Annotated in this window: 58 protein-coding genes and 2 pseudogenes (2 of these 60 only partly in view); 43 read left to right on the forward strand and 17 right to left on the reverse strand. The window is 67.4% G+C overall.

Translation table 11 applies throughout. The features are described from left to right. Positions 1-112, forward strand: partial view of a DUF3644 domain-containing protein gene (locus tag ACLJO0_RS31745; protein ID WP_410582514.1) — the 3' portion only. It extends 995 nt beyond the left edge of the window; 112 of the gene's 1107 nt are visible here — the last part of the coding sequence; its start codon lies off the left edge, out of view; it ends in the stop codon at positions 110-112. Between the two features lie 330 nt (positions 113-442). Here the strand turns inward: ACLJO0_RS31745 and ACLJO0_RS31750 are convergent, their stop codons facing one another. Beyond that, positions 443-1315, reverse strand: coding sequence for a helix-turn-helix domain-containing protein (locus ACLJO0_RS31750; RefSeq protein WP_410582516.1), 873 nt, complete (start codon positions 1313-1315; stop codon positions 443-445). A 59-nt stretch (positions 1316-1374) separates the two neighbouring features. Then, positions 1375-1584 (reverse strand): hypothetical protein, encoded by a 210-nt coding sequence (locus ACLJO0_RS31755; protein ID WP_410582518.1) that lies wholly within the window; start codon positions 1582-1584, stop codon positions 1375-1377. A 788-nt stretch (positions 1585-2372) separates the two neighbouring features. Between ACLJO0_RS31755 and ACLJO0_RS31760 the strand changes: the two genes are divergently transcribed. From ACLJO0_RS31760 to ACLJO0_RS31770, 3 genes are all read left to right on the forward strand, one after another. Further along, positions 2373-3722 (forward strand): helix-turn-helix domain-containing protein, encoded by a 1350-nt coding sequence (locus ACLJO0_RS31760; protein WP_410582519.1) that lies wholly within the window; start codon positions 2373-2375, stop codon positions 3720-3722. A 17-nt stretch (positions 3723-3739) separates the two neighbouring features. Continuing rightward, on the forward strand, positions 3740-4537 hold the full coding sequence (locus ACLJO0_RS31765) for a class I SAM-dependent methyltransferase (RefSeq protein WP_410582521.1): 798 nt from the start codon (positions 3740-3742) through the stop codon (positions 4535-4537). 208 nt (positions 4538-4745) lie between these two features. Then, a complete protein-coding gene (locus ACLJO0_RS31770; RefSeq protein WP_410582522.1) occupies positions 4746-7427 on the forward strand; it encodes an MFS transporter in 2682 nt (893 codons plus the stop codon). On the opposite strand, the gene ACLJO0_RS31775 is transcribed toward ACLJO0_RS31770, so the two are convergent. After that, a complete protein-coding gene (locus ACLJO0_RS31775; protein WP_410582523.1) occupies positions 7424-7807 on the reverse strand; it encodes a winged helix-turn-helix transcriptional regulator in 384 nt (127 codons plus the stop codon). The two genes, ACLJO0_RS31770 and ACLJO0_RS31775, sit on opposite strands and share 4 nt — an antisense overlap. A gap of 453 nt (positions 7808-8260) precedes the next feature. Here ACLJO0_RS31775 and ACLJO0_RS31780 point away from each other — a divergent pair, with 453 nt between their 5' ends. From ACLJO0_RS31780 to ACLJO0_RS31845, 14 genes are all read left to right on the forward strand, one after another. After that, complete coding sequence (locus ACLJO0_RS31780; protein ID WP_410582525.1) at positions 8261-8920, forward strand: hypothetical protein; 660 nt, start codon at positions 8261-8263, stop codon at positions 8918-8920. A 145-nt stretch (positions 8921-9065) separates the two neighbouring features. Then, positions 9066-9500, forward strand: coding sequence for a hypothetical protein (locus ACLJO0_RS31785; protein ID WP_410582526.1), 435 nt, complete (start codon positions 9066-9068; stop codon positions 9498-9500). A 224-nt stretch (positions 9501-9724) separates the two neighbouring features. Further along, positions 9725-10405, forward strand: coding sequence for a hypothetical protein (locus tag ACLJO0_RS31790; protein ID WP_410582528.1), 681 nt, complete (start codon positions 9725-9727; stop codon positions 10403-10405). After that, positions 10383-11024 carry a flagellar biosynthesis protein FlgA gene (locus ACLJO0_RS31795; RefSeq protein WP_410582529.1) on the forward strand — a complete coding sequence of 214 codons (642 nt, stop codon included), beginning with the start codon at positions 10383-10385 and terminating at the stop codon, positions 11022-11024. The genes ACLJO0_RS31790 and ACLJO0_RS31795 overlap by 23 nt, the downstream gene beginning before the upstream one ends. A 6-nt stretch (positions 11025-11030) precedes the next feature. After that, entirely contained in the window at positions 11031-11927 is an 897-nt protein-coding gene (locus tag ACLJO0_RS31800) for a hypothetical protein (RefSeq protein ID WP_410582531.1), read from the forward strand. A 73-nt stretch (positions 11928-12000) separates the two neighbouring features. Beyond that, positions 12001-13257, forward strand: coding sequence for a CpaF family protein (locus ACLJO0_RS31805; protein ID WP_410582533.1), 1257 nt, complete (start codon positions 12001-12003; stop codon positions 13255-13257). Continuing rightward, entirely contained in the window at positions 13250-14104 is an 855-nt protein-coding gene (locus ACLJO0_RS31810; protein WP_410582534.1) for a type II secretion system F family protein, read from the forward strand. The genes ACLJO0_RS31805 and ACLJO0_RS31810 overlap by 8 nt, the downstream gene beginning before the upstream one ends. Beyond that, positions 14101-14967, forward strand: a complete 867-nt coding sequence (locus tag ACLJO0_RS31815) for a type II secretion system protein (RefSeq protein WP_410582535.1) — start codon at positions 14101-14103, stop codon at positions 14965-14967. Before ACLJO0_RS31810 ends, ACLJO0_RS31815 begins: the two co-directional genes overlap by 4 nt. 16 nt (positions 14968-14983) lie before the next feature. After that, positions 14984-15202 carry a hypothetical protein gene (locus tag ACLJO0_RS31820; RefSeq protein ID WP_410582537.1) on the forward strand — a complete coding sequence of 73 codons (219 nt, stop codon included), beginning with the start codon at positions 14984-14986 and terminating at the stop codon, positions 15200-15202. Beyond that, the gene (locus ACLJO0_RS31825; RefSeq protein WP_410582538.1) at positions 15199-15594 is read left to right on the forward strand and encodes a hypothetical protein; all 396 of its coding nucleotides are present in this window, start codon (positions 15199-15201) and stop codon (positions 15592-15594) included. Before ACLJO0_RS31820 ends, ACLJO0_RS31825 begins: the two co-directional genes overlap by 4 nt. Next, on the forward strand, positions 15591-16004 hold the full coding sequence (locus tag ACLJO0_RS31830; RefSeq protein WP_410582539.1) for a hypothetical protein: 414 nt from the start codon (positions 15591-15593) through the stop codon (positions 16002-16004). Before ACLJO0_RS31825 ends, ACLJO0_RS31830 begins: the two co-directional genes overlap by 4 nt. Further along, complete coding sequence (locus ACLJO0_RS31835; protein ID WP_410582541.1) at positions 16001-16405, forward strand: pilus assembly protein TadG-related protein; 405 nt, start codon at positions 16001-16003, stop codon at positions 16403-16405. The genes ACLJO0_RS31830 and ACLJO0_RS31835 overlap by 4 nt, the downstream gene beginning before the upstream one ends. 10 nt (positions 16406-16415) lie before the next feature. Then, positions 16416-19127: a LysM peptidoglycan-binding domain-containing protein gene (locus tag ACLJO0_RS31840; protein ID WP_410582543.1), complete on the forward strand. Its 2712-nt coding sequence runs from the start codon at positions 16416-16418 to the stop codon at positions 19125-19127. Between the two features lie 47 nt (positions 19128-19174). Further along, complete coding sequence (locus ACLJO0_RS31845) at positions 19175-19456, forward strand: hypothetical protein (RefSeq protein ID WP_410582544.1); 282 nt, start codon at positions 19175-19177, stop codon at positions 19454-19456. A 9-nt stretch (positions 19457-19465) separates the two neighbouring features. On the opposite strand, the pseudogene ACLJO0_RS31850 reads toward ACLJO0_RS31845, so the two are convergent. Beyond that, positions 19466-20286 (reverse strand): annotated as a pseudogene (locus ACLJO0_RS31850) (IS5 family transposase). Between the two features lie 150 nt (positions 20287-20436). Here ACLJO0_RS31850 and ACLJO0_RS31855 point away from each other — a divergent pair. From ACLJO0_RS31855 to ACLJO0_RS31870, 4 genes are all read left to right on the forward strand, one after another. Beyond that, entirely contained in the window at positions 20437-20565 is a 129-nt protein-coding gene (locus ACLJO0_RS31855) for a hypothetical protein (RefSeq protein WP_410582546.1), read from the forward strand. Next, positions 20562-21194 carry a copper resistance protein CopC gene (locus ACLJO0_RS31860; RefSeq protein ID WP_410582547.1) on the forward strand — a complete coding sequence of 211 codons (633 nt, stop codon included), beginning with the start codon at positions 20562-20564 and terminating at the stop codon, positions 21192-21194. Before ACLJO0_RS31855 ends, ACLJO0_RS31860 begins: the two co-directional genes overlap by 4 nt. Before the next feature lie 386 nt (positions 21195-21580). Beyond that, positions 21581-21910 (forward strand): hypothetical protein, encoded by a 330-nt coding sequence (locus ACLJO0_RS31865; RefSeq protein ID WP_410582548.1) that lies wholly within the window; start codon positions 21581-21583, stop codon positions 21908-21910. A 137-nt stretch (positions 21911-22047) separates the two neighbouring features. After that, positions 22048-22233: a hypothetical protein gene (locus ACLJO0_RS31870; RefSeq protein ID WP_410582550.1), complete on the forward strand. Its 186-nt coding sequence runs from the start codon at positions 22048-22050 to the stop codon at positions 22231-22233. A gap of 149 nt (positions 22234-22382) precedes the next feature. Here ACLJO0_RS31870 and ACLJO0_RS31875 read toward each other — a convergent pair whose 3' ends face one another. Continuing rightward, positions 22383-22523 (reverse strand): hypothetical protein, encoded by a 141-nt coding sequence (locus tag ACLJO0_RS31875; RefSeq protein ID WP_410582551.1) that lies wholly within the window; start codon positions 22521-22523, stop codon positions 22383-22385. 315 nt (positions 22524-22838) lie between these two features. Next, positions 22839-23735 (reverse strand): universal stress protein, encoded by an 897-nt coding sequence (locus tag ACLJO0_RS31880; RefSeq protein ID WP_410582552.1) that lies wholly within the window; start codon positions 23733-23735, stop codon positions 22839-22841. Positions 23736-24764: 1029 nt separating this feature from the next. Here ACLJO0_RS31880 and ACLJO0_RS31885 point away from each other — a divergent pair. The 5 genes from ACLJO0_RS31885 to ACLJO0_RS31905 are packed head-to-tail and all read left to right on the forward strand — an operon-like array spanning position 24765 to position 30669. Then, positions 24765-25679 (forward strand): universal stress protein, encoded by a 915-nt coding sequence (locus ACLJO0_RS31885; RefSeq protein WP_410582553.1) that lies wholly within the window; start codon positions 24765-24767, stop codon positions 25677-25679. 13 nt (positions 25680-25692) lie between these two features. Beyond that, the gene (locus tag ACLJO0_RS31890; RefSeq protein ID WP_410582555.1) at positions 25693-26298 is read left to right on the forward strand and encodes an HPP family protein; all 606 of its coding nucleotides are present in this window, start codon (positions 25693-25695) and stop codon (positions 26296-26298) included. Further along, positions 26295-27194 carry a universal stress protein gene (locus ACLJO0_RS31895; RefSeq protein ID WP_410582557.1) on the forward strand — a complete coding sequence of 300 codons (900 nt, stop codon included), beginning with the start codon at positions 26295-26297 and terminating at the stop codon, positions 27192-27194. The genes ACLJO0_RS31890 and ACLJO0_RS31895 overlap by 4 nt, the downstream gene beginning before the upstream one ends. Then, positions 27191-29581 (forward strand): phosphoketolase, encoded by a 2391-nt coding sequence (locus tag ACLJO0_RS31900; protein ID WP_410582558.1) that lies wholly within the window; start codon positions 27191-27193, stop codon positions 29579-29581. Before ACLJO0_RS31895 ends, ACLJO0_RS31900 begins: the two co-directional genes overlap by 4 nt. Then, positions 29578-30669, forward strand: coding sequence for an acetate/propionate family kinase (locus ACLJO0_RS31905; protein ID WP_410582560.1), 1092 nt, complete (start codon positions 29578-29580; stop codon positions 30667-30669). Before ACLJO0_RS31900 ends, ACLJO0_RS31905 begins: the two co-directional genes overlap by 4 nt. 10 nt (positions 30670-30679) lie before the next feature. Here ACLJO0_RS31905 and ACLJO0_RS31910 read toward each other — a convergent pair whose 3' ends face one another. Both ACLJO0_RS31910 and ACLJO0_RS31915 read right to left on the reverse strand, forming a co-directional pair. Next, the gene (locus ACLJO0_RS31910; protein ID WP_410582561.1) at positions 30680-30898 is read right to left on the reverse strand and encodes a universal stress protein; all 219 of its coding nucleotides are present in this window, start codon (positions 30896-30898) and stop codon (positions 30680-30682) included. A 126-nt stretch (positions 30899-31024) separates the two neighbouring features. Continuing rightward, complete coding sequence (locus ACLJO0_RS31915; RefSeq protein WP_410582562.1) at positions 31025-31456, reverse strand: HPP family protein; 432 nt, start codon at positions 31454-31456, stop codon at positions 31025-31027. Positions 31457-31650: 194 nt separating this feature from the next. Between ACLJO0_RS31915 and ACLJO0_RS31920 the strand changes: the two genes are divergently transcribed. The 4 genes and pseudogenes from ACLJO0_RS31920 to ACLJO0_RS31935 all read left to right on the forward strand — a co-directional run bounded on the left by ACLJO0_RS31920 (position 31651) and on the right by ACLJO0_RS31935 (position 36290). Beyond that, a complete protein-coding gene (locus tag ACLJO0_RS31920) occupies positions 31651-32607 on the forward strand; it encodes an Acg family FMN-binding oxidoreductase (protein WP_410582564.1) in 957 nt (318 codons plus the stop codon). A 138-nt stretch (positions 32608-32745) separates the two neighbouring features. Beyond that, a pseudogene (locus ACLJO0_RS31925) lies at positions 32746-33162 on the forward strand (universal stress protein); the annotation flags it as partial. A gap of 22 nt (positions 33163-33184) precedes the next feature. Beyond that, the gene (locus ACLJO0_RS31930) at positions 33185-33781 is read left to right on the forward strand and encodes a hypothetical protein (RefSeq protein ID WP_410582565.1); all 597 of its coding nucleotides are present in this window, start codon (positions 33185-33187) and stop codon (positions 33779-33781) included. A gap of 100 nt (positions 33782-33881) precedes the next feature. Next, entirely contained in the window at positions 33882-36290 is a 2409-nt protein-coding gene (locus tag ACLJO0_RS31935; protein ID WP_410582566.1) for a GNAT family N-acetyltransferase, read from the forward strand. Between the two features lie 18 nt (positions 36291-36308). Here the strand turns inward: ACLJO0_RS31935 and ACLJO0_RS31940 are convergent, their stop codons facing one another. The 3 genes from ACLJO0_RS31940 to ACLJO0_RS31950 all read right to left on the reverse strand — a co-directional run bounded on the left by ACLJO0_RS31940 (position 36309) and on the right by ACLJO0_RS31950 (position 40029). After that, complete coding sequence (locus ACLJO0_RS31940; RefSeq protein WP_410582568.1) at positions 36309-36887, reverse strand: hypothetical protein; 579 nt, start codon at positions 36885-36887, stop codon at positions 36309-36311. A 46-nt stretch (positions 36888-36933) separates the two neighbouring features. Continuing rightward, a complete protein-coding gene (locus tag ACLJO0_RS31945; protein WP_410582570.1) occupies positions 36934-39573 on the reverse strand; it encodes a cation-translocating P-type ATPase in 2640 nt (879 codons plus the stop codon). Positions 39574-39906: 333 nt separating this feature from the next. Then, on the reverse strand, positions 39907-40029 hold the full coding sequence (locus ACLJO0_RS31950; protein ID WP_410582572.1) for a hypothetical protein: 123 nt from the start codon (positions 40027-40029) through the stop codon (positions 39907-39909). A gap of 382 nt (positions 40030-40411) precedes the next feature. Between ACLJO0_RS31950 and ACLJO0_RS31955 the strand changes: the two genes are divergently transcribed. Further along, the gene (locus tag ACLJO0_RS31955; protein WP_410582573.1) at positions 40412-42139 is read left to right on the forward strand and encodes a GAF domain-containing protein; all 1728 of its coding nucleotides are present in this window, start codon (positions 40412-40414) and stop codon (positions 42137-42139) included. Between the two features lie 5 nt (positions 42140-42144). Here the strand turns inward: ACLJO0_RS31955 and ACLJO0_RS31960 are convergent, their stop codons facing one another. Further along, positions 42145-42807: a response regulator transcription factor gene (locus ACLJO0_RS31960; protein ID WP_410582575.1), complete on the reverse strand. Its 663-nt coding sequence runs from the start codon at positions 42805-42807 to the stop codon at positions 42145-42147. Between the two features lie 218 nt (positions 42808-43025). On the opposite strand from ACLJO0_RS31960, the gene ACLJO0_RS31965 reads away from it, so the two are divergent. Then, entirely contained in the window at positions 43026-44021 is a 996-nt protein-coding gene (locus tag ACLJO0_RS31965) for an Acg family FMN-binding oxidoreductase (RefSeq protein ID WP_410582576.1), read from the forward strand. 269 nt (positions 44022-44290) lie between these two features. Here the strand turns inward: ACLJO0_RS31965 and ACLJO0_RS31970 are convergent, their stop codons facing one another. After that, a complete protein-coding gene (locus ACLJO0_RS31970; RefSeq protein WP_410582578.1) occupies positions 44291-45310 on the reverse strand; it encodes an Acg family FMN-binding oxidoreductase in 1020 nt (339 codons plus the stop codon). A gap of 347 nt (positions 45311-45657) precedes the next feature. On the opposite strand from ACLJO0_RS31970, the gene ACLJO0_RS31975 reads away from it, so the two are divergent. From ACLJO0_RS31975 to ACLJO0_RS32005, 7 genes are all read left to right on the forward strand, one after another. Continuing rightward, complete coding sequence (locus ACLJO0_RS31975) at positions 45658-46179, forward strand: flavodoxin family protein (protein ID WP_410582579.1); 522 nt, start codon at positions 45658-45660, stop codon at positions 46177-46179. Positions 46180-46338: 159 nt separating this feature from the next. Beyond that, positions 46339-46836, forward strand: a complete 498-nt coding sequence (locus ACLJO0_RS31980) for an Asp23/Gls24 family envelope stress response protein (RefSeq protein ID WP_410582580.1) — start codon at positions 46339-46341, stop codon at positions 46834-46836. Positions 46837-46877: 41 nt separating this feature from the next. Further along, entirely contained in the window at positions 46878-47141 is a 264-nt protein-coding gene (locus ACLJO0_RS31985; protein ID WP_410582582.1) for a hypothetical protein, read from the forward strand. 2 nt (positions 47142-47143) lie between these two features. Further along, positions 47144-47320: a DUF2273 domain-containing protein gene (locus ACLJO0_RS31990; protein WP_410582584.1), complete on the forward strand. Its 177-nt coding sequence runs from the start codon at positions 47144-47146 to the stop codon at positions 47318-47320. Positions 47321-47325: 5 nt separating this feature from the next. Then, entirely contained in the window at positions 47326-47733 is a 408-nt protein-coding gene (locus tag ACLJO0_RS31995; protein WP_410582586.1) for an Asp23/Gls24 family envelope stress response protein, read from the forward strand. Continuing rightward, positions 47730-48251: a DUF6286 domain-containing protein gene (locus ACLJO0_RS32000; RefSeq protein WP_410582588.1), complete on the forward strand. Its 522-nt coding sequence runs from the start codon at positions 47730-47732 to the stop codon at positions 48249-48251. The genes ACLJO0_RS31995 and ACLJO0_RS32000 overlap by 4 nt, the downstream gene beginning before the upstream one ends. Next, positions 48248-48820, forward strand: a complete 573-nt coding sequence (locus ACLJO0_RS32005; RefSeq protein ID WP_410582590.1) for an alkaline shock response membrane anchor protein AmaP — start codon at positions 48248-48250, stop codon at positions 48818-48820. Before ACLJO0_RS32000 ends, ACLJO0_RS32005 begins: the two co-directional genes overlap by 4 nt. A 63-nt stretch (positions 48821-48883) precedes the next feature. On the opposite strand, the gene ACLJO0_RS32010 is transcribed toward ACLJO0_RS32005, so the two are convergent. Then, complete coding sequence (locus ACLJO0_RS32010; RefSeq protein ID WP_410582592.1) at positions 48884-49648, reverse strand: GAF and ANTAR domain-containing protein; 765 nt, start codon at positions 49646-49648, stop codon at positions 48884-48886. A 414-nt stretch (positions 49649-50062) separates the two neighbouring features. On the opposite strand from ACLJO0_RS32010, the gene ACLJO0_RS32015 reads away from it, so the two are divergent. The 3 genes from ACLJO0_RS32015 (at position 50063) to ACLJO0_RS32025 (ending at position 53188) form a co-directional block, all read left to right on the forward strand. Then, the gene (locus tag ACLJO0_RS32015; protein ID WP_410582594.1) at positions 50063-50395 is read left to right on the forward strand and encodes a cupin domain-containing protein; all 333 of its coding nucleotides are present in this window, start codon (positions 50063-50065) and stop codon (positions 50393-50395) included. A gap of 176 nt (positions 50396-50571) precedes the next feature. Beyond that, positions 50572-51864, forward strand: coding sequence for a Na+/H+ antiporter NhaA (nhaA, locus tag ACLJO0_RS32020; RefSeq protein ID WP_410582595.1), 1293 nt, complete (start codon positions 50572-50574; stop codon positions 51862-51864). An 886-nt stretch (positions 51865-52750) separates the two neighbouring features. Then, complete coding sequence (locus tag ACLJO0_RS32025) at positions 52751-53188, forward strand: hypothetical protein (protein WP_410582597.1); 438 nt, start codon at positions 52751-52753, stop codon at positions 53186-53188. An 87-nt stretch (positions 53189-53275) separates the two neighbouring features. Here the strand turns inward: ACLJO0_RS32025 and nhaA (ACLJO0_RS32030) are convergent, their stop codons facing one another. The 3 genes from nhaA (ACLJO0_RS32030) to ACLJO0_RS32040 all read right to left on the reverse strand — a co-directional run. Beyond that, the gene (nhaA, locus tag ACLJO0_RS32030) at positions 53276-54490 is read right to left on the reverse strand and encodes a Na+/H+ antiporter NhaA (RefSeq protein WP_410582599.1); all 1215 of its coding nucleotides are present in this window, start codon (positions 54488-54490) and stop codon (positions 53276-53278) included. 88 nt (positions 54491-54578) lie between these two features. Continuing rightward, positions 54579-54728 (reverse strand): hypothetical protein, encoded by a 150-nt coding sequence (locus tag ACLJO0_RS32035; protein ID WP_410582601.1) that lies wholly within the window; start codon positions 54726-54728, stop codon positions 54579-54581. 64 nt (positions 54729-54792) lie between these two features. After that, positions 54793-55365, reverse strand: partial view of a TetR/AcrR family transcriptional regulator gene (locus tag ACLJO0_RS32040; RefSeq protein WP_410582603.1) — the 3' portion only. It continues 81 nt past the right edge of the window; 573 of the gene's 654 nt are visible here — the last part of the coding sequence; its start codon lies beyond the right edge, outside the window; its stop codon occupies positions 54793-54795.

Below are 55365 nucleotides of genomic sequence, written 5' to 3' on the forward strand. Positions count from 1 at the left end.
GCGCGACGCGATGGCTACCATCGACATGGAAGCTGTCTGGCAGGCGCACAAACCGAGAGGGCGTTCGACGAGCCAGATCCCCTGCCCGGTGAATGGCTGTCGTGCCAGCTAGAGACGCGACTGTCCACAAGCAGGCGGAGTTCCTGGATTGTCTGATGTGGTCGCCAGGCGGGCCTCACGCCGCGTTGAACTGCCCGCAGGTGATCGTCATTGGGCCGGCCCACTTGGTGCATGGGTAGCCACCTTGGTAACGCTTCGCGGTCGACCTCGATGCGTGCCGAAGTCTGCGTAGGTCTGTGAGAACTCGCCCACGTCAGCAGTGCCTGCGACCTGTCTACAGCTTTGCTGTGCTTCCCTGGAGTCAACTGGGTTCGCGGACGAAGAGGGTCGATTCTGCAGTAAAGTCTATGGCGGCAATACACTGGAGGAACCTAGTCGGTACTCAGACCAGGTTAGCCGAGACGATCTTCTTTCTGGATTCCTCTGCATCGAGAGCGGTCTCCCGGAGTTCGTTCAGCTTGCGCAAATACGGCGCCATGTCTCCAGTTTCTTCCAACACCAACATTGCCGTAGCGGTGTGAACGGCGAGGACGGAGTTGCCGTCGTAGTCCTCGAAGAAGCCAAACGCAGTTTGAAGGTCTTCGTCGAAGCTGTCGGACGGAACGATGTGCACGTGGCAGTGTGGGACGGTCGAGGTGATCATCAACTGGAGGAGTTGTTCATCCAGGACGCTACGCATGGTCGGGTCGTGGAGAGCGACTTCATCGATGTAGAAGGTGGTTTCGAAGCCCTCTGCCACACCCTGGAGTACCTGCTGCCGCGAGAGCCGTGCTTGCACGGCTTCCTTGACGAGCGGGTCCTTGGGGTTCCAGTTGTGTCGCAGCATCACTTCCGCGTACTGCTCGCTCTGCAGCAGTGAAGGGATTCGCCGCGGTTCGTAGAACGTCATGGCCTTGGCGCTCGCGTGCAGGAAGCCATAGGTCGGGAGGAGGTCGGGCATGTTCTCCGGGTGACGCTGGAGGTCGTAGCCATTGGCCGGTGACTCGGCCAACTTCTTCAAACGATCGAACTCGGCCGGTGTGGTCCTGGCTTGCGCCAGGTAGGTGACGATGTCCAGAAGTGACCCTTCGCGCTGCCCGCTCTCCATCCGAGAGACTTTCGGAGCTCCCCAACCGGTTGAGCCGCAGATTTCAGACTGAGTCAGGTTGGCGTGTTTCCTCGCACGCCGAAGCGCTACGCCGATCTCTCGACTCTTGGCTGTGGACTCCTCGACGCGCCTGGGTTGCGCCGATGGTTTCGGTGCCGATTTGAACACGATGGATCACTTTCTCAAGTCGGGCTTGGTCACGGCCACTGAGGACTTTGTGGCCAGAGTCAGTGGTGGAGTTCGGCCGGGATAAGAGCCGTCAGCGAGAGCCGCGCGGCGAGTACTTCCCTCGCAGCGACGTCAAACCGTTCGCACGGCCACTGCTTGCCAAAGCAGATAGAGCAGAGGAACGCGACGTCGGGGTCGGGCAGGTGTGCGTTCAGGTCGCATATCGAGGATGCGACCTTGCCCAACGGGCTGTCGCTGTCGACGATCACGCAGTTCCACGACCGGGTCACCCACCTCGGCTTCGTTACGGGAATGGGTAAGTCTTGTTCGAGCTACTCGGTAAGCCACCTACGGCCTCCTGGGTTCCTGTGACAGCGGCAGTAGGGCTTCCAGGTACGGCCGTGGCTGTGGAGGGAGAACGATGACTTCCGTCGGCTCGTCGTCCAGCACGTCAGGCTCGGCCGAAGGCCATCTGGTTTTCTCATCCTTTCGCTGCCCTCTGACTCTGGCGACGATCGCCAAAGCTGCCCAGTACGGCTGCCCTCGGAACAGGTGAATTCGGCGGCGCCTTCTGATCCGGCTGACGATGAGCCAGATCAGGCAGACGGTGATTACGGCAGCGCTGACAGACCAGAACATCGACATGGCGGCCTCCTGGACGGCATTCGCTCAGAAGCCTTCGCGGAGCCGGTAGGCCAGGCGGACGGAAACGCACGGCCAGAACTGTCCGCAGCACGAGCATCGGCCGTGGAGTGGGTCGGTGTCGGGGAAAGGAGCGTGCACGGCGAGATACAGCGTCAGCAAGCTATACAACTGGACGGGTTCAGGATCCTGCGATCGGTTGGCTCGCGATTTGGTCGGCCAGAACGGCATCCGGCGCTTCGAATGGCGGCGCATCGAGTTCTTGCAGACGGTTGTCGTCATCGCTGGCCTCCGGACGCGAGTGGTTTTCTTGGACTTTCACCACTCTGGCGTGACCGGTATAGTTACGTAACGGGGTAACGTCGCTACGTTTGGTATTTACCCTCATTTACCCCCTGGCAGAGCCGGAGACCACATGGCCGACGAGAGTGTCACCGCCGAGACGGCGCAAGCCCGTCTCGCTGGGGAGATCAAGCGGCTCCGGGGTGCGGCCGACCTGAGTCAGTCCGGCTTGGGTGAGCGGGTGGGATACACCCGGAACTACGTTTCCATGGCCGAGCGGGTCGGTGGGAATCTTCCGTCGCAGAACCTCGTCGAGTCACTCGATCAGGCCCTTGGTGCCGCAGGGCGGCTGTGCGCGCTTTGGCGCGAAGCCAAGGAGGAGCAACAGGTTCGTCGTCGCTTGGGGCGAGTTACAGTCCTGACCAGTTCGCCAGAAGGGGTTGAAGATGCGGAGCTCAGCCGGCAGGCAGTCGCCGAGGACGCACGCGATGCCGCGCGGACCGCGCGCATGATCGCGTCTTCGGGAACGACGAACGAGGCCGTCGAACAGTTCGATTCCGAGATCCGCAGGATCGCCGCGGCTTACATCTCCCGGCCCCTGGTCGACGTCTTCGGCGAAATTCGGGAACTACGTCAAGAGGTCTTCCGGCTACTCGACAGCAACCGGATTCCGAACCAGCTTCGTGACCTCTATCTGCACGCGAGCAGGCTCGGTGGCTTGCAGGCACACGTGTCGCTGGACCTCGGTGACTACCGCGCCGCCGACATCCACGCACAGACCGCTTGGCTGTACGCCAAACTGGCCGGACATCAGGACATGCTCGGCTGGATCAAGGCGCTCCAGAGCCTGATCGCCTACTGGGATGACCGGCTCGAGGACGCTGTCGAACGGGCACGGGAAGGTGCTTTGTTCCGGCCCCGTGGAACGACTGGAGCTCGCCTGGCGAGTCTCGAAGCGCGGGCCTGCGCGGCACGCGGTGACGAACAAGGAACGCTGACCGCGCTCGATGTCGCGGAGACCGCGCGCGCCGACGCGACCATGGACGAGTACTCCGGCGTCTTCACTTTTCCCGCGGCGAAGCAGTCGGTGTACGCCGGAACCACGTTGCTGACGTTGAAGAGCAGTCCTGCCCTGGCGAAACAGGCCATCGGAAAGTCGCAGTTCGCGCTCGACGTCTACCACGTGGCGGCCCCCGCCGATCGTTCCGCGGGAGACATCCTCGCTGCCCGCCTTGATTTGGCTGGCGCACATATGGTCCTGGGCGATCTGGATGCCACGCAGTCCTACCTGGCTCCCGTTCTCGCCTCGCCTCAGGTGCGCCGGACGGCCAGCATCGTCAAGAGGGCACGCGACATCGGAGATCGATTGAGCTCCACGAAGTACCTCACAACGGCTCGCGCCAAGGGGCTGCGCAACGAGATCCGGGAGTTCTGCGCGCCGCCGCCCGCGCTTCCGCCGGGATCGGCGGTGGTCGCGAAGTGACATCGCGACCTGAGGGCGTGGACACGACCAGCCGTGCCAAGCTCGCCGGAAGTGCGTATAAGGACGAGGCCGATCTGGCCGCACGGCAGTCGCTGTACAGCTGGCAGCAGCCGCGCTACGACCTGCCTGGCATCGTCCTCGAACATCTGCCGGCTTCGGCTACGAGCGTGCTCGACCTGGGCTGCGGGAACGGGAAGTTCCTCGACCGCATCCGTCGCGAGCGTCCGCAAGCGCTTGTCATCGGAGCTGACATCTCGCCGGGAATCCTGGCGCCCTTGCCACCGCCGACTGTGGCGTTGGACGCGGCGGCCCTGCCGTTCGCGTCCGGACGGTTCGATGTCGTCCTGGCGCTGCACATGCTGTACCACGTCGCCGACCTGCCCTCGGCGCTCGAAGAGATCCGCCGCGCGCTCGTTCCCGGCGGCCTCGTGTTCGTGTCGACGAACGCGCACAGCGACAAGGTCGAGCTGGACGACCTCTGGTCTGCGGCCGCCAGCGATGTCCTCGGCATCGACAACGGGCCGAGGCGGGTGGCGCTCAGCGAACGGTTCGCGCTCGAAGACGCGCCTCGCCTCCTTGAGCCGTACTTCGAACAGGTCGCCACGGTCGATCTTCCCGGCGTGATCACCGTCCGCGAGCCCGGCCCTGTGCTCACGCACCTTCGTTCGTATCGGGCTTGGGCTGACGAAGGCGGCGTCCCGTTCGACGCGACGATCGATCGTGCCCATGAGCTGCTCGTCCGGCACCTCGACCGGCACGGCGAGTTCACGATCTCCTGCCGAGGCGGCATCATCGTCGTTCGAAAGCCCGTCTGACCTGGCGACTCACAAATTGATCGCCTTGGGTAGTCACGTACTACAAACGGGCGAAAAGTCGCTGATCGTGGTCATCTGGCGACGCTCCGGGCATACCGTGAGTTTCGGGAGAGGGACGAACGACCCGGCATGGTCAGTCCGGCGGGAGCGTGACTGCGCGACCGCATGCTGAGTTGTCGCCTGGGAGTTGCGTGTAGGGGGAACGGATATGGCGGAACGCCGCCGTGCCGGCTTTGCCGTGCCATTGCGGAACCCGGAATTCCGGGCGCTTTGGGTCGCCGAGTTGCTGTCGATCGGCGGCGACCAGATCGCCCGGGTCGCGTTGTCGTTGCTGGTGTTCAAGGAGACCTCGTCCGCGGCGTTGACCGCATTGACGTACGCCTTGACCTTCATTCCTTCCGTGCTCGGTGGTTTCCTGCTGTCCGGTCTCGCCGACCGCTATCCGCGGCGAGCGATCCTGGTTGTCACCGACATCGTCCGTGCAGTCCTCGCCGCGGCGATGGCGTTGCCAGGGCTACCGCTGCCTGTGCTGTGGGTGTGCGTCGCGGTGCTTAGTGCGGCGGCGGGCCCGTTCAAGGCGGCGCAGTCCGCGTTGCTACCGCAGGTTCTCGGCCGGAAGGCCTTCCCGGCGGGGCTCGCGCTGCGGCAGTTCACCGGTCAAGTCGCTCAGGTGGTCGCTTTCGGATCCGGCGGGCTCGTGCTGACGCTGATCGAGCCGCATCTCGGGATGCTGGTGAACGCGGGCACCTTCGTGCTGAGCGCTGTGATCATCCTCAAGGGCGTGTCGTCGAGGTCGCTCAGTCGAACCGACACCGAACAAGAGGAGCCGACGTACGCGGCAGGCGCGGCGACCCGAACGTGGGTTCTGCTTTACGCCCTGGTCCTGCTGGTGGGCCTCTACGTCGTGCCCGAGGGCTTGGCGGTGCCGTACGGACACGCGCTGGGGATCTCCGCCTTCGGCATCGGTTTGCTGCTCGCTGCCGACCCGCTGGGAAGCGCCATCGGCGCTTGGCTTACGACGCGGTTTCGCTTGCCCGCTACGCCGCTCACCGCGCTGCTGTTCGCGGTGGTGGCCGGCCTGCCGCTCGCCGCCTGTGCCTTCGAACCGGGGATGGTCGCTTCGATCGTCCTTTGGGCCGCGTCCGGCGCTGTCTCGACGGCGTTTCTCATCCAGGTGCAGACCGTCGTCGTCGACTTGGTGCCGGATGCCCGGCGCGGGGGAGTGATGGGTCGGATGTCGACGTGCCTGCACTGTTCGCAGGGCATCGCGATCTTGGGCGGCGGGCTGGCCGCCCAGCAGTTCGGGCCATTCAAGGCTGTTGCCGCCGCAGGCGCCGTCACGATCGGCGTGGCGGCGGGGATCAGCGTGCTGTGGGTCCTGACTCGCTCCCGGCGGCGGGCCGGGAGCGAGCGTGGTTCAGCGAATGAGTACGCGCGAGATCACCAGTCCTTGTTGGTCATCGACGAACCCTCCTCCCAGCGAACGGACTGCCTGGACGGCCCGCCCGCTGAGAACACCCCGACGACGGCGTCCGCCGGAGGACCGCCTGGGGACGCAAGCGACTCAAGTATGCAGGTCAGAGCCTCCGATGTGACCAGCGAGGCCTCCGGTGATACAGAACGTATTTGGAATGTCACACGGTGGAAGCTCTGGTCGCTGCAGGGACGGGTGATCGCCTTCGTTTTGGCCGTCGAGATCGCCGCGGTCGTCCTCACGCTTCTGCTGGACGGGTTCACGCTGGTGAGCCGCTCCGATCTCTACCGGTTCGGCGTCCTCGTGGTGCTCGGTCTCCTCGCGGCGGAAGTGACCCGGGCTGTCGAGCAGATGCGGCGTCGGTTCTCCGATACGCCGCACGTCAACATGAGCTCGGTATGGACCCTCGCGGCGGCCTTGCTGGTCACGCCGGCCTTGGCGGCGGCGACCGCGGTCATCCTCTACGGGCACATGTGGTGGCGCAGTTGGCGTCGAGTGTCCGGCATGTGCCTTTACCGGGTGGTGTTCAGCGCGAGCTCGGTGGTCGTCGCCTGTTGTTCGGCCATCGCAGTGGCCCGCTGGCTCCCCGCTGTCCAGGCCCTCGAAAACATCGACGACGGTGCACTGCTGGGTCTGGCCGTGGTGGTCCTCTCCTACTGGCTGGTGAACTCGGCTTTGGTCGCCGGGGTGATCGCGTTGTCGCCCGGTAAGCGCTCGGTCGGAGCGTTGGTCGGCAGCTGGAGCGAGAACAGCATCGAGTTCGCGACGTTGTGCGTCGGCGTCCTGGTCACGTTGTTGATGGTCTGGCATCCGCTCGCGCTGGTCTTCGTCATGCTGCCGCTGTACGTGCTGACGCGCAGCGTTCTCGTTCGGCAACTCGAGGCCGCGGCGACGACGGACAGGAAGACCGGCTTGCTCAACGCCGAGACGTGGAAGACCCTCGCGGAGAACGAGGTGGCCAAAGCTCGGCGTCACCATGCGCCGATCGGCGTGCTGATGATCGATGTTGACAAGTTCAAGTCGGTAAACGACACCTACGGACACATTGCCGGGGACAAGGTCCTGCGCGAGATCGCACAGGCGATCGTCGAAAACGTTCGGTCGTACGACATCGCCGCGCGATTCGGAGGAGAAGAGTTCGTCGTTCTGCTGCCGAGCGCTGATACGGCGGCCTCGGTCGGCATTGCGGACCGTGTCTGCGAGGCGGTTCGCGGGATGAAGTTCGATGACGAATTGGGCGATTTGCGCCTTAGTGTTTCAATTGGCGTAGCTTCCTATCCGGAAGCGGGCGAAGCCCTCAACGATGTGCTCGTGGCGGCGGACAACGTCTTGTTCGCGGCAAAGGACGCGGGCCGGGACAGGGTTCGTTCGTTGCTTCCCGACCCTCGCCGTACTGCAACCGCCAAGGCGGATTAAGCGCCTCGGCGGTCGGCCTCGTCAGCTTGGCGGTCCGCTTGGTAAACCTGAGCCCACTCGGCCAGCGGTCGGACGGCGCGGAGCAACGAGCGTCCCGTCGGGGTGAGCACGTACGAGACTGTCGCGAAGTTGCCCGATTCGGCGTGCCGCTCGATGAGGCCGTCCTCGCGAGCGCGCTGAAGAGTGTCGCTCAGTACTCGATTCGACAGCATGCGATCTCGGTCGGTGCGCTTTTCGACGTCGTTGATCGCGGCCAGCAGTTCCTTGAACGGCGTTTCGCCGCGAGCAAGCCCGGCCAAGACGGCGACGGTCCACCTGCCTCTCAAGAGATCCAAGGCGATCTGAACGCTGTGCCGGTACGGCATTTCCCACCCGTCCATACCGACCAGCTAACACGATTCACCACCGCTTGCGCGCGAGCAATTCTACTCATTCCTACCCCCGGACGAGTGACAAAAGCCCTGATGAGCCAAGGCTCACCCGGTGTTGACCTTGCCCTCACCGGGACGGAAAGCGGTATTCCTGTTTTGCCAGGAACGGACTGCCTGGCGACGCAGGAGAAAGAATCGAAGGCCGGCTGGACAACCTCCCCCGCTCGAGGAACTCGCAAGCGCCTCGGGCAGCTCCAGCCGGCCTTCGCCTTCAGACAGGTTCACGGAGGGAGGCCGGATGCCAGCCGAATACGTTCTCGACTGCGGTGATCGAGCAAAGCTCCCCGCGGGCGAAGACGACGAAGAGCTGTTGAGCCGGTACGTCTGGTGTGACGAGTGTCGGATCTGGCGGCGCGTCATCGAGCAGGTGGATCCTGCCGATCTGGATGCTGAGGTCGGAGGATGACCGTCACCGATTTCACCGAGCGTTTGAGGAACGCTCGACGACGCGTGTCCGGGCAGGAGCCGCCGTCGAAGAGTTTGTCGCGTTGGCTCAACCTCGCCACGGTGGTCGTCGCTCTGGTGTTCGCACTGGTCATCGTCCATCTCGTCGCGGTCCTCAGAGACAGGACAGTGCCCGCGCTTGTGCTGGCCAGGGATGTCGGCGCGACTCAGCCGTTCATCGAAGCGGACCTGGTCACTGTCGACCTGGTCCCTGACCACGACGTCCGCTTCATCCGAGCGGCCGACCGAGCCGCTGTCATCGGTCGCGCGCCCGTCGTCGGCCTTCAGAAGGGGACGCTCCTCGCCGCGGCCAGCCTCATACCGGAGGGCGTGCCGGGAGCCGGGTTTCAGGTAGTCGGCCTGCGGGTCGAAGCCGGCCACCGGCCGAGCCAGCCTCTTTGGCCGCATGCGCGGGTCTGTGTGTCGTCCCTGCCGCAAGCTGTGCCGTGCGACTCGTTCCCGCCGGCGGGAAACGCGTTCGTCGCCAGGGTCGCCGGAGTCGGATCACCTGACTCTGACGGGACGGTCGTGGTCGACGTGATCGTCGATTCCGAACACATCGGTCCGGCTCTGGCCGCGGCAAGCGGGTCCGTGATCATCAGCCTCAGGGGAGCATGAAATGAAGTCAAAGCTCGTGATCGCCTTGCTCATCCTCATCGCGGCCAGCACGGCCGGGTGCAGTGAGAGGGGAAATACGCCCTCGACCGCGCCGGCCGTACCTCCGGTGCTCCCGACATCAAGCCAAGTGCCGACAGCTGAGGACGTGGCGAAGCAGAAAGCGCTCGAGGCTTACGAAGGCTACTGGCGCGTCAGCACCGCTGCGGAGAAGGCGCCTCAATCGAAGGACTGGCGCTCAGCGCTGGGCGAGTACCTCGTCGACCCTGAGCTGACGCGTCACCTCGCGGAAATCCAGAACCTGGCCTCCGTGCCGTCGCATATGGAGGGTGACTACCGGCGTTCCCCTGCGGTGACTGCGGTGTCGCTCGACGAGCGCGACCCGCGGATCAAGATCACCGACTGCCTGGATCGGACTGGACTCCATCTGGTCAGCGACAAGCCAGGCGAACAGGGGCGGGTTCTCGACAACCCGGACCAGCCGCGGCGGTACGAGTTCCGTGCCGAGGTCGTCCGGTACGCCAGCCTGCACGACCGGTGGCTTGTACAGGTCGTCGAAGCCGCCTTGGAGAAGCCATGCTGATGCAGACGATCGGCTCGGCTCTGCTGGTGACCGCGATGGTCAGCCCGGCGGCGGCGTGGGCAGCCCCGGCGCCAGGCCCAGGTGGTTGCCAATCCTCAGGGGTGCGCGGGACCTGCTGGGTCGGTGCGACGGATCCCGGTCGGCCAGGCCGCGAGGGAGGCCAGCCGGGGACAGAGCCAGCCAGCCCGGGAAAGCGCGCCGGACCTGCTCCGCAATGCGTTCCGATGGCGATTCCCCAGCCGGCGAGCGGCGACCCGATGTGGGCGGGAAAGGACGCGTCGAAGGGGCGGCTGGTCGTGATGATCTGTGGCGTCGGCGGGCCCGGCGGTGGGTATCCGGGCGACGCTCGTGTGGCTTACGTACCCAACGGAGCCGAGCCCCCCGCTGTCCCGCAGGTTTCGCCAGCCGAACTCGCTCGGCAGGCGATCGACCAGATGGGGCTCTCTGCGCCCGACATCAGGCTGGCGCCACCCGCCGACTCGCCGCATGGAGCCACGATCGGCTTTCCGGTGTGGATGTGGAGCGCACGAAGCGAGGCCACCACCGGCCCGGTCGCTCGGACGGCAACCGCCGGAAGCGTCAGCGTGACGGCTACCGCCAAGCTCGCTCGCATCACCTGGTCGATGGGCGACGGCGCGACGAAAGCTTGCGCTGGACCGGGCACGCCGTTCACCGAAGACAGAGCTGGCCTCGCGTCACCTGACTGCGGGCACATCTACCTGACGAAGGCCCCGTCCGGCGCCTTCTCCATCGCGGCGACCGGTCACTGGGAGATCAGCTGGTCCGGCGGCGGGATGTCCGATTCCGAGGCGATGGGCCTGACATCGAATGCCAGGTTGCCCGTCCGCGAAATCCGAACGCTGAACTCAGGGGAGGGCGGCCATGAACGACCCGGCTCAACTTGAGAAGCCACCGCGCGCGCCGGAGATCCGACCCCTGCGGCGGCGCCCCTCGAAGCTGCTGATCCTCGTGGGTCTCGTACTGGCTGCGCTGTGCGCGACCGGGACCGTGTTCATCTACCGGAACGTCGACACGACGATCGCCGCGGTCGGTGTCGCCGCCCCTGTCCGATACGGGCAGGTCGTCCTCGACAGTTCCGTGCGCGAGGTCCAAGTCCGGCCAGATCCTGGCCTCACACCAGTGCTGTGGAAGGACCGGTCGCAGCTCATCGGACGGAAGGCCACCACGAATCTCTGGCCGGGGAGCGTGCTGACCGCGCAGGCGGTCGGAGGAGAGCTCCCGCCCAGGCATGGTGAGCAACTTCTGGGCATCGCCGTGAGGCCGGCTCAGCTCCCGGCGACTCCCCTGGAGCCGTTGAAGCCGGTTCTCCTCGTTCCTTCGGGCCAGGGCGGCACAGTGGCCGAAACCTGGGAACCCGTGCAAGGGACGGTCATCCGCGTAGGGGAACGGGATCAGACCGGACTCCGTGTTGTCGACGTCGTCGTGGCCGAGCAACAGGGCCCGAAGCTCGCCACCAAGGGATCCGTGGGCACGGTCGCGATCGTTCTGCTGTCGGGGAGTTGAGCGAACATGCTGATCACTTTCACTTCTCTACGCGGAAGTCCGGGAACGTCGGCCGCGACGCTGGCCTTGACGTGGGCTTGGCCGCGCCACGCTGTCGCCGCGGAGTGCGATCCCTCCGGCGGCCAAGCGCTCGCGGTGTTCGACCCAAGCGGTTCACTCGGCCACCGAGGGATGTTCGAGGCGATGCTGGCCGCGCGGACGATACCGTTGCCGCAAGCGTTGTGGCAGCAGACGATCACGCTGCCGGACGGCACCGGACGACACTTTCTCCTGCCTGGGCCGCAAACGACTCGGACCGCGGAAAGCCTGCAATGGCAGCGACTCGCGCTGGCGTTCCGGACCTGGGAGTCGGTCGACGTCTTGGCGGATTGTGGTCGGCTCCGTTCCCGCGGCATGCCGCACGCTGTCCTGGGGAACGCTGATCTGACCGTTCTGGTCGTACGCAACGACCGGCATTCGCTCCGGGCTCTGTCGTCCTCTGTGGACTTGGTTCGCGAGGAGATCGGCCTGCTCGGTACAGCGGACGATGGCTTGGTGGTCGTTGTTGCGGCTACTCCCGCTGGGTTTCCACTCAAGGAGGTCGAGAGGCAGTTCGCGAAACTCGGTTTGCCGGTTGTCGGTGAGATGCCGTGGGATCCGTCCGCCGCTACGCAGTTCACGGACACGTTCAGGCCAGGCAAACGCTTCGAGACCTCGTCGTTGCTTGAAACGTCCCGGAAGCTCGGGTTCGAAATCGGCAAGCGAGCCTTCACTCGGTCGCGAAGGCTGCGAGGGCGGGCGATCCCTGAGCAGGCACCCGCCAGGCAAGAGAGGCCACGACGTGAACTCGTGCGGAGGCCGCCACCGCCCTCGATTCCGCGGCCTGCCGCATCTGCTGGCGAGGGGGACCGCCATGTTGGTTGAGCAGGATTTCGCGGGAGCGGATGAGCTTGTCGATCGGGTCCAACAGGTTCTCGCGAAGCAGGTCGAAGAAGAGATGACACGCCATGGGGAGCCGGAATCAGGAGGCTTCGAGCGTGCGCTCGCAGGAAAGCTGATCGACGATGTCCTCTCGGCTGCGATCAAGGAGTGGGCCGGCCGAGGCAGGCCGTTCCTGGATCCTGGCAAGGAGTGGTTCGTCAAGCAGGCCGTGATGGCGGAGATGTTCGGCCTGGGACGGCTGGAACCGTTGCTGGCGGACGAAGGCGTCGAGAACATCGACATCATCGGCAACGAACCGGTTTGGCTGTCCTATGCGGACGGCACGGTCATGCGTGCACCCCGGATCGCGCCGACCGATGAAGCCTTGCTTCGCTGGTTGCAGCGCCTGGCCACCCGTCACGGCCGGACCGAGCGCTCCATCAACAGCGCGTCACCGCTGCTGAACATGGAACTACCGGGCGGGGAGCGCCTGGCCGCCACCATCGAAGTCAGTGACCGCCCGCACGTCTCCATCCGACGGCACCGGTTGTCCAGGACCGGGCTGGCGGACCTCCGCAAGCGGGGGATGATCTCGACGGCGCAGCTCGCGCTCTTGCGCGCGGCGGTGCGAGCGGAGAAGAACATCGTCGTTTGTGGCAGGCAACGGGCGGGGAAGACGACGCTCCTGCGGGCCCTCTGCTGGGAGATCCCTCCAGATGAACGGTTCGCGACGCTGGAGACGGAGTTCGAACTCGGCCTGCACCGGCATCGTGATCGCTTTCCCGCCGTCGTCGCGTTCGAGGAACGGGTCGGCAATTCGGAGCGGTCCGGCAGCGCCGTCGCCGACCTGTCGCACTTGGTCTGGCAGTCGCTGCGCATGCACACCACGCGCACGATCGTGGGCGAGGTCCGGGGCCGCGAGATCATTCCGATGCTCGACGCGCTGTCGACGGGCGGATCGGGCTCCCTCTCCACGCTGCACGCGCGGAACGCGGGGGACGCCATCAACCGGATGGCCCGTCTCTGCCTTGAGGGGAACTCTGCGTGGACCCCCGAGCTGGCGCACGAAACCGTGGCGCACGCGATCGATCTCATCGTGCACGTCGAGCTCGTCGCCGACGGAAGCAGTCTCGATCGCTACGTTGCCGAGATCGTCTCCGTCGAGGCCGGTGAGTATGGGCGACCTGCGCGGACTTACCTCTTCCAACGTGCCGCAGGTCGTCGTTCAGTGCCCACCGGGAATCTGCCGACCGACATCGAGGACTACGAGCGCGCCGGATTCGACCGGAACTGGCTGACCTGTGGCAGCGATGGGGAGTGGGTCCATGCCTGAACTCGTCCTTGTCCTGCTCGGCGTCGGTCTCGTCGGCGGTCTGGCCCTCATCGTCGCCGGAGCGTTCGGTGTCGGCCGACGGCGAAAGCTTGTCTTCCAGCCGAAGGCACTTCGGCGGCATCGTGGCCTGCGGTGGCGAGGACCACTCGCACTGTCAGCCGGTGCTCTGGTCTGGCTCGTCTCCGGTTGGCCGATCGCCGGGGTGGCCATCGCGGTCTTCATCGTCTTCCTGCCGTGGCTCTTCTCAGCGGGAGCGATCGCCAAGCAGCGCATTGAGCGACTGGAAGCCCTGGAAACCTGGCTGCGACGTCTCAGCGACGTCATGGCCGCGGGCAACACGGGGCTCGTCAGCGCCATAGAGAGCTCCACCCGCGAAGCGCCTGCCTGCCTCGCCCGCGAGCTGACCACGCTGGCGCATCGTCTGCGGACCTGGGACGTGCAGGAAGCACTGCTCGAGTTCGCCGACGACCTCGACGACCAGATCGGAGATGCCGCGGTAGCAGGCCTCTGCGTCGCGCACCGTCAAGGCTCAGGGATCGCTGGTCTGCTGCGTGCGCTCGCCCGCCAGGTTGCCGAGGACATCGTCGCTCGCCGCACCGCGGAATCCGAACGGGCCCGAAGGAGGTCAACCGCCCGGGTTCTGCTGGGCATCTGGGCGGCGATGTTCTTGGGGATCGCTCTCCTTGGTAGCTCGATGTACACCTCGGCCTACGCCACTCCTGTCGGGCAAGTTGTCCTGGCTGTAGTGCTCGGGTTGGTTGGAGCCTCCGCGGTATGGCTGCGCCAGTTAGGCGTCGAACCGCCTGCCGCCCGATTCCTCGCCGCACGGACCCGGCGGCGGACATGAGCACGCTCGGCCAACTCATCCTGCTGGCGCTGGGAATCGCCGGCGGAACGACACTGATCGTCGCGGCATACGTGCCCGGACGTCTCCGGCTCAGCGATGTCCTGAACGGTCCGCCTACCGTCTCGGACAGTTCGTCGCTGAATCCAGTCTTACGAGCGGCGATCCGGCTCGCCGACCGCTGCGGAGCGAGGGCGCCGACCACAGATCTCGACCTTGTCGGCAAGACACGCGAATCCTTCATGCTGAACCGCATCGGCTACGCGTCCGCCGGAGCACTGGTGGTTCCGCTGACGAGCGCTGCACTCGCGGTCCTTGGCGCTGGGACACCGGTCTTTCTGACGGGAGCGATGTCGCTGTGCGCGACCGCATTCGGCTGGGCGCTTCCGAGGCTCCTGCTGCGCGCCAAGGCGCAGAAAGCACGAGCGGCGTTCCGAGGCGCCCTGGTCGCCTACGCGCACCTCGTCGCTCTCGGGCGGCTCGGCGACCGTGGCCCGGTCGAAGCGATGCGCTACCCGGCCTCGTTGGGCGAAGGCTGGGCGTTTCACCGGATCCGGCTGGCGATGAACGAAGCGTCCCTGCGCGGACGGATGCCGTGGGAAGGTCTCGAGCGCCTCGCCGATGAGCTGGGTGTCCGTGAACTCAGGGATCTCGGCCACATCATCACCAGCGCGAGCGAGGGCGGAGCGAGCATCGCGGACACCCTGCGCTCGAAAGCGGCATCGATCGCCCAGCAAGGCCTGGCGGATCAGAAGACCGGCTCGTCGATCCGTTCGGATCGGATGGACATGCCGATCGCCGTGATGGGCCTGGCGTTCATCGTCTTTCTCGCATTCCCCGGCATCTTCACGATGCTCGGCACCTGAAACAGAGGAGAAGTCCATGCTCAAAACAGTGGTGACCCGCCTGCAGCTCGCCGTACTCACCCTCGGATGCGTCTTGCAGAAGCGCGGAGCGCAGTTCGTGCGCGAGGGCGAGCGCGGCGACGAGAACATCACCAAAGCCATCTACGCCGTACTCGGTCTCGTGCTGGCCACCGCGATCGCCGGAGCGGTCACGGCCTTCGTGAACGGCAAGCTGCCACTGATCGGAGGGCAATGAACCTCCGGCGCCGCGCCGCCCAGATGACTGGCGAGCGCGGTGACGAAAACGTGTCGGCAATCCTCGGCCTCGGAGCACTTCTCCTGGTCACGTGGTTCGTCCTGCAAGTCGTTGTGCTCTTCCTGGGACGGAACGTGGCCTTGGAAGCGGCGCGGGATGGCGTCAACGCCGCGCGGCTGCCGCCCGTTGACGTGGCGGCCGCTGAGCAACACGCACAGAACTACGTCAACCGGGTGACCGGCAGCTGGCTGTCCAATGTGAACGCCGAAGCCACCAGCGACGGCCGGAACGTCACCGTCATCGTCACCGCCGAGGCCGCCTCACTCGTACCGTTCGCACAGTTCTCGGTGAGCCAACGTGCCTCCGGGCCGATCGAGCAGCTGACGCCATGAAGCGCGGGGAACGCGGCGATGTGAACGTCGAAGTCGTGATCGGCGTGTCGGCGCTGATCGTCCTCTTCGGACTCGCGCTCGTCGGAATGCGGGTCATCACCGCGGAATCCGCGGTGGACGAGGCAGCCCGCTCTGCCGCACGTGCGGCTTCCATCGCCCGTGACGGCCATGCCGCGGCGTCGGTAGCCGAGGTGCGTGCGCGAGCTGCCATCGCTCAGCAGGGCTTGAACTGCGAAAACTTTCACATCGCTGTCGATGCTCGAGACTTCGCCAAGCCGCTGGGCGAGACCGGCTACGTGATCGCCACCGTCAGCTGTGAGATCACCTTCGGCGATCTCATGATCCCAGGTTCGCGACTCGCCGCTTCCGAGTTCCGATCACCGATCGATCGCTACGGAGCCCGTCGATGATCCGCTTGCGCGGTGAACGCGGCTCCGTCTCGGTGTGGCTGGTCGGGCTGAGCATCGCCCTGATCATCGCCATCGGGTGGGCGGTCGACGGCAGCCGCAAAGCCCAAGCCCATTCGGAGGCGACGTCGGTCGCCGAAGAAGCCGCGCGCGCAGCCGGGCAGGCGCTCCGCGTGCAGGCTCTTGCCGCCGGCCAGGTCGCAGACGTCAATCCGCAGCAAGCCGTCGCTGAAGCGGAGCGCTACCTCGCGGCGACAGGCACTGCCGGAACCGTTGCTGTGCAGGGCAACCGGATCGTCGTCGACACCACAGTCACCAGAACCACCATCTTCCTCAGCGTCATCGGAGTAGCGGAGTTCTCCGTGCGCGGCCATGGCGCCGCCGATCTGGTTTCCGACGGATAGGAGAGCCACTATGAGAAGGCTCGCGCGAATCCTCCTCGGTGTCTCGGGTCTGGTTCTGCTCATCGTCGGGCCGCCGCTTCTCCTGTGGACGTTCAGGTCGGTGTTCCTGCCTGATCACGTGCCGGCATTCCCTGAAGTCGCCGGCTGGATCACCGAGCGGGACACCGGTCAGGTGTTCCTTCTCGTAGTGGCGGTCGCCGGGGTGATCGCCTGGCTGCAACTCGTCGTCGCTGTCGTGCTCGAATGCGTCGCGCTCGCGCGTGGAGTGGCCGCGCCGCGGCTGCCCGGATTCCGCTGGGCTCAACGACTTGTGGCTGGTGTGATCTTCGGGCTGATGGTCGGTACGACTGCCGCGGAGGCCTCGCAGCCTGCCGCCCCGGCTTCCACCGTCGCCGCTCCGCAGGTCTCCGAACAGAGAAGCCACCAGGCTGCGGAAGAAGCCGATCCTCCGGTCGCTGGCGGGTACACAGTCGTTTCCGGCGACTCGTTAATGAGCATCGCGGCCATGCAGCTCGGCGACGAGAGCCGCTACCAGGAGATCTTCGACCTGAACCAGGGCCGACGCCAGGCCGACGGAGAGTCTCTCCGAAGCGTCGACCTGATCAAGCCCGGTTGGCGTCTCGCGCTGCCTGCCGAACCACAGTGCGTCGAAGTCGTCGTCGGCGCAGGTGACACGCTGACTCAGATCGCTCAGAAACACCTCGGCTCGGCCGCCCGATACGTCGACATCTTCGAACTCAACCGAGGTCGGTCGCTGCCCGGAGGCCGGATCCTGCACGACCCGGATCTGATCCATCCCGGCGATGTCCTTCAACTTCCCGGTGCGGCAACGCCTGCGCATGGTGGGGGAGCAGCATCTGGAGGCTCGGCTTCTGCGCAGGTCGCTCCACCTGGCTGTGGGCCCGAGCCAGAGCCTGCGCCGCCAGCTGCCCGGCCCCCGGAACCGAAGTCGCCTTCGCCGGAGCGAGCGCCAGCACCGACCCCTGCTCCAGCGCCCGTCGAGGTCGCCCCCACCAGCGACGACAGCGTCGTACCCCTCGTCGCCGTCGGGCTCGGAGGGCTTCTCGCCGCCGGCATTCTGGCGACCTTCGCCCGGCGCAGGATGCTCGCTCAACGGCGTCGTCGTCCTGGGCAGCGAATCCGCCGTCCACCGCCCATGGATCTGGAGACCGCGCTCAGGAAGGCCGAGGAACCTGCCACCGCCGAGGCTCTTGACGTCGCGCTACGCAGTCTCGCCTATCGCGTCCGGGAAGAGGGCGCCTCGCTGCCTGCCGTCCGGTCCGCGGTGGTAGGCAGCCGCAGCCTGGTCCTGTACCCGCAGGAATGCACCGAATCCTTCGCCGCTTCGCTCGATGCCGATGGTCTGGCCAGCGTGCCGGCACCCTATCCAGCTCTTGTCACCGTCGGCCACGATCCTCGCCGTGACCTTGTCATGGTCAACCTCGCGGAGATTGGCACGATCACGCTCGATGGGACCGCAGAAGAAGCCGAGCCGGTCCTATTGGCCATGGCCTGGGAACTGGCAACGTCAGCCTGGTCCAAGTCTGTCCCCGTGACATTGGTCGGCTTCGGGCAGTCAACCGCTGCGCACAACCCCGATCGCTTCCGTCATTTCACTTCGGCGGACGAGTTCGCCGAGGTAGGCGCGACACCAGCGAGTGTGGTCCTGTCCGCCGAACCTTTCGACGTGGAGCAGCATGAGTGCCTCGCCGCTGTGGTCGCCGCGGGTGCATCGGTCTCGGATGGCTGGACGCTCGATGTTTCCACGAAGTCCACGTTGATCGACGACCTCGGCATCGAAGTCGACCTCCAGCGCTTGACCGTCGACCAGGCGGAAGAACTCATCGCGGCGCTCACTGCTGAGGCCAAGGCCGAACAGGTGCCTGCGGACGGCTATCCGGATGTTCCGTTCGAACCGTCGCCGGTAAAGGGACCCGACCTGAGACTTCTCGGACCGGTCGGGCTGCACAACGTCGACCCGATGAAGGTCGAAGGCAAGAAGATCAACCGGCTCACCGAACTCGCCGCGTTCCTGCTCCTCCACCCCGGCGCGACCGCCGATGAAATCTCCCGACAGCTCGGAACGGACACCCGTCCCTGGTCCCCGGCGACCCGACAGGGCTACATCTCTCGCCTGCGGACCTGGCTCGGCCACGACGAGAAAGGCGACCTTTACCTCCCGAACATCGAAGCCAACGGCGGTGGCTACCGTCTGTCGAACTCGATGAACAGCGATTGGCATCGGTTCCGGCAGCTCGCTGGCCCCGGTCCGAATCGTGACGCATCAGATCGGCGGGTTCGGCTCGAAGCCGCACTTGAACTCGTCACCGGTATGCCCTTCGGCAATATCGGGCCTGGCCGATATGCCTGGAACTCGTGGCACCAGCGAGAAATGATCGACGCCATCGTCGACGTCGCACACACCCTGGCCGACACCTGCCAACAGACCGGTGACCTACCTGCGGCGCGCCGCGCGATCCTCCGAGGCCTCCTTGCCGAACCCGTCAGCGAACTCCTCTATCGCGATCTTCTCCGCGTGGAGCACCGAGCGGGAAACCTCGCTGCGGTGAAAGCCACGGCCGACAAGTTGGCCGATCTCGCTGCCGCACTCGATGTCGAACTCGACGAGGAAACCGCCGGGCTCGTGGACACCCTGCTCAGCCCTAGTGAAGGCAGACTCACCAGCGATTTACCTTGCACTCACCCGAATACGTCGCGATAGGCATGGTCTCGTCTTCGTTCGGAGGCAAAAGAACCTTAGGAGAAAACATGTCTGTCCCGACAAAGATCCTTCTCGCTGGCTTCGCGTGTGTGGCGGCCCTCGGGCTCGGCCACGCCGAAGCGTCGGCGTCTCAGCAGAGAGAAGAGCTCTACCAGTGCATTATCCAAGACAACACACCACTCTGGTACAACGGAGTGATTCTCCGGTTCGCCAACAAAGGGCAGGGTCTGTACGACGTGTACGACTTCGGTGGCTTCCAACTCTTGGCAACGCTCTGGGGCGGTACCACCGCGTATTGGATCGACCGGTGGAACGTCGGCTGGTGCTAAGAGCGTGTCTCATGTGGTGAGTTTGCGGAGTTTCTTGTAGCAGGTGAGGCTGGCTCCGAGGATGAGGAAGGCGAGAAAGTGTTCGGCTTTGCGTTCGTAGCGCAGGGTCAGGCGCCGGTATCCGGTGAACCAGGCCATGGTTCGTTCGATCACCCAGCGGTGCTTGCCGAGCTTGTCTTTGGATTCGATGCCTTTGCGGGCGATGCGGACCTTGATGCCGCGGTCGCGGACCCAGCGGCGCAGGTCGGGCTGGTCGTAGGCCTTGTCGGCGTGCAGCTTGGCTGGTTTGCGGCGCCGCGGACCACGACGGGAGCGGATCGCCGGGATCGCCATCACCAGTGGCCTGAGTGCGTGGCTGTCGTGGGTGTTGGCGGCGGAGACCGCGACGGTGAGCGGCAGCCCGGCGCGGTCGGACAGGGCGTGGATCTTCGAGCCGGGCTTGCCGCGGTCGACCGGGCTGGGGCCGGTCAGAGATCCCCTTTTTTGGCGGCTCCGTCCACGATCGCACGGCTCCAGTCGATGAGGCCCTGGCTGCCGAGTTCGTCCAAGAGTGCGTGGTGCAAGCGCCGCCACAGACCGGCTTCGGTCCACTGACTGAAGCGGCGGTGCGCGGTCTGGAACGGCACCCCAAACGACGGTGGCAGATCCCGCCACGCGCATCCGCTGGTCAGCACGTACACGATCGCGGTGAACACCGCACGGGCGTCCACCGGGGCAGTGCCGCCGCCCTGCGGACGTGGCTCGAACGCCGGGATCAGCGGCTCCGTCATCTCCCACAGCTCGTCCGGCACCAACCGCAACGACAACCGATCAATCACAGCCAAGATCATCGCTCACCAACGACCGATCACCACGTAAGACACGCTCTTAACAGTCATGCGGTCAGCTTCCGGCACCGAGCCGGAAAACTTGGTGCCGGTGCTGAAACTCGCCGCGACCACCCCGGGCAGACCATGACAGGGAACTCGCCACAGAGTGCTGTGGCGCCGGAGCAGGACGACTCGTCGCTGTGGCTCGCGGGCAGCGCGCTGGCCGTCGCCGCGCTCGCTCTCAGGTTCGGCGCCGGCGCGTTCCTCCGCGCCCGTCGCACCACCAAGGAGGAATCATGATCGGCCGTCTGACGTCCGCGGTGCTCGCCGCGGCTGGCGTCGTCCTGCTGGGGACCGCTCCCGCTCACGCGACCACCAGGCTGGAGAGCAGTGATCCGGCAGAGGGAACGTCGCTGACGAAGCCTCCCGCTGCGGCGACTCTGACCTTCAGTGAGCCCAGTGGATCTTTCGTCGGCGGCGATCACCTGACCGGTCCGGACGTGACGCCGGTGTCGCTGGCCGCGCCCACGGCCGCCGAGCGAATGGTCGCCCAGCCGCTGCCCGCACTGCCCAACGGTTCCTTCGTGCTGAGCTACACGTTGCGGTCGATCGACGGGCATGAGGTCAAGGGCGCCGTGGAGTTCATCGTCGCTGCCCCGGTGCTGAGCACGACCACCACGCCGCGCCACCGTCCTCCACGGCACCACCGAGCTCGTCCGTGGCCGCGGCCACACCAACGCCGGAGCCAGAGGACTCATCGTCGTTCGGCTGGATTCTTGGCGGCGGCGCGGCGCTGCTGGCGGCCATCGGCGTGGCCGTTTGGCTGGTCCGGCGTCGAGCATGACCCGGCGGGATGGCACGGATTTCGTGTCACCCCGCCACTCCGTGAAGTCACAGGAGCCCCGATACGTAATTGGTGGTCTCGTTGAGGCGCGAAGCTCAGAACATTCTGCTTCTCCAGATCGGGGGAGCACTGATCAAGATCACTGTGGACGGTATTTATCTTCGCTATGTGAAGCCGGGCATGGCGCCCTGGCTGATCGGAGCCGGCGCCACGACCCTGGCCCTTGGCCGTCACCGCGATCATGCGAGATATCCGCGCGGCCCTTGCCACCGCCGGAGACGGGCACGAGTACCGCACCCGCAGCACCTGGCTGCTGCTCCTGCCTGTGCTGGCGGATCTTCCTGATCGTCCCACTGGCGCAGGGAAGCGGACTCGGCTGCCCACAACGGATCCCGCACCATCTCCGCGCCCGCCGCCGATGACACCGGAAAGACCTCGTTCGCGCCGTTACCACCCGGCGATCCGGTGCGGATGCGGTTCTCGGACCTGATCACGCGTGCGGGCTGGGACAGCGCCGGGACGCTGGACGGCAGGGTCGTCGAACTGACCGGTTTCATCGTCCACGACACGAAGGGCAGGCCGTACCTCACGAGAACCGTCATGGGGTGCTGCGCGGCGGACACGCTCCCGGTGCACGCGATGCTCACCGGTGACCGGTTGCCGTCCTGGCGCGACGACCAGTGGCTCGCCGTCACCGGCCCGGTGATCCCGTCCACCGCGACCAAAGCGAACCGATACATCCCGGCACTGAAGACCGGCGTCCGGCCGATTCCGGCACCGGCGGACAGCTACGAATATTGAGCCCGTCACGTCTTTCGTCGTAATCCTTTCGGCGTAGGTAAAAGGCACGTCTCTCCCATGACGCCACGCACTGGCCGCGCCAGGACGCCGTAGGCAGGATTCAGTTACCAGCTCATCGCAGACCGAGGGAGAATTCGATGCCTGCCACCACTGACACCGTCCGGTCGCTGCTCGCCGACTCCGGGATCGAACTCGCTCAAGCGAGGGCTGGCGAATTCGTGATCGACAGGTTCGACAACTTCTCCAACCAGGCCGCGGGCAGGGCTTTCGGCTGTTTCACCGGCGCGTGCTGCACCGCGCCGCCTCTCGCCGAAGCCTGCTGACTATCCACAGTGGACGCTTTGCGGGGGTGGGAATGGCCGGGCGGTCGTCGGCGAGTCGCGCAGTTCCGCCGCACCGTTGCCAAACGTGGCTTCCGGCCCAGGCCGGCGGCCGCTCCTGCATCACGGTGCGCGCGACCTCGGACCACGCTTCACCGGTCCATCACCTGAAACAACGTGAACAGGGAATCACCGAGATCACCGAAGTACTCCTGCGAGACACCGCCGAACGGTTTCGTCGCCATGACGGCAGACACGTAGGGCACCAAGACCAGCAGCGCCGCGATGGACACCTGCCCGGCAACGCGTTCAGCGGCGCGGGGACCACTTTTCGCATACTCGCCCCACGATCGAGATCAACCGCGGGGCGAGCAGGAAACCGCAGGGGTGGACCGCGTTGACGACGATCACGCCCGTGATCGCCTTCTGGGAACTACGGTGCTTCGACAATCTTGCGCAACCGTTCCGCACTCGACGAACTACCGCACGGGAGGAGGACAGCGGGCTACAGCTTTCAGCATCTTGGCGCTGTTCCGGCTGGCTGCCCAGCACGAGGAAATCCTCCGCTAAGTGCAGCAGCCAGCACCGAAAACCTCCACGATCTGGTCTCAGCCCGCGACCGGCGACCGCGGCGGGACGACGGCTACCGGGCAGGCCGCGTGGTAGATCAGGGCCTGGCCAGTCGATCCCAGGAGTAGTCCGCGGAACCCGCCACGTCCACGGGATCCGACCACGACCAGCTGGGCGCTCTTGGCGTGGTCGAGCAGAATGTGAGCTGGACGGTCGCGGGCCACGACCTGCTCGACCGGCACGTCCGGATACTGCGTTTGGTACTCGGCCAGCCACTGTGCCAGGAGCTTCGTTTCCTGTTGCTCGATCGCCCCCCAATCCGCTGCCAGGTCCCAGACTGTCGCGATGGGCAGGTCGCTCCAGGCGTGCACAGCCACCAGAGGCGCATCCCGGGAAGAGGCGGCCTCGAAGGCGAAGGGAACCGCCGCCTGGCTGGCGGGTGACCCATCCATGCCGACCACGACCGGACCGTCCTGGCGGGGTTCGGTCTGCGCGTCTGCTCCTCGTACGACCACGACCGGGCAATGCCCGTGCGTGGCGACCGCTGCGGCGATCGACCCGACCATCAGCCCGGTGAACCCGCCTAGCCCTCGTGAGCCGAGCGCCACCAGCTCGGCGGAGGCCGACCGGCCGATCAGCTGTTCGGCCGCCCCACCGATGCTCAGTTCGGTGCTCACCATTACGTCGGGTGCGGTCTCTTTGACCGCCGCGGTGGCCTCCGCCAGCCACTGGCGGCCCTGTTCCTCCAGCGCATGCCGGTAGGGGCCCAGTGCCATCGCGTGCGGCACCGCGACGGGAACCGGCGCGGATGCGTGCACGATCACCAGCGGCGCACTGCGTCGGGCCGCCTCACGGGCGGCCCAACGCGCCGCCTGCGCGGCCGAGGTCGACCCATCCACCCCTACCACAATCGGCCGATTCGTTCCGTTCACCATCAGAACCTCTCCTCACATCCGTAACGACCACCGGTGGCGCGATCACGGGGGTCGGCCGTCGCATCTCGGACGCCTCGCGCGGGGCCGCCCCGCTCATCCCGATCATGCAGATCCGCACCGGCTCGGAGTAAGGACCGAAGGTCTTCAACCCGGCGGGCCTTTCGGCTCCGGCGCCACTCGTGAGTACTGGATGTCCCGGGCGCCCCGGATGGATCGGATCGGTCATCGGTGCGATCATTGTCCTGGTCATCTACAACAAGGTGACAGGCCGCAAGAGTCGCCCCCGCGCCTGACCCCGGTAACCGGAGCTCTGAGCGTCTTCGTCACCTCCAATGACCGTGGCTTCATCAAGCGGGCCCGCGGCCAGGCAGCGCTGACTCGGCAGAAGTGGGTGCTGCAGATCCGGCCGTTCGCGGGTGACCGCTGTGGGAGATCTTCGTCCTGGTCGCCGTCACCCTCGGGCTGGCCCGGTTTGCCGTGCGGCTCGCCGACCAGCGTTACGCCGGGCTGGGGTCCCTCCGCGAGCGAGGTGGCCCCGGCGCGGGCGAGCGGGCTGCTGGGCGGGCCGTGCAGTGTGGTCTGGCGGCTCGGCCGGAGTGGACTGCTCTCGTGGACCATCGTGTACTTCGTGCTGGGCCTAGTGTTCGGCAGCCTGGCGAGTGCCGACACCGTTACGAGCGGGGTGGCGCCCGCGACAGTCGGCAGACCCGTCAGGAAACCATCTCCGTAGAAGCGCGAGCATGTGGGGCAGCGGAGATTTCGGCGCCCTCAAGACCCACGGCTCCATCGTGACGTGACTTCCGATGGGTAGTTGCCGCAGGGGAGCGCCCGGCTTGGGTGGATAGGGACTTTGGTCCTCGCGGTGCGGGTCAAGTGGCTAGGTGAGCGGGACCCTTGGGTCGGGCCCGCGGGACTTCATCCTCTGCGTTCTGACACCTGTGCTGGCCGAGACTGGAACAAGACTTGGTCAGCACGCCGGCTGGAGATCGCCATCGTGCGGAATCAGCCAGACGGAGAAGAGGAGCGGGAATGCCGGTCGCCACCGAAAGATCCATCGTCGTCGGGATCGACGGGTCACAGTCCGCGAAGGCGGCCGCGATGTGGGCGGGGCGCGAGGCGTCGAGGCGTGGCTTGTCGTTGCGGCTCGTGCACGTGTTCACGATGCCGGTCGTGACGATGCCGGGTGTCATCCCGGCGTCCGAAGGGATCCGCGAGAGTTTTGAGAGCCGAGGCCTGGAATGGGTCTCCGAGGTCCGGGAAGCAGTGCTCGCCCAGTACCCGGAGCTTGTCATAGAGTCCGCGGTGCGCCAATGGAGTCCGGTGGCAGCCCTGATCCAGGAGTCGGTGCGGGCGTCGATGGTCGTGCTGGGTTCGCGGGGGCTGGGCGGTTTCACCGGCATGCTCGTGGGTTCCATCGCGGTGGCGCTGGCCCACCACGGGCACTGCCCGATCGTCGTGGCCCGCGGACCGCAAGCTGAGGGTGGGGGGCCGGTTGTCGTCGGTACCGACGGTTCGTCGGCCAGCGACGCGGCTCTCGCGTTCGCGTTCGACGAGGCGAGGTTGCATGACACCGGGCTGACCGTTGTCCGGACCTGGTCGGAACTACTCGATCACGGGGCACTCCGTCCGCATTTCCTTGACGTCGACCCCGTCGAGATCGAGGGCGCTGAACGGCTGGCGGTCGAGGAGCAGGTGGCTCCTTGGCGGGACAAGTACCCGGACGTTCCGGTGGAGGTCGTCGTGCGGAAGGGGCGCCCGGTGCGCATCCTGCTCGAGTCGGCGGAGGGTGCGCGGCTTCTCGTCGTCGGCAGCCGGGGGCGCGGAGGATTCGAGGGGATGCTCCTCGGATCGACCAGCCAGGCACTCATCGCCCATTCCGAGTGTCCCGTCGCTGTCGTCCGGCCCGCGGTGCCGGGCGGAGACCACATCATCACGGAACTGTGAGCCAGGAGAAGACATGCGGGCACGAGACTTGATGACGAGACCGGTCGTCACCGTCACCACGGAGACGACCGCCAAACAGGCTGCGGAGATACTGGCCGAGCACGGTTTCACCGCGTTGCCGGTCGTGGACGAGTACGACTGCCTGATCGGCATCGTGACCGAGACGGACCTGATTCGCGACCGGTTCCCCCAGGACATTCGGTCCGCTGGGCATCCCGAAAAGCGTGCGGAGCCGGGTGCCACCGTGGCGGCGGTGATGACGTCACCCGCCATCGGGATGAGCGCCGGGTCGGATCTCGCCGAGGTCAGCAGGGCCCTGCTCGACGGGAAGATCCGGACGATGCCCCTGGTGGACGGTTCAAAAGTGGTGGGCATCCTCACTCGCGGCGACTTCGTGCGCGCCTTCGCCCGTGACGACAGCGCGATCGCCGCCGACGTCCGGCACCACCTCGCCATCTACGGCGGCCCCAGCCGCTGGACCGTCGAGGTCCACGACGGCGAGTGCCGGATCAGCGACCAGTACGGAAACGACACCGACCATCACGTGGCGAAGGTCATCGCCGAGGCGATTCCCGGTGTCGTGGAAGCAAAAGTGACCTACCAGGAGGCTGACCGATGAGCACCGCGGACCACAAGATCATCGTAGGGGTGGACGGCGCCGAGCCTGGACTGGCCGCCGTCCGGTGGGCGGCCGCCTCTGCCGCCGAACGCGGCTTGGGGTTGCTGATCGTGCACGCCCTCCATACCGAGCGGATTAGCTATGGCGGTGGGCTCACCGGAGCGGGCCCGTGGTTCGACGTACTCGCGGCGGACGGGCAGCGGGTGCTCGACGAGGCCGTCGCCGAGGCCGAATCGGTCGCACCCGGCGTCCCCGTGGACACCTCGATGCCTCCGAATTCGCCGATCCCGTTCTTGCTCGACGCGTCGAAATCGGCGGCCATGGTGGTCGTCGGCAGCTCGGGCAAGGGCTTCTTCGCCGAGATGGCCATCGGATCGACGGCGTCCGCCGTCATCGCTCATGCTCACAGCCCGGTGATGGTGCTTCGGGGCAGGAAGGGCACGACGGACTATCCCGCCAGCGGCCCGGTGGTCGTCGGGATCGACGGTAGCCCGCTGAGCGAACGGGCCCTGGAGATCGCGTTCGATGAGGCGTCACGACGCAGCGCGCACCTCGTGGCGGTGCACGCCTGGACCGACGTCACTTATGACGACGCCTTCGGGATGACGCGGCTGGCCACGCAGTGGGAGTCCCTTGAGGACGACGAACGCCGTCTGCTCGCGGAACAACTGGCGGGCTGGCAGGAGAAGTACCCGGACGTCACCGTGGAACGCGTGGTTGTCCGCGACCGGCCACGGCAGACGTTGCTGGAGTGGAGCGCCAAGGCACAGCTGGTGGTCGTGGGCAGCCGGGGCCGTGGTGGGTTCACCGGACTGCTGCTCGGCTCGACCAGCCAGGCGCTCGCCCATCACGCCGAATGCCCGGTGATGGTCGTCCGGCCGAGGAACGCGCGGTGACCGCTCTCGGCGCACGACCGGTGCCCGCGGTGCTGGCCCCGGCCGAACTGTCCCAAGTGGACGCCCAGTGGCGCGCGGCGAATTATCTGGCCGCCTGTCAGATCTACCTCATGGACAACCCTCTCCTGACCACGCCGCTGACACCGGAGCAGGTGAAACCGCGGCTGCTTGGCCACTGGGGAACCTCGCCCGGCCTGAACTTCCTGTACGCACACCTGAATCGCGCGATCGTGCACCGTGACCTGCAGGCCTTGTTCGTCACCGGTCCCGGCCATGGCGGTCCGGCGCTGTATGCGCACACCTGGCTCGAAGGTTCCTATTCGGAGATGTGGCCGGAGGTGTCCTACGACGAGGCGGGGCTGCGCCGGCTGGTCCGGCAGTTCTCCTTTCCCGGCGGCGTTCCCAGTCACGTCGCGCCACACGTGCCGGGTTCGATCCACGAGGGCGGCGAGCTCGGGTACTCCCTCGCGCACGCTCATGGCGCGGCGTTCGACAATCCGCATCTCGTGGTCGCGTGCGTGATCGGTGACGGGGAGGCGGAAACCGGGCCGTTGGCCGCGAGCTGGCACTCCGGGCGATTCCTCAACCCTGTCCGCGACGGCGCGGTCCTGCCGATCCTGCATCTGAACGGCTACAAGATCGCCAACCCGACCGTGCTGTCCCGCATCACGGGCACCGAACTCGACGAACTGTTGCGCGGCTACGGGTACGCGCCGAGGTACGTCGAAGGACACGAGCCCGCGCTCATGCACCAGGCCATGGCTGCGGCGCTGGACGACGCGCTCGACGAGATCGACGGCATCCAGGTACGGGCACGGGCCTCGGGGCACGCACCGGAACGTCCGCGCTGGCCGATGATCGTCCTGCGCAGCCCGAAGGGCTGGACCGGTCCCTCCTTTGTGGACGGGAAACCGGTCGAAGGTACTTGGCGCGCCCATCAGGTGCCCATCCCCGCGGCGCGGGAGAATCCGGAACACCTGCGCATGCTGGAGGAGTGGCTTCGGTCCTACCGTCCGGAACAGCTCTTCGACGACGAGGGCCGCCCGACCGCCGATGTCACCGCGCTCATTCCCTGCGGCGACCGCCGGATGGGCTCAACCCCGCATGCCAACGGCGGCCTGGTGATCCGGCCGCTCAACCTACCGGACGTGTCGGCGCACGCGATTCCGCTCACCCGGCCTGGCGGTGCGGTCGCGGAACCGACGCGCGTGCTCGGACGGTGGTTGCGCGATGTCTTCTCGCTGAACCGTCGGGCGGCGAACTTCCGGCTGTTCGGCCCGGATGAGACCGCGTCCAACCGTCTCGACGCGGTTTTCGAGGAGACCGGCAAGACCTGGCTGTGCGAGACGGAACCCGTCGACGAGAACCTCGCCGCCGACGGCCGCGTCATGGAAGTGCTCTCGGAGCACCTGTGCCAGGGGTGGCTGGAAGGGTATCTGCTGTCCGGGCGGCACGGGCTGTTCTCTTGCTACGAGGCGTTCGTGCACATCGTCGACTCGATGCTCAACCAGCACGTCAAATGGCTCAAGGTGCACCGTGAGATCCCGTGGCGGCGGCCGGTCGCGTCCTTGACCTATCTGCTGACCTCGCATGTGTGGCGGCAGGATCACAACGGGTTCTCCCACCAGGACCCCGGTTTTGTCGACCACGTGGCGAACAAGAGCCCCGAAGTGGTGCGCGTTTACTTCCCGCCGGACGCGAACACCCTGCTGCGGGTCGCGGAACACTGCCTTCGCAGCCGCGACTCCGTCAACGTGATCGTGGCAGGGAAGAACGACAGCCCGGTCTGGCTCGACGACGAACAGGCAGCCCTGCACTGCGCGAGGGGCGCCGGGATCTGGGACTGGGCCAGTACCCACCCGGACCGGGAACCGGACATCGTCCTCGCCTGTGCCGGCGACGCCCCGACACTCGAGGTTCTCGCGGCGGTCAAGATGCTGCGCGAGTACCTCCCGCAGGTCGCGGTGCGGGTGGTCAACGTGGTCGACCTGATGCGCTTGCAGCCCGCGATCGAACATCCGCACGGGATGAGCGACCGCGAGTTCGATTCGCTGTTCACCACGGACCGTCCCGTCGTCTTCGCCTACCACGGCTACCCGTGGCTGATCCACCGCCTTGCCTACCGGCGCACCAACCACTCCAACCTGCACGTGCGCGGCTACATCGAGCACGGCGCCACGACGACACCGTTCGACATGCTGGTCCGCAATCAGATGGACCGTTTCCAGCTGGTGATCGACGTGATCGACCGGGTGCCGGGTCCGCTGGCCGGCGCGGGTCCGGTGCGGCAGCGCATGACCGACGCCCAGGAACGCCACCGCCGCTGGATCACCGAGCACGGGCAAGACCTTCCCGAGATCCGCGACTGGGTGTGGGAGGACCGATGAGAGTCCTGACGTTGAATCCCGGCTCGTCGAGCCTGAAGGCTTCCCTGGTGCACGAAGGAAATCCGGTCGGCTGGGCCGCGTGGTCCCTGCCGGAAGCCGGAGACGACGCCACAGTGGTGGCTCAGGCGCTCGACCGATGGTCCACAGTGGACGCCGTGGTCGTGCGCTTCGTCCACGGTGGTGGGCTGACCGGACCGGAACGGCTCGACGACGCGACGCTCGGCGCCCTCGAACAGCTCGTCCCGCTGGCCCCGCTGCACCAGCCCCGGGCGCTCGGCCTCGCACGGGCGGTCTTGCGGCTACGGCCCTCGCTCCCGGTGGTCGCGGCGTTCGACACCGCTTTCCACGCCGGACTTCCGGCCGCGGCGGCGCAGTACCCACTGCCGCGGGACTGGACCCGACAAGGACATCTGCGCCGATACGGATTCCACGGCCTGTCGTGCCGGCACGCCGCCCGCCGTGCCGCAGAACTCCTCAGCGTCACCGCACCTCGGCTGGTGTGCTGCCATATCGGCGCCGGAGTGTCGGTGACCGCGATCCGCGACGGGCGCAGCGTCGACACGAGCATGGGCTTCACCCCGCTGGAAGGGCCCGCGATGGCCACGAGATCCGGATCGGTGGACCCGGGCCTGCTGCTGCACATCATGCGGACGGCACCGATGTCGGTCGAGGAGATGGAGGACACGCTCTACCACCGCTCCGGCTTGGCCGGGATGAGCGGAACCGACGGCGATCTGCGTTCGGTACTCGCACTGGCCGATACCGGGGATCCGGACGCCACCGCCGCTCTGGAGGTCTACCTGCATCGCATCCGCCGGGAGATCGGCGCGATGGCCGTCGCGCTCGACCGGCTGGACGCGATCGTCTTCACCGGCGGGGTCACCGCTCACCAACCTGAACTGCTCGCGCGGCTGGCCGCACCCCTCGGTGTCCTCGGGATCGCGGTCGACCCCGCCCGATGCCTCGCCGAGGGTGACCGGGTGGTCAGCCCGGACGGCGCGCCAGTCACGGCCTTCGTCTTGGACACGGGGGAGGACGTCGAACTCGCGCGGGACGCCGAGGACGTTTTGACCGCCGTCCGGATCTGAACGCGCGTTCTCAGGGAGCCGATGGGCTGAACCGGTGTGCCGCTCTCGGTGTGACGAGCACGGTCGGGCAGGTCGCGTGGCGGACGCAGGTGGCGGCCACACTTCCGAAGACGAGCCGTCCGAGCGGCCCCGCCGACGGGGAACCAAGTACCAGCAGCTCTGCACCGTGCGCGGTGGCCAGCAGTTCCGAGGCCGGTTCGCCGGCGCGAACCGACGCCCTTGGCCGCACGAGAAGTATTTCGAGGCGGGCACCCCGGGCGCGGGTTTCGGTGATCGCCCAGCGGACAGCTTCACTGCCGTGGTCCGAGCCGGTCGGTCCCGACGACGATCCGGCGTTCCATGCCCGGCTGCTGGTTCATGGCGTGGCCCTTCGCGAGGTTTCGATGTCCTGCGCGCGCATCAGGTCCTGCCGGGTGACGACACCGATGACCTGTCCCTGCTCGAGCACCGGCACCGAACGGAGCCGGTACTCCAGCATCCGCGCCGCGAGGTCCGCGAGATCCGTGTCGGGGTGCGTCCCCGGTCCGGGCGTCCGCATCACCTTCCGCACCGTGGTGCGGGCACCGAGCATCACACCCGAATCGGGGTCGCCGGTCGAACGCTGTTCCGGCAGGTAGCGGGCGCGGATCACGTCGTCCTCGTTCAGCAGGCCCAGCAGTCTTCCGGTGTCGTCGACGACCGGGAGCGAGGTGATCCCCTTCCCGATCAGTACCGCGATCGCTTCACCGAGCGTCGCGGCCGGAGTCACCGTGGCGACGGGGGTGGTCATGACCTCACGTACACGCATGACCGCACTGTCGACTGTCATGACGTGGTCCGGTACCGCTGGAGGTCCCGATCATCCGGGACCGAGGACCCCACTTGGTGCGTACGCGAAAAAGGGGTGCCGAAGGTCCCGGATCGGCGGGGCCCACGGCACTCCCGTGCGGGGCAAAACCGGAACAGGCTGGAGGTGTCCACCGACCGGCTTGGAGCGGCACGATGATCCTCACCGATTTCCCAGTACTCACCACCGCGCTGGCGGCAGCGGTGCGAGCGCCGTCGCCGCACAACACCCAGCCCTGGTTCTTCGAGCTGGAGCAGGGCGCGGTGGAGGTGTTTCTCGACGAAGACCGGGTGCTCGCCGTGTGCGACCCCGAGGGGCGCGAGGCCCGGCTCGCCTGCGGTGCCGCCCTGTTGAACATCGAACTCTCGATCGCCGCCGCCGGATGGTTCCCGGACACCGATCTGATGCCCGACCGGACCCGACCGTCCTTGCTGGCCAGGGTCGCAATCGGCGACCGGCACCGACCAGGCTCCGAGGAACTGCGGCTCGCCGCCGCGATCCCCCGCCGCTACAGCAACCGGCGTCCGTTCACCGATCAACCGGTGCCGACGCCGGTGCGGAACGCGGTCCGCCTGGCCGCTCGTGTCGAGGACGCGCGACTGATCCTCGTCGACGAGGCGGGGCACCTGGAAGCGGCCGCGACGTTGATCCGGCGCGCCGACCACCTGCAGACCCAGGACGCGGCCTTCCAGACGGAGATGCGGGCGTGGACGAGCACACACGACCGCGACGACGGGGTCCCCGCCTTCGCCGGCGGATCGCGCTCGGCGGGCGGGCTCCTGCCCGTGCGGCACTTCCACGACAGCGACGCGCCCCGGTCCTACGAGCAGGATCCGGTCGTCGCGGTGCTGACGACCTCCGCGGAAGGTCCGGTGGCCCAGCTCCACGCGGGCCGGGCCATGCAACGCGTACTGCTCACCGCGACCACGGAGGGCTTGAGCGCCTCGTTCTACTCCCAGCCCATGGAGATCCCGTCCGCACGGGCCGAGCTTCGCGCGCTGCTCGGCGGAACTGACTATCCGCAAACACTTTTTCGCCTGGGGTATGGCTTTCCCGGTGTCCCGACGCCGCGCCGTCCGCTCGAGGCGGTCGTCAGGGAGAAGGCGTCATGACAGTTGTGAACCACGCGGAGAAGCCACCGAGCAGAGGGGAATGACGCCATGGCTGAGTAGTCCGTCGGAGAACGGATCGTCGTCGGGATGGACGGATCGGCCGGGGCCGCCGCGGCCGTCACCTAGGCGGCAGGCCAGGCCTCGACCCGAGGTGTCGTGCTGCGGGTGGTCAACGCGTGGTTCCACGACGAGATGCTGGACGACCCGTCGGTGCATCGCACGATGGCGCAGGCGCGCGATGTCCACCTCGCTGAACTCGAAGCGGCGACCTCGAAACTTCTCGAAGGCTTTGGCGGGTTGCGGGTCGAATACAGAGTGCCGTTCGGCGACCCCGGGGAAGTCCTGGTCGACGAGGCGAAAGGTGCCTCGATGCTCGTCCTGGGCAGCCACGGAAAGGGGAAGCTCCGGGACCTGCTCGTCGGTTCGGTCTGCAACGCCTGTCTGCGGCACTCGATCTGCCCGGTCGTCGTGATCCCGCCGCCCGCGCGGGCACCCGGCAGCAGGCTGGGCCGGCTGCTGGCCGGCGTTTCGTACGAGCCCGGCCCGATTCTCTGACCGTCCCGCTCTGGAGGTAGCCATGACGGCGCAGCCGAGAACACCCATCACGTGGTGGCGCAGGATTCACCCGGGCCGCAACCCGCTCGCGCGGACGTCGGATCGGGTCGAGACCGCGTTGGTGATCGGTGTGGTCCTGGTCGCCCTGCTGGCCTTGCCCGTCGCGGCGGCATTGGGGTCCGACGCTTACGCCGACAGAATGCGGCAGGTCACCGAACAGGCCGCGGACCGCCGGCCGGTCACCGCGAGGTTGCTGGCAGACGCGCCACCGCTCGCGATCCGGATCGACGGCACACCGTTCCGCGAGAAGTCCGCGATACCGGCCCGCTGGACGGCCGACGGTGTCATCAGAGAGGTGCCGATCAACGTCGAGAACGGTGCGCTCGCGGGCGACGAGGTGACGATCTGGCTGGACTTCGCAGGCGAGGTGGTGGCGGCACCGGTCACCCCGGACGATGCGGCCGGCACCGGTGTCGGGGTCGGTGTGGGGGTGTGGCTGGTCTCGGCCGCCGCGCTGGCCGGGATGTTCCTGTTCGCGCGCTCGATGCTCGGCAGACGACGCGACGCCGCGTGGACCCGCGAGTGGCGGCGCGCGTCGGACGACTGGACCACAGCCTGAAGAACGGGCCCCTGAAAAGAAGGAATCCGATGCGTGCGTCAGAAATCATGACCAACCCCGCGGTGGCCACGAGCCCCGGCGCCGAGCTAGGTCCCGCGACGTGACACCGGACAGCACCGCGCTGCTGGCTGACGGCGCCATGATCACCGTCCGCCCGCTGCGCGCCACGGACCTCGACGCCGTCGCCACTCTGCACCGCCGGTTGAACGAACGTGACCGGTACCTCCGGTTCTTCACCCTCAACCCCGCGAACCTGGACAAACTGGCCGGCACCATGGTCGAGGGGGCCGGGCTGGGCGCCTTTCGCGATGACGACCTGGTCGGGGTGGCGCACTATCACCTGCTGCCGGAGAAGGGCACCGCTGAGGTCGCGCTCGCCATCGACGGGACCGCGCAGGCACACGGCGTCGGCACGCTCCTGCTGGAGCACCTGGTATCGCTGGCTCTGACACAGGGAGTCCGCCGGTTCGTCGCCGTGATCCTCGCCGAGAACACCCGGATGGCACGGGTCTTCTCCGACCTCGGCCTGCCCTGCACGATCAGCAACGGCGGGCCGGAACGGGAGGTCGAACTCACCCTCGGCGGACCGGACGAGTACATGAAGAGGATCGAGGAGCGAGAACGGGTCGCCGACGTCGCCAGCCTGCGTGCAGTGCTCACCCCCGCCTCGGTGGCGGTCATCGGCGCCGGACGCCGGGCCGACTCGGTAGGACGAGCCATCCTGCACAACCTCATCGACGCCGGTTACGAAGGCGAACTTCACGTCGTGAACCCGAACGCCCCCGAGATCCTCGGCGTGCCGAGCGTGCCCACCTTGTCGGACATCGGCGGAGCGGTCGAACTCGTGGTCGTCTGCGTACCCGCGGACGCGGTCCTGGACGTCGTAGAGGAGTGCGGTCGCCAAGGTGTGCGCGCGATCGTGCTCGTCACCGCGGGACTGACCGGAACACCGGCGGGGGAGCGGGTCCGGGAAGCCGTGCGCCGCCACGGGATGCGGCTCGTCGGCCCCAACTGCTTCGGGGTGGCCAACACCTCACCGGCGGCACGGCTCGACACCACGTTCGCCCGCGGCGTCGCTCCACGCGGCCGCATCGGCGTCGTGACGCAGTCCGGCGGCTTCGGCATCGCGTTGCTGGAGTCGCTCGGCGCGCTCGGCCTCGGTGTGTCCACAATGGTCTCGACCGGAGACAAGTACGACGTGAGCGGAAACGATCTGCTGCGCTGGTGGCGCCGGGATACCGAGACCGACATCGCTGTCCTGTATCTCGAATCGTTCGGCAATCCCAGGAAGTTCAGCAGGCTGGCGCGTACCCTGGCGAGGGAGAAACCCGTGGTCGCCATCCGCGGGGCGGAAACCGCGGCCGCGCAACGGGCAGCGGCGGCGCACACGTCGTCGAGCTTCGTCCCGGCCGCGACGAAGCTCGCGCTGTTCGACCAGGCCGGGGTCCTCGTCGCCGACAGCGTCACCGAGGTCATCGGGCTGCTGGCCGCCTTGTCGTGGCAGCCCCTGCCCGCCGGAGACCGGGTCGCGGTGGTGAGCAACGCCGGCGGTGCCGCCGTCCTCGGTGCGCAAGCGTGCAGCGCCCACGGCCTGGACATGCCCGAACTGGGTCCGGACACGATCGCCGCGTTGCGCGGGCTCCTGCCCGGGCACGCGAGCATCGGCAACCCGCTTGACACCAGCGCCGCCGTCACCCCGGACACCTTCGCCGCGTGTGTAGCGGCGGTGCTGGCCGACGACGCTGTCGACACGGTGATCACCGCCGGCGTCCCGACCGGGGTCGGCGACCCGCTCACCGCGGTGGCCAGGACACCCGGTCAGGAGAAACCCTTGCTCATGGTGCGCCTCGGCCAGCTGGAGTCGGTCACCGAGCACCACGGCGTCCCGAGCTACGGGGACGTCGAGGAAGCCGCCTGGGTCGCGGCGAAGCTGGCCGCCCGTGCTCGCTGGCTCAGCGCCGGTGAGGGTGCCGTGCCGGATCTGCCCGGGATCGACCTGAGCGCCGCGACCCTGCTCGTCGACGACTACTACGACAGCCACTCCGACGGCGGCTGGATGTCCATAGAGGACAGCAGGGATCTCGTGCGGTGCTTCGGTATCGCCTTCGCGAAGCGCCGGGACGGAGATCGTGAACTGATCGTGCGCGCGCAGGCGGACGACATCTTCGGGACCATGGTCGTACTGGGTCTCGGCGGGGTGGACGAAGCCCTTCTCGACGACCGCGTGACCGGGCTCGGCCCGCTGACTACGACCGGCGCCGACACCCTGATCGACGGCCTGCGCTGTAGCGAGAGCCTTTTCAGCACCGTGAACGGGTCGCTGGACAGGGACGCCGTTCGCGACATCCTGCTGCGCGTGGGCCGTCTCACCGATCTGCTGCCCGACGTCGTCGACGTCGATCTCGACCCCGTGCTGGTGTCTGAGAAAGGGGCCGCGGCCGGGGGCGCCCGGATCCTGGTCCGGAGACGACGACGGCCGGACCCCTACCTCAGGGCGCTGCGAGACTGACATCGCGTTCGCGAGCGGTCACCGAAGCCAGGGATTGCGCTCCACCAAGGACATTCGGGACCAGTGTTCTCCGAAGCCCCAGCGGTTCCCCGCGGCGGTGGCCGCGAGCGCGATCAGCACGATCGCGTAGATGACGTGGTAGTCGATGATCGGGTTGGTCGACATCGTCGGCTCGCCGGTGGCGGTCGTCTGGTTTAGCGGCCACTCGGCGACCCACATGAACAGCATCATGACGGCACCGGCCGCGGCGGCGATCCGAAGCCCGATCCCGAGCGTCACGGCCACGCCGACAGCCAGCAGCCCCAGCATGAACAGCCAGTCCGCCCAGCCCGCGCCCGCCCACGACCGCAGGGTGTCGGCGAACGGGCCGACCTCCACACGGCTCAGGAACCCTTTCGTGGGCGAGCCGCCGTTGATCCACGCGTTACTCGATGTCGTGGCGTAGCCGAACCCGAAAGCCTTGTCCGCGAACGCCCACAGGAACAGCAGGCCGGTGGTGATCCGCAGGACGGCGAGGCTCCTCTCGCCCGCGCCGGGCCGTTCTTCGGCATGCCGGGCGGTGACACTCTCGCGGTGCCCGCGATCGATGGTCGACATGGGTACTCCTCTCGTGGTGAAGGGTGTGGTCGGCTGTGCGCGCCTGTTACGGCGTGGATTCGCGCTCTGGGGTCGAAAGGGACCGCCGGTGTGCGCGCCACCGTTTGTCCAGTTCGATCAGGACCCAGCAGACGCCGGCGATACCGGCGATGGCCGCCCACTCGGACCAGCCGATCGGCGCGGTCTTGAACAAGGAATTCATCCAGGGGGCGTAAGTGAAGGCCATCTGCAGCGCGATGGTGACGGCGATACCGAGAGGCAGCCACAGGTTCTGGCGCATCCCCGCGAAGACCCGGGGACGATCGGGAGAGCGGCAGTTGAACAGGTAGGCGATCTGCGCGGCCACGAAGAGGTTCACCGCGACCGTGCGGGCCTGCTCCACCGGGACTCCGGCGGCGAGACGCCAGCTGAAGACGGCGAACGTCCCACCCAGCAGCAGGGCGGACACGAGCAGGATCCGGCTCACCAGCGCCTTGGTGAGCAGCGGCAGGGCGGGCGGCAGCGGTGGCCGCGTCATGATCTTGGGCTCACGTGGCTCGAAGGCCAAGGTGAGGCCCAGCGCGACGGCGGTGGTCATGTTGATCCACAGGATCTGCACCGGCAGGATCGGCAGCGTCGTGCCCACCAGCGTCGCGGCGAGGATGACCAGGCCTTCGGCCAGGTTGGTAGGAAGTGTCCAGGCGATGAACTTGCGCAGGTTGTCGAAGACCGATCGGCCTTCCTCGACCGCCGCGGCGATGGAGGCGAAATCGTCGTCGGCCAGCACCATGTCGGCGGCCTGCCGGGCGACCTCGGTACCGCCCCGGCCCATCGCGACACCGATGTCGGCGCGGCGCAGCGCGGGGGCGTCGTTGACGCCGTCCCCGGTCATGGCCACGACATGCCCTTGTTCTTGTAGCGCGCCGACGAGGGCGAGTTTCTGCTCTGGGGAGACCCGGGCGAACACCGAGGTCCGCTCGGCGACCTCCCGCAGCCGCTCCGGGGTGAGGTCGCGCAGGTCACGGCCGGTGACGGCGGCCGGGTCCAGGCCGAACGAGGTCGCGACGGCGCTCGCGGTGGCGGGGTGGTCGCCGGTGATCATCTTGACCCGCACGCCCGCGGCCCGGCAGTCGGCGACCGCCGCGATCGCCGCCGGGCGTGGGGGGTCGTGCATGCCCTGCACACCGAGAAGCGTGACCCGGCCCGCGAACAGGGCCTCGGTCAGCTCGCAGTCGCCGGCGGGGAGATCGACCGAGCCGGTGGCGAGCACCCGCAGGCCCTCCCTGGCCAGCCGGTCCGCGGCGTCGAGCAGCTCCTGCGCCGCGTGCGGGTCGGCGGCGAAACCGGCCAGCCGTTCGACGGAGCCCTTCAGATAGACCGTGTGGGTGCCGTCGGCGTGCTTGTGCAGGGTGGCCATGTACCGGCGGTCTGAACTGAACGGGAGGGTGTCTTCGCGCGGTGGGACATCGCGGGCTGTCAGGCCGGTTTTGCCCGCGCTGACGGCAAGGGCGGCCTCGGTGGGGTCGCCGACCGGTGACCATCGGCCGTCACTGAGTTCGACGCGTGCGTCGTTGCAGGCCAGGCCCGCGAGCAGGCACGCGCGCAGCGCGGTGTCGTCCGGTAACGGGTCACTGTCGGGGCCGTACCCGGCGCCGGTGACGGCGAATCGCCGCCCGCCCGCGACGACCGTGGTCACGGTCATGGCGTTCGCGGTGAGGGTGCCGGTTTTGTCGGTGCAGATCACCGTGGTGCTGCCCAGGGTCTCCACAGCGGGCAGGTGACGGATGACCGCCTGGCGGCGGGCCATCCGGGCGACGCCGATCGCGAGGGTCACCGTCACCGCGGCGGGCAGTCCCTCGGGGATCGCGCCGACGGCGAGCGCGACGGCGGCGGTCACCACGTCGGTGAACGGCTGCCCGCGCAAGGTCCCGACCACCGCACCGACCGCGGCGAGGGCGAGGATCACCACGGTGAGGATGCCGCTGAACCTGGCGAGCTTGCGGGTCAGCGGAGTGTCGACCGGGCGGGTGGTCGAGACCAGATGGTGCACGCGGCCGATCTCGGTCGCCGAGGCGGTGGCGACGACCAGACCACGCCCGCCCCCGGAGGACACGAGTGTGCCCGCGTGGGCCATGTTGGTCCGGTCGGCCGGTTCGGTGTCCACCGGCAGGTCTCGTGTGTCCTTCGCGGCGGGTTGCGATTCGCCGGTGAGGGCGGACTCGTCGACCCTCAACTCGCGGGTGGACAGCAGCCGCAGGTCGGCGGGAACCTGGTCGCCCTCGTCGAGTAGCACGAGATCGCCGCGCACGAGGTCGGCTGAGGCGATCCTGGTGGCGACTCCGTCGCGGACCGCGGTGGCCTCGGTCCGTCCCGCCGCGGCCAGCGCGTCCAGGGCGCGTTCGGCGCGGCCTTCCTGGAGGAACCCGATCACGGCGTTCACCACGACGACGCCGAGGATCACGCTCGCGTCGACGACCGCGCCGAGCAGGCCGGTCGCGGCGGCGGAGGCGAGCAGGATGTAGATCAGGGGATGGTTGAACTGGCTGGCGATCCTGGCGAGCACCCCGCGTCCCTCGGGAGACGGCAGTTCGTTGGGACCGTCATCGGCCAGCCGGGCCCGCGCGTCGGACAGGGACAGTCCGCGGTCGGGATCGGTCCCGGTGGCGGCGAGATTCTCCTCCACGGCCAGGACGTGAGCGGCGGTCATCGCGTTTCCGCGGCGCGCGGCGGGCAGGCGACCATCCGGAATCTGGGGCGCATCGATCCGCCATCCTTTCGCTCGTCTTCACCCCGAAACTAGGCGTGTGGAGCGGGTGCCGGCCGGTGCCATTGGTCCCGGATGAGCGGGACCTCGGCGGTCCGATCGCCACTATCGCCAGGACACGGGCAAGAAGTGGACTCAGACGATGACGATCCTCATCGCGGGCGTAAAGCTGCCCGCCGATGGCCGAAGCGGGTCGGGCCTCCCGGACTGTTCAGGCCGTCGCGTCCGGGGAACAGGGGAGGCGACGGATGCGACAACCGACGAGGACCTCCACAGTCACTCGGCGATTTCGCGATGGCGAAGCCACAGCGCCGCGTTCTCCAGGACTCCGGTGGCTCCGGCACTGCCGTCGCGGATCGTCTGCAGGGTCCCCGGCGACGTGCTGCTGGGTGGTGGCACCGGGCGTGGTCGACCGTCGCCGGGACCGCGAGCCTGATCCCGGACAGTCTCGCCTTGGCTACTCAGATGGAGCGGCGACCCTCCTGATGATCTGCGTCGGCACCGATCGAAGGGCTGAGCAGGTTTTATCGGGCGTGCGATGGAGTTCGCTTGGCCCGCCGCGATTGAAAGCGGGATCGCCGTCTCTGTGCTGACACGACCGCTTCGCGTAGCGTCGGTGCGGGAGCGGCACGTCGCGGAGCTGGCTTTCCGGGTGTGATCATGCTTCTGGGCTACCCGGCCGCGTGGATCCGCCCATGTTTTGGCACCAGGTCCGCAGGGTAGCCGCTGAAAGTGGCCGCGATGATGGATCAGCTGCCACCGCCTTCCGAGAGGAGCCGCGATGTCGGCCGAGCCGCAAGCGGCCGGAAACGAGCCGCCGCCCAGCGCGGCGGTGCTGACCGAGCTGCGGCTGGACGAGCTTCTGCACGAGGTCCAGGACCGGCTGTCGGAGATCGGCAAGACGCGGGATCGGTTGCAGGGGCTGCTCGACGCCGTGCTGGCTGTGGCCACCGGCATCGAACTGGATTCGACCCTTCAGCGCATCGTTCAGGCCGCCGTCGAGTTGGTCGACGCCCAGTACGGCGCACTGGGTGTGCTCGGTGACGAGGACGGGCTCTCGCAGTTCGTCTACGCGGGGATCGATCCGGAAACCCGGGTGACCATGGGGCATCTTCCCGAGGGCAGAGGCCTGCTGGGCCTGCTCATCCGCGAGCCGCATCCGGTGCGGGTCCCGGATCTTTCCCGGCATCCGGCGTCGGTGGGATTCCCCGCCAATCACCCGCCCATGCACAGCTTCGTCGGTGTCCCGGTCCGGGTGCGGGACGTGGTGTTCGGCAACCTGTACCTGACGGAGAAAAAGGGGGCCGCCGAGTTCACCGCGGACGACGAGGTGGTGCTGCGCGCTCTTGCCGCGGCGGCGGGGGTGGCCATCGACAACGCCCGGCTGTTCGAGCAGTCCCGCACCCGGGAACGGTGGTTGGGAGCGGTGGCCAAGGTCAACGGCGAACTCCTCGCCGGGGCCTCGGTGTCCGACACCCTGAACTTGATCGTCACCAGTGTCCGGGAACTGGCCGGGGCGGGCGGGGTGATGATCTTGCTTGCCGAGTCGGCGGGAGAGAAAGGGCGCTCCCTGACCGTGACCGCGACGTCGAGTGAACGGGTCGGTTCGTTGCTGGGGACGTCGATTCCAGGCGAGCACCAGGTGTTCCAGGAGGTCTTCGCGAGTGGGCAGGCGAGCCTGGTCGCCGATCTTGACAGTGTTTTCCCCGCGGCGCAGGAGACCATACTCGCCGGACCGGGGGTGATGGTGCCCTTGACCAGCGCGGTCGGGGTCGGCGGGGTCTTGGTCGTCGGCCGGGAGAAGGGCGCTCAGCAGTTCAAGGCCGATCAGCTGCCGATGCTGGCCTCGTTCGCCGATCAGGCCGCCGTCGCCTTCGAATTCGCCGAGAAGCTACGTAACCAGCGGCTGCTGGATGTGCTCGCCGACCGTGATCGGATCGCGCAGGACCTGCACGACCATGTCATCCAGCGGCTCTTCGCCACCGGGATGAGCCTGCAGAGCATCGTGCCGCAGGTTCCGGACGGCCCCGCCCGGAACAGGGTCGGTCAGGCCGTCGAGCAGCTCGACCGGACCGTGCGCGAGATCAGGACCTCGATCTTCGACCTGCACAGCTCGGGATCCGACAGGACCGTCAGCTTGCGCCGTCGGCTTCTCGACGCGGTCACGGAGCTGGCCAACGATTCGACGGCGGCGCCGTCGGTGCGGATCGCCGGTACCGTGGACACCACCGTCCCGGCGGAACTGCACGAGCACGCCGAAGCGGCCGTGCGCGAGGCATTGAGCAACGCGATCCGCCATTCCGGCGCGGACGAGATCGCCGTGACCGTCGAGGCCGATCGCGATCTGATCATCGAAGTGACCGACAACGGGATCGGAATTCCGGAGAACGGCAGACGCAGCGGCCTGGAGAATCTCGCGCAACGCGCGGAACGCTGCGGGGGCCTTGCCGAGTTCACCGGGCGCGAGGGCGGCGGGACACGCATCGTCTGGCAGGTTCCGTTGCCCTGAAAGGCTTACTGTTCGCCGAACAGTGGTGTCCGGTCTTCCTTCTTCAGCTCGGTGGCCAGCACTGCCGCCTGCGTTCGGCGCTGGATCCCGAGTTTGCCGAGGATCCGGGAGACATAGTTCTTGATGGTCTTCTCCGCGAGGAAAAGGCGCTCCCCGATCTCCCGGTTACTGAGCCCTTCCCCGATCAGGTCGAAGACCGCGTGCTCCTGTTCTGACAGCGACGCGGTCGGGTCGTTGCGGTCGCTTTCCCGGCGAATGCGCTTCATCAGCGCGGCGGTGGTACGGCTGTCCAACAGCGAACCGCCGCCGGCGATCGTCCTGATCGCCGACACGAGATCGTTGCCCAGCACCTGTTTCAGGACGAACCCGGACGCGCCGGCCATGATCGCGGTGAACAGGGCCTCGTCGTCGGCGTAGGACGTGAGCATCAGACAGCGCAGATCTGTTCGGGTGGAGAGCAGTTCCCGGCACAGTTCGATGCCGGTGCCGTCGGGGAGCCGGACGTCCAGCACGGCGATGTCGGTGTCGCTCGCGGGGATCCGGGTGAGCGCTTCCGACACCGAGGCCGCTTCGCCCGAGATCTCGATGTCCGGTTCGTTGCCGAGCAGGTCGGAGAGTCCTCGCCGGACGATTTCGTGGTCGTCGACCAGGAACACCTTGATCGTCATCGGAACGTCTCCCTCACCGCGGGGTCTTGGCCATAATGCCGACCGTACCCGGATGATCGGGGAAGCGGCCCGCTGGACGTCCCGGCCGTCAGGGACTTTAGGCCTTCGTCGGTGACCGCCGGGGCTTAGGTCCCGGATATCGGAGCCCTCCGTACCTGCTCGCGAATCCCGCCGGAGAGCACGGTTGAACCAACACGGAGCAGTGCGGAGGACGAAACATGGTTGAGCGAAGGCACCACGGGCTTTGGTCGGCCGCGGAGACCGAGGTGCTGGCGCGAACCCTGCTGAGGGCGCCGTCGGTGCACAACATCCAGCCATGGCGCCTGGACTTCGAGCACGACCGGCTCCTGCTCACCGAACGCCGGGACCTGCCGTTGCCCGAACACGATCCGCTGGGGCGGGACCGCGTGATGTCCTGTGGTGCCGCGCTGGCGAACCTGGAACTCGCGATCCGCGTGCTCGGCTATGAGGCCCGCACGGAGACGTTCCCCGATCCGGATCGAACGGAACTGGTGGCCACGGTCGAAGCGGGGGAGCGATCACAGCCGTCGGCGGAAGACCTGCACCGGTATGCCGCCATCGAGCGTCGGCGCAGCTACCGCAAGCGGTTCTCCGGACGCCCGGTCTCACCACATCGGATCGGCGACCTGACTGCTACCGCCGCCGCGGCCGGCGTCCAGGCGAGGCCGATTCGCGACGAACTGGAACTGTCGCGGGTCGCGGACCTGCTCGAGTTCGCGGCCGAGGCATTCCAACACGATCACGGGTATCAGCGCGAACTCGCGATATGGACGGTCCACGACGAGATGCCCCATCGGCACGGCGCTGGTATCGCCGCGACGGCGCTCCCGCCCGGTTCCCTGCCCTGGGCGGGGCTGGTCCAGGCCGGGACCGCGCTGCCGGACAGGGAGGTGCTCAAGCGGCGGCTTGCCGACGAGACGCTGCTCGTGTTCCTGACCCTCGACGACACCCGTCACGACCACCTGAAGGTCGGTCACGCCTTGCAGAGCACCTGGCTCGACGCGGTCGACGGGGGGCTTGTCGGATCTATCCTGACCCAGCCCCTGCACCTGCCCGAGGTGCGCTCGGCGTTCTGCGAGGACCTCGGACTGGCCGGCTTCCCCCAGGCCCTCATGCGGTTCGGCTATCCGTCCGGTGCGGTGCCTGCCAGTCCGCGCCGCGGCGTCGACGAAGTGCTCGGACGTGGCTTCTGAGCCGGTGAAAGAACGACACAACCAGGTCCGGATCGAAACTGAGATCGAATACGGAAACGGGGACGCCATGCCGGAACACCTGGGCAGGGCCGTGATCGACGAGGCGCCGGTGGAGGGTGGGAACCGGTGACCGGTGCGCGGCTCGTCCGGGATCAGGCTGGTCTCACCGATGACGAGGCGGCGGCCGCGCTGTGTCGGGACGGGCCGAACATCCTGCCCGTGACCGCCGCCGCCGCGCGCGTTCCGCAGCACAGTCGCGGGCGGCCGGGTCAGTGGCTTCGGTAGCGCAGCGGGCCGGCCACGGGCTCACCCAGCGGCCGGAGCACCTCGCCCAGGTCCCGGCGAGGCGTCGGGGGCAGGGGATCGGCGTTGATCGGCGCCCAGATGGTCCGCAGGACCATCTGCGGGAACGTGCCGCCGGTGACCAGCTCCTGAACCTGCCGCCGGGTGTCCGCGAGCTCCAGTGGCTCTGTGAGCGGCGAGGTCGCGAGCCCGAGACTCGTCGCGGTGAGCAGGACGGCACTGGTCGCCTCCCCGGCGCGCAGCCTGGACATCGTGTCGTCCGAAGCCGCGCTCAGCACGAGCAGGACGGTCTCCGTGTCCTCGGCCGACACTCCAGGGGCCTGCGCGAGGCCGGGATCGGCGAACGCGCGCGGCGACACCGCGCCGGGGGTGTCGTCCGGTGCGGGCGCGTTCGCCGCGGGGACTCCGTCGGGAGCGAAGCGCCGTCCGCTCCAGGCGGCCAGTTCGGTGCGGTAGGCCGGATCCGCGGCGTGCGTGGCGGCCGCCTCCTTGATCGCGACGACCAGCCGGTGGCGGGCCGCGTTCACCGCGGGCAGCAGGATCGCGCCCTCGTCGGCGGCGCGTGTCGCCAGCAGCTCCAGATGCCCCTGCGGTACCGCCCAGGAACTGTGGCGGTACCGGTCGGTGCGGTGGCGCGGGATGGCCGCCGCGAGTGCGATGTCGTCGTGTGTCGGTTCGTGCCGGTGCAGTTCCACGGCGGCGAGGTGGTCCGGCTCGGCGGGGTCGGGCAGCCGGTGTACTTCCGTCCGCCAGCCGAGCGCGGCGAAACCGGCCCGGAGGTGGTGCAGGGCCGCACCGCAGCTGAGCATCAGGTCCCGCCCGTCGGGGTCGGTGCCCGCCAGCTTCCGCGTGCGATCGGCGTAGAGGTGCAGTGTCCGGTCGCCGCGGCGCCACTGCCAGGGCTGGGAATTGTGCACCGAGGGCGCTCGGACGGCGAGGGCCACCGCGCTGTCGACGGTGAAGTCGTCGGGAAGGCCACGATCCATCGGGAATACCTACCTCTTCGGTGGGAAATCAGTGCTTCCCATCGTTGTCTGCTCCGGGATCACCGAGGAGGGTCGGAGGGCCCGCCTGACAGGGCCCTTCGTTTCTGTCCCCGCGACGGAAAAAGCTGGATCGTCAAGATGTCAACTTCATATCGAGGAGGCGTCGTGAACCAGACAGCCCGTGTCGAAGCCACTCTCGATCACGGTCTGTCTCGCGGGCTGTGGCTGGTCAAGTGACTGCTGGCGATCCCGCATTACATCATCGGTATCGCTTTCCTGGTACTGGTCGCGGTCCCGATCGGCAGCGTTTCTCGTGAACTTTCCCCAACAGGACAAGGAGAACTGTGATGCATGCGATGGTGGTGTACGAGTCGATGTTCGGGAACACCGAGCAAGTGGCCACAGCCGTGGCGGAAGGACTGAGGCCCTACGCCGAGATAGACATCGTGAACATCGACGACGTCGGAAGCGTGGCGGAAGCCGACTTGCTCGTGGTCGGTGGACCGACGCACGTGCACGGGATGTCCTGGCCCTCCAGCCGGACCGAGGCCGGACGGCAGTCACTGGATGACGTCCGGTCCACGAAGTGCCTGCGGGACTGGGTCGCCACCCTGGACCGGGTATCGGGCGGCAATCCGGTGGCGACCTTCGACACCCGGATCGGGAAACCGCGCTGGCTGACCGGGTCGGCCGCGATGAGCGTGGCACGCAAACTCAGGCGGCTCGGTTTCGTTCCGCTCGCGCCGTCGGAGAGCTTCCTTGTCAGAACGGACAAGCAGGAGCCGGTGCTGCGCGACGGCGAGCTGGAGCGGGCGCGGGACTGGGGTGCGTCGCTCGGTAAGGAATTCGCCCAGCTGAACAAGGTCTGAACGAGTTTGCCGTCCGCTCCGGCAGGGAAGCCGTAAACGACAGGGCCGCTCCCCGCAGCTTGACGGGTGGAAATACGCCCAGCGAAATCGTGAGAGCGTCTCTCAGAAAAGCAGACAGCGGGAACTTCCCGCGAACACCTGAATTACCAAGGAGTCACCATGACGAATGCCGTCAGTACCACCACCACGAAGTCACAGGCCCCTTCCAATCCCGTTGCACCTTCGAACCCTGCTGCCGCGGTGACCGAGGTCAGTGCGCTGACCTCGCCGCAGGGCAGCACCACGATCACCGACGTCGTCGTGCAGAAGATCGCGGGTCTCGCCACCCACGAGGTATCCGGCGTCCACGCCCTCGGCGGTGGCGCCGCGCGGGCGTTCAACGCGTTGCGTGAGCGGATTCCGGGTGCGACCGCGTCGGCGGGGCAGGGTGTGGCTGTCGAGGTCGGTGAGCGCCAGGCCGCGATCGACCTGCAGATCGTCGTCGAGTACGGCGTGTCCATCGCCGACCTGGCCCGCTCGGTGCGGCGCAACGTGATCGGCGCCGTCGAGAAGATGACCGGGCTCGAGGTCGTCGAGGTGAACATCAACGTCTCCGACGTCCACATCCCCGGTGAGGACGAAGGCGAAACCACGGTGGACACCGGCCGGGTCCTGTGACTCCCGGCGTCGACGACGACGCCGCGGCCCTCGCTACAGCGGTGACGGCACTTCCCGAGGTCGCGGGTCTGCACGAGGGCGGGTTCGGCGAAATCGCCACCCTTTTGCCCGGCCGCCGCATCCCGGGAGTCCGGATCCGGCCCGACGAGATCACCATCGGTGTCACCGGTCGCTATCCGGCCACTGTCACGGAGATCAACGCGGCTGTGCGCGCGGCCGTCGGCCCGCGCGACCGGCCGGTGCACCTCCGCATCGGTGACATCGCCTTGGCCGCGTCGGCCGTCGCCATCAGCATCGAGGAGTGACCATGAGCCACACCCATCTCGGCCTTCTGACCGGCCTCGTCCTCGGCCTGGCCGCCGCGTTCGGCGGTTTCTGGGCCTTCCTGCTCGTTTTCGTCCTCGGGGCGGCCGGTCTGCTCGTGGGCCGCTTCCTCGACGGGAAGCTCGATATCTCCGCGTTGTCCGGCCGGGATCGAGGCTGACCCACATGAGCGTCGTGGCCTCATCCGGCACCGCACCCTGGACGGCTTCAGCCGATCCCGGTGAGCGTGGCGTGCTGACCATCGCCGACAGCGCCGTCGAGCATATCGCCGCCCGCGCCGTCACCGAAGTGGACGGCGTCGGCGGCTCGTCCGCCCGTGTCCTGGGCGTCGCTGTCGGTGGTGAGAACCTCGACCGCGGCGCCAAGGTCTCCGCGACGGTCTTCGGTGGCAGCGCCGCGCTCGCGGTGCGGCTGTCGATCGGGTATCCGCGGTCCGTTCGCGGAACCACCGGCGTCGTTCGCGACCACCTCGTTCGCCGCGTCGGAGACCTCACCGGCCTGATGGTGGAGCGGGTGGACATCACGGTGACCGCTCTGCACGCCGAGACCGCCGGGACCAGGAGGCTGCTGTGAAACGCCTGCCCCGCCGCAGCATTCCCGCCGTGCTCACTGCCCTGGTGATGCTGGCCGCGTGTGTGCTGGTCGCCGCTGTCGCGATCCAGCTGATCCTCGGTCAGACGCCGTGGATCAGCTATCAGAGCGTCGCCGGACAGCTGCACGCCACGCAGTGGAACGACCCGATCGTCGCCGTCGCCGGAGGCGTCACGGTGTTGATCGGGACGTTACTGTTGTTCGCGGCCATCCTGCCGGGCAGGCTCGTGGTATTGCCGCTGGCAGGCGGGATCGACTCGGGTGCTTCCCGGCACAGCTATCACTCGACTCTCCGCGCCTCGGCTTCCGGTGTGGACGGGGTGGCCGGCGCGACGGTGAAGGTCAAACGCCGCACGATCATCGCCCGGGTCCGGACCGAGCGGACCACCACCGACGGTCTGTCCGAGGCCGTCGGTGAGGCGATCGGACACCGGCTCGCGCAGATCACGCCCGCCACCGTGCCGACGATCAAGGTCAAGGTCACCAGGAGCAGGTCATGAGCAGCCTCGTCCGCCCCGCACGGCTCAACCGCGCCCTGCTCGGCCTGATCGGGCTGCTGCTCGTGGCCGCCGGCGGCTTCGCCGTCGCCACCCACTACGGGTTGCTCTCCCTGCTCGCGCCCGAGGCGAGCTTGACGCCCGGCACCGCGTTTCCGGCTCCCTGGATCTGGTACGCCGTCGCCGCGGGAGCGGTCGTCCTCGGTCTGCTGCTCCTGCGCTGGCTCGCCGCGCAGCTGGCCCGCAAACCGAAGACCCACACCTGGCGGCTGGAGACCGATCCCGGCCGCGGGCGGACCGAGCTGGCCCCCGGTGTGGCGGTCGCGCCTTTCGTCGACGAGGTCGAGACTTACCCGGGCGTTCACGCCGCACACGCGACTCTCGCGGGTACGCACGATCGGCCGGCTCTGGCCATCGTGGTGAGCGCCGAGCAGAACACGGACCTCGCCGTCATCCGCCACCGGCTCGAAACGGACGGTCTGCCACGGCTGCGCCGAGCACTCGACCTCGACACCGTCCCGGCGACCATCGAATTCCGGTTCACCACCAAATCGAGTGCTCGCGCCAGCTAGCCAACGAAGAGCAGCAGGGGAGCGATTCCTCGGTTCCCCACAGGGCGAACTCTGGTGTCGCGGTCAGCCGGGGTGGGCGAGAACCGACCGCAGGTCTGTTGTGCCTTCGGCGATGGAGTGAGCGAGTTCGGTCAGGCGCAGGTTGTTGGTGCGGGAGTAGCCGCGTAGACGCGTGAATGCTTCGTTCATGGTGAGGGAGCCGCGTTCGGCGAGGACGCCTTTGGCCTGTTCGATCACGACACGGCTGTTCAGCGCGGTTTGCAGTTGTCCGGTGAGCCGGTCACCGGTTTCGATCGAGCGTTGCTGCAGGATCCCGATGGTGGCGACGTCGGCCATGGCCTGGGCAAGTTCGACGTCGTCGGGGTCCGCGCCGCCGGGTTGGCTGCCGAGCAGTGTCAGAACTCCGACGATCTGGTCGCGTAGCCGCATCGGTAAGGCCTGTGCGGATTTGAATCCGCACTCGTGGGCGGCGGCACGGAACCTCGGCCACCGGTGCGCCTCGCCGCCAAGGTCCTCGCAGAAGACCGCCGTTCCTCCGCGAACGCAGTCGACACAGGGGCCGTCATCGGTCTCGACGGCGAACAGTTCCAGCAGTCTCGCCTGGTGGGTGGAGGTCGCCGCAACCTCAAGGCCGCCTCGGGGATTCAACAAGATCACTCCGACGGCCGTCACGCCAAGGAGATCCGCGCACTCCTCGGCCAGGGTGTTGAGGAACTCGGAGATGTCGAAATCGGCGACCAAGGTGTCGGCGAGTTTGACGAACGTGCGAGATACCCTCCGCTCCCGATCGCGAGTCGTCGTGTCCAAAGTGCCTGATGTATCGGCCATAGGAGTGCTTCTAGCCCTTCGTAGATCACGACCCGGGTGCGTACTGAGGCCGGTAGACGTTGGTGGCCAAGAGGATGACGTTACTCGTGGGCGTCAAACGGTGGGGAAGTCCAGCGGGTCCGCCAAGCGAACTTCTTGCCGGAGCAGACTGCGATAAGTTCCTGACGCCAACGTGTTCGAGTGCGTCGGCTGCTGTGCCACGTGAACCGAGGTACGCTCAAGATGACCGCGCCGGAAGCGCCAAGACCACGCTCTTCGCGTCGATCACCTGACTGATGCTGATCGCCTTCGGAGACTCGATTCGCCGCGATGATGCTACGGCGTTCCCTCTGCGGACTTAACGCGATACCCGCGGAAGCGCCACATGATCGGATCCACCGCGTCCGAACCTCAACCTGGGAGACAGGTGCACCTGTGCAGAAGTCGTCGCTGACCGCGCTGGCCCGCGAGCAGCTGAAAATCGCCGGACAGGCCTCGAGTGGGCGCAGTGCCCGCACCGTGTACGGCGGCCACGAGCATGTCCTGCGTCAGACCCTGATCGCGCTCATCGCCGGCCACGGTCTGGACGAGCACAACAACCCCGGTGAGGCCACCGTGCACGTCCTGCACGGGCGGGTGCGCCTCGCGACCGCCGACGCCGCATGGGAAGGCTCGCCCGGGGATCTGCTCATCGTACCGGCGGCGCGCCACACTCTCGAGGCCATCGAGGACTCCGCAGTCCTGCTCACTGTGGGGGCACATCGATGAGGCTGCGAGATGCTGCCAACGTGCGCTGTGGTGAACCGGTGTGAGTGATCTCGCGGGTATTTCCCTGCTTGCGCCACATCACGGCGTCGTGGTCGGCGACCCTTTCATCGACCCCGGCCGGACTACCACCTGGGTCGGAGTCGACCTTTCGGCGGGTCGGTACAACTCGATTCTTCATGTCTGAAGGGGCTGAGCAGCACCTCAGGCTGTTCGATCGCGCGTCGTGGCCGGAGGCCCAGCGTGTCACGGAGATCTTGCGAAAGGAAACCGTTGGAGGTGTCCTTCTCCTGGTAGGTGCCGTCGCGGCGCTGGTGTGGGCCAACTCGCCCTGGTCGGCGGGCTATGAGGCATTGCGCGAGGTCCAGGTCGGTCCGGCGTCGCTGCACCTGGATCTCACCTTGTCGGCGTGGGCGGCCGACGGGTTGCTCGCGATCTTCTTCTTCGTCGCGGGGCTGGAGGTCAAACGGGAGTTCGTCGCGGGTGACCTGCGTGATCCGCGGCGGGCGGCGGTTCCGGTGGCCGCCGCCGTCGGTGGGGTCGTCGTACCGGCGCTGGTCTATGCGGCGGTCAACCTCGGTGACTCCGCCGCGCTGAGTGGCTGGGCCATCCCGACGGCGACCGACATCGCGTTCGCGTTGGCCGTGCTGGCGGTGATCGGACACCACCTTCCCTCGGCGCTGCGTACGTTCCTGCTCACGTTGGCCGTCGTGGACGACCTGCTCGCCATCGTGATCATCGCCGTGTTCTACACCGATGAACTGTCCGTCGTCCCGCTGCTGCTGTCGCTATTGCCGTTGGCCTTGTTCACCGTGCTGGTGCAGCGCCGAATCCGCTCGTGGTGGCTGTTGCTGCCCCTCGCGGCGGCGACCTGGGCGCTGGTGCACGCCTCCGGAGTCCATGCCACCGTCGCCGGTGTCCTGCTGGGATTCGCGGTCCCGGTGATCCGCAAACACGGTGAGGGACCGGGGCTCGCCGAGCACTTCGAGCACCGGTTCCGGCCACTCTCGGCGGCTGTGGCGGTCCCGGTGTTCGCGTTCTTCGCCGCCGGTGTCGCCGTCGGCGGGTTCGGCGGACTGGCCACAGCGCTGGTCGATCCGATCGCACTCGGTATCGTCCTGGCGCTGGTGCTGGGCAAGACGATCGGTATCACTGGCGCCACCTATCTCGTTTCCCGGTTCACCCGTGCTCGTCTCCACCCGGATCTCGCGTGGAGCGACGTCATCGGGTTGGCAGCACTCGGGGGCATCGGGTTCACCGTGTCGCTGCTGATCGGCGATCTGGCGTTCGGCGCGGGCAGCCAGAGCGATGAGCACGCCAAGATCGCGATCCTGGCCGGTTCCGTTCTCGCCGGCTTGACCGCGGCGATCATTCTGCGCGTCCGGGATCAGGTCCACCGGAGGATCTGCGCCGAGGAGGCGTTGGACGCGGACGACGACGGGGTCCCAGACGTGCATCAGCGCGAGGGCTGATCACCTCGGGGCAAGGAGTTCCTGTGCTCCGACGTGTCACCGGGCGACGGGCGCCTCGCCGGTGTGGTCGCCGTCGGCGGCGGGGAGTGGGTGGCATCGGCGACCGCTTCCGCAGCGCGGGCGGCATCGTCAGAGGCGTGCTCGGCCACGCTGTTGGCTGATGCGTCTACTGTGGACTTAAAATATATTTGAAGGATCGACTATAGACCCAAAATCGTCCGGAACATTATTGGGCTTTCAGTGCGAGGCCAACGGAATGTCCCGATGGGGCACAATCTGGCCTGAGACAGATGCCTTCCCGGGTCGAGATAGCCGGACCAGTCGGTATCGGCTGGTGGATCCGCGAGATGCAGGAGGTCGGTCGAACGGCGTGAGGAGTTCTGCGGTGCAGTCGTAAGACGTCCTGGCCCAGTCGGCGGCGCCAACCGCAGTTGTGTGGACGTTATTGCTGGACTCGAGGAGCTGGCCGGCTTGGTCCCACACGACTCCTTGGATAACCGGCCGCTCGAGCGGTCTCTCGGTGGAGGGGCGGGACGGGGTCGGCGCCGTTCGGGCCTGCCGTGTCGGGAGGATCGTCACCACTGAACGGATCACTGCACGTCGGGTCGCCTGCGAGAGTGTGGAAACTCGCAGGTGACGGACCACGGTGCTGCGGTCGATCTCCTCGGGTTTTCGATGGCGGAACTCAGATTCGCTGGCCTGGGAGGTATCCGTCCCGTGGGCTGACACGGTGGTTCTCGAACGGCAAGTCCGGCGGGTGATGCAGGGCATGGCGACGGGGCTCGCGGACTATGCCGCCGGGTTGACAGGAAAGCCAGCGGTTCGCGGAGCTCGCGGGCGCTGCCGGGTTCGCCGGCCTCGGAACCGCGGAAGGTTCGCCGCGGCCATGTTCGGTCTCCTGGCCATCCCGATCGGTCTCTACGTCGCCACCCGGTTCGCTGCTTTCGCCGCCGACGAGGCCGACCGCAGGTGGATTCCGTTGCTCGCTCTGCCCATTCCACGGCACAGATTCGTCCTCGCGGAGATCACCGTGACGTCGGTCGCGTCGCTCTCGCTCGGCGCCGCGGGGTCCGCCCTCGGCTGGGTGCCGCGTGCGGTCGCCGTGTTCGGCGCGCTTCCCGTCGTCGGTGGGTTCCTTCTCAACGTCGTCCTGCAGAGCGTCGAGGCGCCGTCGTGGCTGACCTACTTGACCCCGTTCGGCCATCTGGCCTCGGTCCCGGCCGAGCCACCGAACTGGTGCGCCATCGCCATCCTCCTCGTAACAGCGGGACTCCTCGTGCTCGCGGGCCTGGTCGGCTACAGCCGCCGGGACCTGACGACCTGAAGCTGAGTCCAGCGCCGCTCGGCACATTGAACGCCGTGGTGCACCGGGGTCGATGTCTGAGACGGCGTCGCCTGGTCCTGTCGGTCACTACCCGGGGTGTGTCAGCCTGCGGTGGTGTCTGCTGCGGCGTCCGAGTACGGCGGCGGCGAGCACCGAGGAAGCGGCCGAGGCGAGCAGGATGGCGCCTTTGGCGTCGGTCAGGTGAGTGTCGTCGGTGTAGGAGAGTTCGGCGATCAGCAAGGAGACGGTGAAGCCGATTCCGCCGAGGATCCCGATTCCGGCGATGTCGGTCCAGGCGAGCCGGGGGTTGAGATGGACGTTGGTGAAACGGGCGGTCAGCCAGGAGACTCCGAAGATCCCGATGAACTTCCCGGCCAGGAGTCCGGCGAGTACTCCCCAGGTGATGGTGGAGGTCCAGAAACCGCCCGCGCCGGTCAGGGACACGCCTGCCGACATCAGTGCGAACACGGGTAGCGCGATGCCGGCGGAGAACGGCCGGAGCGCTGTTTCCGTGCGGTGGGAAGGAGAAATGGTCTGGCCGAGGTGGGGGCGGGTGCGCATGAGCAGTCCCATGGCGACGCCGGCGATGGTGGCGTGCACGCCTGAGGTGTGCATCAAGGCCCAGATCACGACCGCGAGCGGACCGAACAACAGCCATCCTGGCACGCGCGCCCGCGCCCACGTGACGGCGCGACCTGTGCCGTTCTGCAGGTAGCCGAAGACCACGAGCCCTACCACGGCGGCGCCGAGGGCGACGAGGTTCAGGCCGCTGGTGTAGGCGATCGCGATGACGAGGACCGCGCACATGTCGTCCACGGTGGCCAGGGTGAGCAGGAACGTCCGCAATGGACTGGGCAGGTACTTGCCGATCACGGCGAGCACGGCCAGGGCGAAGGCGATGTCCGTGGCCATCGGGATTCCCCATCCGCCGATCTCTTCGCCGGTGGTGGCCGCGTTCACGACGAGGAACACCAACGCGGGCACGACGACTCCGCCGAGCGCGGCGGCGATCGGTAGCGCGGCGCGGCGGGGATCACGGAGTTCGCCGTGGACGAGCTCCTGTTTGAGTTCGTTGCCGACGATGAAGAAAAAGACGGCCAGCAGTCCGTCCGCGGCCCATGTTTCGACCGACAGGTTCAGGTGGAGGGCATCCGGCCCGAGGGTGAAGGAACGCAACGATTCGTAGGCCGGCGCGAGTGGCGAGTTCGCCCAGACCAGCGCGAGTACGGCGGCACCGATGAGCAAGGAACCGCTGACCGCGTCAGAACGCAGGGCATGGGTGATTCGGGAAGCGGAAAGCATGACGAGAGCGTCTCCGTGACGATGCGAAAGGGAGCGTGGCGTGCATCGGCTATTCCGCCGATGGCTGGCCGCCGCGGTGGAGGTCGGCTCAGCGTTCGTACGGTGGACAGACGCTGGTGATCGCGCCCCACGTGCTGACGTAGCCGTTCGTGCCGATCGGCCGGTACTCCAGCTGCTCCAGCTGTGCAGCGGCAGAGGCGAGAACTCGCGAGACCGTCGGAGAGAAGCGGCTGGACATCACCGTCTCCTTCCCTCCGCCTACCTGTCTTGACGCAACTCTAACAACCGTGCCGCAGTTCTGTTCAGGCCTGGGCGGTCAGCGCCAGGCTGTCCGGTATCGCGCCGAAGGCTTCCTCGACGCGCTGGACGAGTGTGTCGATGCCGCCGGCTTTGGCGAAGTCGTGGTGGCCGCGCAGGGTGCGGATCCAGTTTTTAGCTCCGCAGCGCCAGGCGCTGAGGGCGAACTCGCCGAGGAGCCGGAGACGGACGTCGTCGCGGCTGTCGATGCCGAGTTTGTCTTCGAGGATCTCGACGAGGGTTTCCTGGATCTGCATGGACAGCAGCACGCTGTGGTTCCGCAGCGCGGGGGTGCGGGCGGCGAGTCCGCGCGTGGGCAGGAAGCGGCGTGCCCAGTCTTCACCGAGGCCCGACAGCGCGGAGCTCAACGACTCGCGCAGTGCGGTGAGAACGGGGCCTTGGAGGTCGCGAGCGCGGATCTCGGCGACGTAGGCGTCCCAGAGTTCGAGTTCCGCGGACAGGGCGGCGTCTTCTTTGGACGTGTAGTTGGCGTAGAAGGTGCGCTTGGACACCTCCGCTTCGGCCGCCAGTTCATCCACGGTGACGGATTCGAAGCCCCTGTCCAGGAACAGCCGCAG

This window comes from Amycolatopsis sp. lyj-108 (genome assembly GCF_046549005.1).
Classification (GTDB): Bacteria; Actinomycetota; Actinomycetes; order Mycobacteriales; family Pseudonocardiaceae; genus Amycolatopsis.

Bases quoted from the DNA above. Each gene is read 5' to 3' on its own strand.
- ACLJO0_RS31840 (WP_410582543.1), top strand. From the start codon at position 16,416: ATGAGAAGGCTCGCGCGAATCCTCCTCGGTGTCTCGGGTCTGGTTCTG.
- ACLJO0_RS31920 (WP_410582564.1), top strand. From the start codon at position 31,651: ATGATCCTCACCGATTTCCCAGTACTCACCACCGCGCTGGCGGCAGCG.
- ACLJO0_RS32025 (WP_410582597.1), top strand. From the start codon at position 52,751: ATGTTCGGTCTCCTGGCCATCCCGATCGGTCTCTACGTCGCCACCCGG.
- ACLJO0_RS31780 (WP_410582525.1), top strand. From the start codon at position 8,261: ATGACCGTCACCGATTTCACCGAGCGTTTGAGGAACGCTCGACGACGC.
- ACLJO0_RS31800 (WP_410582531.1), top strand. From the start codon at position 11,031: ATGCTGATCACTTTCACTTCTCTACGCGGAAGTCCGGGAACGTCGGCC.
- ACLJO0_RS31890 (WP_410582555.1), top strand. From the start codon at position 25,693: ATGCGGGCACGAGACTTGATGACGAGACCGGTCGTCACCGTCACCACG.
- ACLJO0_RS31770 (WP_410582522.1), top strand. From the start codon at position 4,746: ATGGCGGAACGCCGCCGTGCCGGCTTTGCCGTGCCATTGCGGAACCCG.
- ACLJO0_RS31970 (WP_410582578.1), bottom strand. From the start codon at position 45,310: ATGGATCGTGGCCTTCCCGACGACTTCACCGTCGACAGCGCGGTGGCC.
- ACLJO0_RS31810 (WP_410582534.1), top strand. From the start codon at position 13,250: ATGCCTGAACTCGTCCTTGTCCTGCTCGGCGTCGGTCTCGTCGGCGGT.
- ACLJO0_RS31760 (WP_410582519.1), top strand. From the start codon at position 2,373: ATGGCCGACGAGAGTGTCACCGCCGAGACGGCGCAAGCCCGTCTCGCT.
- ACLJO0_RS31965 (WP_410582576.1), top strand. From the start codon at position 43,026: ATGGTTGAGCGAAGGCACCACGGGCTTTGGTCGGCCGCGGAGACCGAG.
- ACLJO0_RS32005 (WP_410582590.1), top strand. From the start codon at position 48,248: ATGAGCAGCCTCGTCCGCCCCGCACGGCTCAACCGCGCCCTGCTCGGC.
- ACLJO0_RS31805 (WP_410582533.1), top strand. From the start codon at position 12,001: ATGACACGCCATGGGGAGCCGGAATCAGGAGGCTTCGAGCGTGCGCTC.
- ACLJO0_RS31790 (WP_410582528.1), top strand. From the start codon at position 9,725: ATGGCGATTCCCCAGCCGGCGAGCGGCGACCCGATGTGGGCGGGAAAG.
- ACLJO0_RS31795 (WP_410582529.1), top strand. From the start codon at position 10,383: ATGAACGACCCGGCTCAACTTGAGAAGCCACCGCGCGCGCCGGAGATC.
- ACLJO0_RS31825 (WP_410582538.1), top strand. From the start codon at position 15,199: ATGAACCTCCGGCGCCGCGCCGCCCAGATGACTGGCGAGCGCGGTGAC.
- nhaA (WP_410582595.1), top strand. From the start codon at position 50,572: ATGTCTGAAGGGGCTGAGCAGCACCTCAGGCTGTTCGATCGCGCGTCG.
- ACLJO0_RS31980 (WP_410582580.1), top strand. From the start codon at position 46,339: ATGACGAATGCCGTCAGTACCACCACCACGAAGTCACAGGCCCCTTCC.
- ACLJO0_RS31960 (WP_410582575.1), bottom strand. From the start codon at position 42,807: ATGACGATCAAGGTGTTCCTGGTCGACGACCACGAAATCGTCCGGCGA.
- ACLJO0_RS31870 (WP_410582550.1), top strand. From the start codon at position 22,048: ATGCCTGCCACCACTGACACCGTCCGGTCGCTGCTCGCCGACTCCGGG.
- ACLJO0_RS31895 (WP_410582557.1), top strand. From the start codon at position 26,295: ATGAGCACCGCGGACCACAAGATCATCGTAGGGGTGGACGGCGCCGAG.
- ACLJO0_RS31940 (WP_410582568.1), bottom strand. From the start codon at position 36,887: ATGTCGACCATCGATCGCGGGCACCGCGAGAGTGTCACCGCCCGGCAT.
- ACLJO0_RS31945 (WP_410582570.1), bottom strand. From the start codon at position 39,573: ATGACCGCCGCTCACGTCCTGGCCGTGGAGGAGAATCTCGCCGCCACC.
- ACLJO0_RS31905 (WP_410582560.1), top strand. From the start codon at position 29,578: ATGAGAGTCCTGACGTTGAATCCCGGCTCGTCGAGCCTGAAGGCTTCC.
- ACLJO0_RS31995 (WP_410582586.1), top strand. From the start codon at position 47,326: ATGAGCGTCGTGGCCTCATCCGGCACCGCACCCTGGACGGCTTCAGCC.
- ACLJO0_RS31865 (WP_410582548.1), top strand. From the start codon at position 21,581: ATGCGGTTCTCGGACCTGATCACGCGTGCGGGCTGGGACAGCGCCGGG.
- ACLJO0_RS31975 (WP_410582579.1), top strand. From the start codon at position 45,658: ATGCATGCGATGGTGGTGTACGAGTCGATGTTCGGGAACACCGAGCAA.
- ACLJO0_RS31885 (WP_410582553.1), top strand. From the start codon at position 24,765: ATGCCGGTCGCCACCGAAAGATCCATCGTCGTCGGGATCGACGGGTCA.
- ACLJO0_RS31775 (WP_410582523.1), bottom strand. From the start codon at position 7,807: ATGGACGGGTGGGAAATGCCGTACCGGCACAGCGTTCAGATCGCCTTG.
- ACLJO0_RS32035 (WP_410582601.1), bottom strand. From the start codon at position 54,728: ATGTCCAGCCGCTTCTCTCCGACGGTCTCGCGAGTTCTCGCCTCTGCC.
- ACLJO0_RS31830 (WP_410582539.1), top strand. From the start codon at position 15,591: ATGAAGCGCGGGGAACGCGGCGATGTGAACGTCGAAGTCGTGATCGGC.
- ACLJO0_RS31990 (WP_410582584.1), top strand. From the start codon at position 47,144: ATGAGCCACACCCATCTCGGCCTTCTGACCGGCCTCGTCCTCGGCCTG.
- ACLJO0_RS31915 (WP_410582562.1), bottom strand. From the start codon at position 31,456: ATGCGTGTACGTGAGGTCATGACCACCCCCGTCGCCACGGTGACTCCG.
- ACLJO0_RS31820 (WP_410582537.1), top strand. From the start codon at position 14,984: ATGCTCAAAACAGTGGTGACCCGCCTGCAGCTCGCCGTACTCACCCTC.
- ACLJO0_RS31835 (WP_410582541.1), top strand. From the start codon at position 16,001: ATGATCCGCTTGCGCGGTGAACGCGGCTCCGTCTCGGTGTGGCTGGTC.
- ACLJO0_RS31860 (WP_410582547.1), top strand. From the start codon at position 20,562: ATGATCGGCCGTCTGACGTCCGCGGTGCTCGCCGCGGCTGGCGTCGTC.
- ACLJO0_RS31845 (WP_410582544.1), top strand. From the start codon at position 19,175: ATGTCTGTCCCGACAAAGATCCTTCTCGCTGGCTTCGCGTGTGTGGCG.
- ACLJO0_RS31930 (WP_410582565.1), top strand. From the start codon at position 33,185: ATGACGGCGCAGCCGAGAACACCCATCACGTGGTGGCGCAGGATTCAC.
- nhaA (WP_410582599.1), bottom strand. From the start codon at position 54,490: ATGCTTTCCGCTTCCCGAATCACCCATGCCCTGCGTTCTGACGCGGTC.
- ACLJO0_RS31880 (WP_410582552.1), bottom strand. From the start codon at position 23,735: ATGGTGAACGGAACGAATCGGCCGATTGTGGTAGGGGTGGATGGGTCG.
- ACLJO0_RS31955 (WP_410582573.1), top strand. From the start codon at position 40,412: ATGTCGGCCGAGCCGCAAGCGGCCGGAAACGAGCCGCCGCCCAGCGCG.
- ACLJO0_RS32010 (WP_410582592.1), bottom strand. From the start codon at position 49,648: ATGGCCGATACATCAGGCACTTTGGACACGACGACTCGCGATCGGGAG.
- ACLJO0_RS31815 (WP_410582535.1), top strand. From the start codon at position 14,101: ATGAGCACGCTCGGCCAACTCATCCTGCTGGCGCTGGGAATCGCCGGC.